Consider the following 48,457-nt stretch of genomic DNA (forward strand, 5'->3'; position numbering starts at 1 on the left):
GGGGCCTATCCGCAGGCGGAGGAGGAGTTCCGCACCGCCGTACGGCTCGATCCCGGGATGGCCGACGGCTGGCTGGGGCTGCACGCCCTGCGCGTCGACACCACCAACGCGCTGCTGCGGATGTACCGCGCCCGGGACCGCTTCGGGGAGCAGCGCTCGCGCCACCGCCGCACCCTCAACTCCTGGTACTGGCTGGGCTGGTGGGTCCAGCCGGTGCTGGAGAGCGAGCGGGATCTGCTGCTCGCCCACGCCTCCCACTGGCTCGACGGCCGGCACGTGCCCGAGCTGGACCGGGCGCTGGCCGCCCTGCCGCCCGTGGACACCGATCCCCAGGTGCGCTTTCTGCACGCCTGCCGCGCCTATCTGGTCAAGGACTGGGAGCAGCTCGTCCGGCACACCGAGCCGCTGGTCAACGATCCGCTGCTGGGCATCGAGGCCGGGCTCTTCGGCGGAATGGCCCGGGTGCGCCTGGAGATGTACGGACAGGCCGAGCCGCTGCTCTCGGCGGCGCTGATGCGCTGCCGCAGCGAGCAGCCCCAGCGCAAGGAGCTGCGCTACTGGCTGGCGCGGGCGCACGAGGGCACCGGCCGCAGCGCGGCGGCGCTGCCGCTGTACCGGGCGGTGCACCGGATCGACCCGGCGTTCATGGACACCTCCGCCCGGCTGACGGCGATCGCCGACTACGACGGCCTGGAGGGGTACGACAACACGACCGGGCTCGCGGTCTCGCTGGCCGGCTTCGGCCAGGAGCCCCTTCAGGAGCGCGGGGAGTCCACGGACGGTGAGGGCGGTGCGGCGGCGGACCAGCGGCCCGGCTCCGACCCGGGGACGCAACTGCCCGGCTCGGTGCCCTCCGTACCCCTGCCCGAGGTGATCCGGCGGCGGGCGCAGGACCCGGCCGACGCTCCCCCGGCCCTGGTCCCCTCGGGCCCCACCGATCCGGCGCTGCTCGCCGAGGCCCTGGCCGAGCTGGAGCGCATGGTGGGGCTCGATCCGGTGAAACGGCAGGTCAAGGCGCTCTCCGCACAGCTGGAGATGGCCAGGCTGCGCGCCGGTCAGGGGATGCCGGTGCAGCCGCCGAAGCGGCATTTCCTCTTCTCGGGCCCTCCGGGCACCGGGAAGACCACCGTCGCCCGGATTCTCGGCCGGGTCTTCTACGCGCTGGGGCTGCTCGGCGGCGACCATCTGGTGGAGGCGCAGCGCTCGGACATGGTGGGCGAGTTCCTCGGACAGACGGCGGTGAAGGCCAATGAGCTGATCGACTCCGCGCTCGGCGGGGTGCTCTTCGTCGACGAGGCGTACAGCCTGGCCAACTCCGGCTACTCCAAGGGCGACGCCTACGGCGACGAGGCCCTCCAGGTGCTGCTGAAGCGCGCCGAGGACAACCGGGACCATCTGGTGGTCATCCTGGCGGGCCACCCGGAGGGCATGGACCGGCTGCTCGCCGCCAACCCCGGGCTCGCCTCCCGCTTCACCACCCGGATCGACTTCCCCTCGTACCGCCCGCTGGAGCTGACCGCGATCGGCCAGGTGCTGGCCGCGGAGAACGGCGATGTGTGGGACGAGGAGGCCGTGGACGAGCTGCGCTCGGTCAGCGGCCATGTGGTGGACCAGAGCTGGATCGACGAACTCGGCAACGGGCGCTTTCTGCGGACGCTGTACGAGAAGAGCTGCGCCTACCGTGATCTGCGGCTGTCGGGCTATCCGGGCACACCCACCCGGGACGATCTCTCGACGCTGCGGCTGCCGGATCTGATGCAGGCGTACGGGGAGGTCCTGTCGGGCCGCGGTCCCCGTGGCCGCGGCCCTCAGGAGCCCTCGCCGGGGTGACACCGGACCGGGCGGGCGGCTCGGGCCGCCGCGGCCCGGCGAGGGCTCAGCTCACCAGGGCGATGTCCCCGGTGGTGCGGACCGGCGGCGGGGAGCCGGCGGCCGGGGCGGGCGGGGGTTCGCGGACCTCGCCGACCAGGGTCCGCAGCACATCCTCCAGGGCGACCAGACCGAGGATCTCCCCGGAGGCCCCGGCGACCTGTGCGAGATGGGCCGCCGCCCGGCGCATCACCGTGAGCGCGTCGTCCAGCGGCAGTTCCCGGCCGAGGGTCGCCATGGGCCGCCATATCCGCTGGGGCACGGCCCGCTCCGGCTCCTCCAGATCGAGGACGTCCTTGACGTGGAGGTAGCCCAGATACGGCCCGTCGCCCTCGCCCCGTACCGGAAAGCGGGAGTAGCCGGTGCGCACCGTCAGCTCCTCGATCTGGCGGGGGGTGACGGACGGGCCGACGGTCACCAGCGCGGAGCGGGCGATCAGCACCTCGGTCACCGGGCGGCTGCCGAGCTCCAGCGCGTCGGCCAGCCGCTCCTGCTCGGCCGGGTCCAGCAGCCCCGCCTGGCCGGAGTCCTCGACCAGCCGTCCGAGCTGGGCGCTGGTGAAGACCGCCGGCACCTCGTCCCGCGGCTCGACCCCGAAACCGCGCAGCACCGCACCGGCGCAGGCGCCCAGGCCCGCCGTCACCGGACGGCAGAGCCGGGCGAAGGCGACGAGGCCGGGGCTGAGCCAGAGCGCGGTCCGCTCGGGGGCGGCCATGGCGAGGTTCTTGGGCACCATCTCGCCGATGACGAGGTGGAGACAGACGACGGCCGCCAGGGCGATGGCGTACCCCAGCGGGTGCACCAGCCCCTCCGGCACCCGGGCGGCGTGGAAGAGCGGTTCGAGGAGCCGGGCGACGGTGGGCTCGGCGACCGCGCCCAGCGTCAGTGAGCAGACGGTGATGCCGAACTGGGCCGCCGCCATCATCCGCGGCAGATGCTCCAGTCCGTACAGCACCCGGCGGGCCCGGGCACAGCCGCCGGCGGCGAGGGGTTCGATCTGGCTGCGGCGCACCGAGACCAGGGCGAACTCGGCGCCGACGAAGAAGCCGTTGGCGAGCACCAGCACCACGGCGAGCAGCAGGGGGAGCAGACTCACCGGCCCGCCTCCGGACCGGGGCCGGCCTGCGGTGCGCCGGTGCGGACCAGGCGTACCCGCTCGGCGCGGTAGCGGTCGACCCGGCGCACCGACAGCCGCCAGCCGGGCAGTTCGGCCCGGTCGCCGGGGGCGGGGATGCGCCCCAGCAGATCGGCGACGAGACCGGCCACCGTCTCGTACGGTCCGTCGGGCACATCGAGACCTGTCCGGCGCAGATCGAGGACCCGGCAGCCGCCGTCGGCCTCCCAGGCGGGGCGGCCGTCCTCGGGTGCCACGGGGGTGATGCCGGGCCCGGCGCCCCGGGCCGTGTCGTGTTCGTCGCGGACCTCGCCGACGAGTTCCTCGACGATGTCCTCCAGGGTGACCACTCCGGCCGTACCGCCGTACTCGTCGACGACCACGGCGAGCGGCTGCTCACCCCGGAGCCGGTCCAGCAGCCGCTGTACGGGCAGGGTGCGGGGCACCAGCAGCGGTGGCGCGGCGACCGAGCCCACGGAGGTGCGTATCCGCCTCCCGGCGGGGACCGCGAGGGCCGCCTTGAGATGGACGGTGCCGATGATGTCGTCGATGCTCTCGCGGTAGACCGGGAAACGGGAGAGGCCCGTGGCGCGGGTGAGGTTGAGGACATCGGCGGCGGTGGCGTCGCTGTGCAGGGCGACCGTCTTCACCCGGGGGGTCATCACATGGTGGGCGGTGAGTCCGCCGAGGGCGAGCGTGCGGACGAAGAGATCCGCCGTGTCCTGCTCCAGCGCGCCCGCGCGGGCGGAGTGCCGGGCGAGTGAGACCAGTTCGCCGGGGGTACGGGCGGAGGCCAGCTCCTCGGCGGGCTCGACGCCGAGGAGGCGGACGACCCGGTTGGCGAGGGCGTTGAGCCGGGCGATGAGGGGGCGGAAGAGCGCGGAGAAGAGCAGCTGCGGCCCGGCGGTGAACCGGGCCACCTGGAGCGGCCGGGAGACCGCCCAGTTCTTCGGGACCAGTTCGCCGACGACCATCTGCACGGCGGAGGCGAGGAGTATCCCGATGACCACGGCGACCGAGGGGACGGCCGCCGCCGGCAGCCCGGTCGCGGCCAGCGGCCCGCCGAGCAGCCGGGCCAGCGCGGGCTGCGCCAGCATGCCGACGACGAGCGAGGTGAGGGTGATGCCGAGCTGGGTGCCGGAGAGCTGGAAGGACAGCTCCCGCAGCGCGGTGACGACCCGGCGGGCGCGGCGGTCGCCGTCGGCGGCGGCCCGTTCGGCGTCGGGCCGCTCCACGGTGACGAGGCCGAACTCGGCCGCCACGAAGAAGCCGTTGGCGAGGATCAGGAGGAAGGCCGCGGTGAGCAGCGACAGGGGGGCGATCATGCCGCCGCCTCCCGGGAGGGGGCGGCGCGGGTACTACCGGACGGTCCGTCCATTGCCGGAGAGGGTCACTCCTCGGATCGCTGGAGCCCCGTGACGGCCGCCGGCGGGCCCGCCGCGGAGGGCGCGGCCCGGCCGGCGCGGCGGACGGGACGGGGCGCGCTGGGCGCCGCCGTCACCAGAGTAGAGGCGCCTGCCCCCGCCGGGGCGGGCGAAGCGCCGGGCGGAGCGGCGGCTCAGCGGGGGACGGTGCCGTGGGACTCGGCGAGCGCGCGCAGGGCGCGGGCGTCGCTGATGGCTTGCTCCCGGGCGATTCCGGGCTGGATGCCGAGGACCGGCAGGCTGGTCCCGTCGCTCAGGTCGAGGAAGACCCAGGGATCACCCGGACGGAGGTTCACCTTGACGATCTCCGCCCACTCCAGGTGGCGTACGCGCGTGATGTTGACGACCGTCACACCGGTGGCGTCGGCGACCACCTTGGGCCTGCTGAGCAGGGCCAGCACACCGAGGAAGAGGAAGGCGGTGAAGACGAAGCTGATCCGCTCCCCCGGGTTGAGCCGCTCCAGGGTCAGCCCCACGAAGGCGATCACGGAGAACATCACCGTGCCGACGCTCAGCAGGACGACACGGGTGCGGGTGGGCCGGAAGGTGACCGGGAGCTGCTGCTCCGGGGCGGCGGCGGGGCTGGTCATGGTCTCGGTGGTTCCTCAGAGCCGGCAGGCGTGGATGGCGGTGGTGAGAATGGCCCGCGCGCCCAGCTCGTACAGATCGTCCATGATCCGCTGGGCTTCCTTGGCGGCGACCATGGAGCGGACGGCGACCCAGCCCTCGTGGTGCAGCGGGGAGATGGTCGGCGACTCCAGGCCGGGAGTGAGGGCGACGGCCTGCTCCAGGTGCTCCACCCGGCAGTCGTAGTCCATCATCACGTAGGAGCGGGCGACCAGGACGCCCTGGAGCCGGCGGAGGAACTGCTGCACCTTGGGCTCGGCGGGGTCGGCCGGGTCGGCTCCGGTGCGGCGGATGACCACGGCCTCGGAGGTCATGATCGGCTCGCCGATGACCTCCAGGCCCGCGTTGCGCAGCGAGGTCCCGGTCTCGACCACATCCGCGATGATCTGGGCGACGCCCAGCTCGATCGCGGTCTCCACGGCGCCGTCCAGGTGGACGACGGAGGCGTCGATGCCGTTGTCGGCGAGGTGCTTGGCGACGATGCCCTCGTAGGAGGTGGCGACGGTCATGCCGCCGAACTCCCCGACGCCGCCCGCGGTGCCGGGGCGGGTGGCGTAGCGGAAGGTGGAGCGGGCGAAGCCGAGCTGGAGGATCTCCTCGGCACCGGCGCCGGAGTCGAGGAGCAGATCGCGGCCGGTGATGCCGATGTCCAGCCGGCCGGAGCTGACGTAGATCGCGATGTCGCGGGGGCGCAGATAGAAGAACTCGACCTCGTTCACGGGGTCGACCAGGACGAGTTCCTTGGACTCCTTGCGCTGCTGGTAGCCGGCCTCATGGAGCATCGCCATCGCAGGTCCGGACAGTGAACCCTTGTTGGGGACGGCGATGCGCAGCATGAGGTCGGCTTCCTTGCGTCGTGGGTGTGCGGGGCGGGGCAGCGGGCGGTGGTGCTCAGAGGTGGGCGTAGACGTCGTCCAGGGAGATCCCGCGCGCGACCATCATCACCTGGACGTGGTAGAGCAGCTGGGAGATCTCCTCGGCGGCGGCTTCCTTGCCCTCGTACTCGGCGGCCATCCAGACTTCGGCGGCCTCCTCGACGACCTTCTTGCCGATCGCGTGGACGCCCTTGTCCACCAGCTCGGCGGTGCGGGAGGTGGCCGGGTCGCCGGTCTCCGCCTTGAGCTGGAGCTCGGCGAAGAGTTCTTCGAAGGTTTTGTTCGCCATGATGCTCTCAGGGTACGGGGTGCGGGGCTCCGCTCAGCGCCAGGGTTCACTGACCGAGCGGAGGGTGGCGGCGGTCGCGACGGCCGCGGTGACCGCTTCGTGGCCCTTGTCCTCGGTCGACCCCTCGATACCGGCACGGTCCAGTGCCTGCTCCTCGGTGTCGCAGGTCAGCACGCCGAACCCGATGGGGACACCGGTGTCGACGGAGACCTGGACAAGCCCCTGGGTGACGCCCTGGCACACGTACTCGAAGTGCGGGGTGCCGCCGCGGATGACCACGCCGAGGGCGACGATCGCGTCGTAGCCGCGCTCGGCGAGGACCTTGGCGACGACGGGCAGCTCGAAGCTGCCGGGGACCCGCAGCAGGGTGGGTTCGTCGATGCCCAGCTCGCGCAGGGCGCGCAGGGCGCCCTCGACCAGGCCGTCCATGATCTTTTCATGCCACTGGGCCGCGATGACGGCGACTCGGAGGTCGCCGCAGTTGCGTACGGACAGTTCGGGTGCGCCCTTGCCGCTCACACTTCTCCTCGGGGGATCTCTGTTGTCACTGGTTGGCGCAGGCGGACACGGCGGGGGTGTCCAGCCCGGGGAGCTGGTGGCCCATCCGGTCGCGCTTGGTGCGCAGATAGCGGAGGTTGTGCTCGCCCGCCTGGACGGGCATCTGCTCCCGGCCGTGGACGGTGAGGCCGTGGCCGACCAGCGCGGTGATCTTGTCGGGGTTGTTGGTCATCAGCCGCAGGCTCCGCACGCCGAGGTCGGCGAGGATCTGGGCGCCGGCCGCGTAGTCGCGGGAGTCGGCGGGGAGGCCGAGTTCGAGGTTGGCGTCGAGGGTGTCGCGGCCCCGCTCCTGGAGTTCGTACGCGCGCAGCTTGGGGAGCAGGCCGATGCCCCGGCCCTCGTGGCCGCGGAGATAGACGACGACACCGCGGCCGGCCCGGGTGATGTGCTCCATGGCGGCGTGCAGCTGGGGGCCGCAGTCGCAGCGCAGGGACTGGAAGACATCGCCGGTGAGGCACTCGGAGTGGATGCGGACGAGCAGGTCCTCGCCGTCGCCGACGGTTCCGTGGACGAGGGCGACGTGCTCGACGCCGTCGGCGGTGGAGCGGTAGCCGTAGGCGGTGAAGCGGCCGAAGGCGGTCGGCAGGTCGACGGCGGCCTCGCGGCGGACGGTGGGCACCGCCCGGGCGGGGCCTGCGGCGGTGGCGAGACGGTAGGCGACCAGGTCCTCGATGGAGATGATCGTCAGCCCGTGCTTGCGGGCGAAGGGGATCAGCTCGGGCAGCCGCAGCATCACCCCGTCCTCGCCGGCGATCTCGACGATCGCCCCGGCGGGGCGCAGACCCGCGAGCCGGGCCAGGTCGACCGCGGCCTCGGTGTGGCCATTGCGCTCCAGCACTCCGCCGGGCCGGGCGCGGAGCGGGAAGACATGGCCGGGGCGGACGAAGTCGGCGGGTCCGGCGGCCCCGTTCGCCAGCAGCCGCAGGGTGGCGGAGCGGTCGGAGGAGGAGATTCCGGTGGTGACTCCATGGACGGGGGCCGCGTCGACCGAGACGGTGAAGGCGGTCCGCATGGACTCGGTGTTCTCCGCCACCATCTGCGGCAGTTCCAGCCGGTCCAGTTCGCCGCTCTCCATGGGGGCGCAGATCAGGCCCCGGCACTCGCTCATCATGAAGGCGACGACCTCGGGCGTGGCCTTCTCGGCGGCGATGACGAGATCGCCCTCGTTCTCGCGGTCCTCGTCGTCCACGACCACCACGGGCCGGCCGGCGGCGATGTCCCGGATGGCCGCTTCCACGGGGTCGAGGGCGAGGGAGAGGGGCGGCTCGGCCGGGGCGGGAGGCGGCTCGGCCGGGGCGGGAGGCGGCTCGGCCGGGGTGCGGGACGGCGAGATCATGCCGGGACTCCTTTCAGAGCCGGGGTACGGGTCCGCAGCCACCAGTCGCGCAGGCCCCACAGGACGAGCGCGAAGTAGATGACATAGACCAGCCCGGAGAAGGCGAGGCCGCTGCTGAAGGCCAGGGGCACGCCGACGATGTCGACCAGCAGCCAGGCGAACCAGAATTCGACCAGGCCGCGGGCCTGGGCGACCATGGCGACCACGGTGCCGACGAAGATGTAGGCGTCGGCCCAGGGGCTCCAGGACAGCGACGGGTAGAGGGTGAAGAGGCCGCCGACCGCCAGGGTGCCGGCGATGGCGCCGCCGGCGAGCAGTCCGCGCTCCTTCCAGGTGGCGAAGCGGACGGCGATGGAGCCGTCCTGGGCGTGCTGCCGGCCCCGGGTCCACTGCCGCCAGCCCCAGACGGCGACCGCGATGACGATGAGCTGCTTGCCCACGCCTCCGCTGAGGTCGGCGGAGGCGTAGGCGGCGACCAGGACGACGCCGGAGAGGAGCTGGGCGGGCCAGGTCCAGATCGAGCGGCGCCAGCCGAGCGCGAGTGCGATCAGACCGATGGTGTTGCCGGTCATGTCGGACCATTTGATGTCCTGTCCGAAGGCCGTGAAGGCCACGGAGTTCAGGGTGGACAGGGCGCTCACAGCGCGGTCTCCCGGGATCGGTCCCCGAGCAGCGACTCGACGTACTTGGCGATGATGTCGACTTCGAGGTTGACGGGGTCGCCGCTCTGCTTGATGCCGAGGGTGGTCAGGGCGAGGGTGGCCGGGATGAGGCTGATGGTGAAGTGGTCGTCCGCGGCGTCGACGACGGTGAGGCTGACTCCGTCGACGGTGATGGAGCCCTTCTCCACCACATAGCGGGAGAGCCCGCCGGGGAGCGAGACCTTGACGGCCTCCCAGTTCTCGGAGGGGGTGCGCGCCAGGATAGTGCCGGTGCCGTCCACGTGCCCCTGGACGATATGGCCGCCGAGGCGCCCGCCGACGGGCGTGGGGCGTTCCAGATTGACCCGGGAGCCGGCGGTGAGGCCGCCGAGGCTGGAGCGGTTGAGGGTCTCGGCCATCACATCGGCGGTGAACTCCCCGCCGCCGGTCTCGACCACCGTGAGACAGACGCCGTTGACGGCGATGGAGTCACCGTGTCGCGCGCCCTCGGTGACCCTGGGGCCGCGCAGCCGGAAGCGGGAGGAGTCGCCGAGGTTCTCGACGGCGGTGACCTCACCCAGTTCTTCGACGATTCCGGTGAACACTCAGCTCTCCTTCGGGGTGGTGGCGGGCACGGCGGTGATCCGCAGATCGGGGCCGATGCGCAGGGTCTCGGTCGTCTGGAGCCGCAACGCCTCGCCGATGGCGGAGATTCCGGCGTCGGCGAGAGCGGCGGGTCCGGCGCCGAGGAGCACGGGGGCGATGTAGCCGACGACCTTGTCGACGGCGCCCGCCGCGACGAAGGCCCCGGCGAGGGTGGGGCCGCCTTCGAGGAGTACGGAGCGGATGCCCCGGCGGTGCAGCTCGTCGAGCAGGCCGTGGACGGCCAGGCCCCGGTCACCGGCCGGGAGCCGGGCGATGTCGACACCGGGGAGATGGCCGGTGTCGGCGCCCTCGCCCACGGCTATCAGGGTCGGGGCGGCGTCGTCGAGGACCCGGGCGGTGGCCCGGATCGTGGCGTGGGTGTCGAGAACGACCCGCAGGGGCTGGACGGCGCCCTCGACGCCCCGGACCGCGAGGTGCGGGTCGTCGGCGCGCAGGGTCCCGGAGCCGACCAGGACCGCGTCGGCCTCGGCGCGCAGCCGGTGGACATCGGCGCGGGCCTCGGCCGAGGTGATCCAGCGGCTGGAGCCGTCCCGGGCGGCGATCCGGCCGTCGAGACTGGCGGCGTACTTCCAGAGCACATGGGGACGGCGCAGCCGTACGGAGGTGAGCCAGGCGGCGTTGCCCGCTTCCGCCTCCTCGGCGAGCAGCCCGGACTCCACCCGGAGCCCGGCCGCGCGCAGGGTCGCCGCGCCGCCGGTGGCCTGGGGGTCGGGGTCGCCGACGGCGTAGACGACACGGCTGACGCCGGCGTCGATCAGCGCCTGGGCACAGGGGCCGGTGCGGCCGGTGTGGTTACAGGGTTCGAGGGTGACGTACGCGGTGCCGCCCCGGGCCCGTTCGCCGGCGGCGCGCAGGGCGTGGACCTCGGCGTGGGGTCCGCCCGCGCGCTGGTGGTAGCCGGTGCCGGCGGTCTCTCCGGAGGCGTCGGCGATGACGCATCCCACGACCGGGTTGGGGCGGGTGAAGCCGAGTCCGCGGGCCGCGAGCGCGATGGCGCGGCGCATGGCGGTGGTGTCGGCAGCGGTGGCCACCGGGTCCTCCTGCCTCGTCGGGCGCGGACTCCGGGGTCTGTCGATGACGACAGAGAGCGGGTCGCCCGGTACACGGCTGTGCCGGACCGCCGGACGCACCGATCGCCACACGGGCGATCAGCCGCCGTCTGCGGTCGGCATGCCGGAGATCGGCCGCCCGCCGCGCACTGCCTCCCATCCGGACTTTAACCGTCGGTCCAGGAATTTCACCTGGTCAACCGGCCGCTGGCTGCGGACGGGTCGCGGACTGTAACCGCCGGTTCGGAATTGCACCGACCCCGGAGTGCGCTGCTGCTGATACAGGGCCAGTGTGCCATGCGGGGCAAGGGCCCAGACAGACGGATCATGTGGACTGACTCACAGAAGGTCCGGAACCGGCCGGGCCGCTGGCTGGATTTTGATGTATTGACCGTTCTGGTCTAGTCCTTTTACGCTCTGCGGACCTCCGCACGCGCGCGGGGTGACGGACGCCCGGCGGCGGAGTCCCGGCCCTTGCCGCCGTCGGGCTTCCCTCCGCGCGGGCCGCCGCCCCGGCGCCGCGCGCCTTCCGCCCGGCCCGTTCGCACAGCTCGTTCGCACGGCCCGGGCGCGAGGGCCCGGGCGCTCACGCCCCCGGCGCGAAGAGTTCCTCCTGCGCCGTGTCGCGGGCCATGAGCAGCGCGCCCCGCAGGATCGCGGCGCCGCCCAGCTCCCCCGGCCGCACCCGCGTGGGCAGCGGGGTCAGCTCGGCGAGGGCGGACTCGACCCTGGAGGCCAGTTCGGCGCCGCCGGCCAGTCCCACCTCGCCGCCGAGGACCACACAGCCCGGGTCGAGGATCGCGGTGAGCGCCGCGGCGCCCAAGGAGAGCCGTGCGGCGAGGGCGTCCAGGAACTCCTCCGCGCCGGCCGCGACCGCCTCGGCCACGATCGCCGCCGCCGGGGGGCGGTGGGTCTCGGGGGGAACGGGGGGCTTGAGTCCGTACTCCTCCGCGAGGGCGCAGATCGCCCGCGAACCCGTCAGGGAGTGGAAGCCGCCGCCGCAGTCGGAGGCGGAGGGGAGCCCGCCCGTGCCCGGCACGGGGAGGAAGCCGATCTCGCCCGCGCCGCCCGACGCGCCCCTGCGCAGCCGGCCGTCGAGGAAGAGCGCGGCGCCGACACCGCCGCCGAGCCAGAGGAAGGCGAAGGTGTCGCGGTCGCGGGCGGCGCCCGTGCGCTGCTCGGCGACGGCGGCCAGGTTGGTCTCGTTCTCCAGGACGATCCGGGCGGACAGGCGCTCCTGGAGCGCGGCCACCAGGCTCCGGTGCCAGGCGGGCAGGCCCGTCGCGTCCCGGAGTTCGCCGGTGACCGGGTCGATCAGGCCCGGGACGCCGATGCCGACGCTGTGCAGCCGGGCCGCGCCCGCCTCGCGCACGGTCCGCTCCAGCAGGGAGGCGGTCAGCTCCACCGCGGGCTCGGGGTCGCTGTCCCGGGCGATGGGGAGGGCGGCCTCGGCGAGGGTGGCGCCGAGCAGATCGGCGACGACCAGGGAGACCCCCTCGGTCCGCACGTCGAGGGCCGCCAGATGGGCCCGGTCGGCGACGATCCCGTACACCCGGGCGTTGGGGCCGCGGCGGCGGGCACCCGCCTCCCCGACGACACGGATCAGCCCCGACTCCTGGAGCCGCTCCACCAGATCGGCGACAGTGGGCCGGGAGAGCCCGGTCAGGGTCTTCAGCTGTCCGGCCGTCAGCGGACCCTCGCGCTGGAGCAGTTCGAGCGCGGTCCGATCGTTGATGACCCGGGCGGTGCTCGGGGATGCGGGCATGCGGGAATCCTTTCAGATCGGGTCCCCGGCTGTAACCATTATCCATCAGGAAGGGTTCCTGATAGTTTACGGCCACCAAACGAGAGGGAGGGGCGCCGCCATGGCGTACGAGGCCGCCTACGGGCAGCAGCGATTGAACCAGGCCCGGTTCGCCGTGGCCACGGTCTTCTGTGTGCACGGCGCGGTGACCGGGAACTTCGCCACCCGGATTCCCTGGATTCAGGACCACGCCGGGGTCAGCGCGGGGCAGCTCGGGCTGGCGCTGGCCTTCCCCGCGATCGGGGCCTCGCTGTCGATGCCCCTCGCGGGAATGGTCAGCCACCGCTTCGGCGCGCGGAACGCCCTGAGGGGGCTGCTGGCGCTGTGGACCCTGGCGCTGGTGCTGCCGGCCCTCGCGCCCGATCTGCTCACCCTGTGTGCGGCGCTCTTCGTGTACGGGGCCACGGCCGGGGTCTCCGATGTCGCGATGAACGCGCTCGGGGTGGAGACGGAGAACCGCCTCGGGCGGTCGATCATGTCGAGCCTGCACGGGATGTGGAGCGTGGGCACGCTGATCGGCTCGGTCGGCGGGACGTTCGCGGCACAGCTGGACGTCGACGCCCGGGTGCACCACGCGCTGGCGGCGGGGGTGCTGACGGTGCTGGGGCTCCTGGCCTGCCGGCGCGTACTGGACCTGCGCAGCAGCCCGGACGAGGAGGCGCCGCCGAGGTTCGCGCTGCCGCCGAGGTCCGCTGTGGTGATCGGGGCGATCGGGTTCTGCGCGGTGTTCGCGGAGGGGGCGAGTCTGGACTGGTCGGCGGTGTATCTGCGGGACGAGCTGGGTACGTCGGCGGGGCTGGCGGCGGCGTCGACCACGGCGTTCGCGCTGACGATGGCGGTGGCGAGGCTGGTGGGGGACCGGGTGGTGGACCGGTTCGGCCCGGTGCGGACCGTCCGCTGGGGCGGGGTGCTCGCCACGGCGGGCGGGGTGATGGTGGTGCTGGCACCGCATCCGGCGTTGGCGCTGGCCGGGTTCGGGTTCATCGGGCTCGGGGTGGCGGTGGTGGTGCCGCTGGCGTTCGCGGCGGCGGCGCGGAGCGGGCCGAGGCCGGCGCAGGCGATCGCGGGGGTGGCGACGATCACGTACACCTCGGGGTTGATCGCGCCGAGCGCGATCGGGGCGGTGGCGGACGCGACGAGTCTGGTGGTGTCGTTCGGTCTGGTGACACTGCTCGCCTTCGGCCTGTTCCTCGCCGCGAACGTGCTCCGCGCGGCCCGCACGACCGCGCCGGCCGCGCCGGAGAAGACCCCTCTCGGGTAGCTCGGGGGGGCCGCGCCGGGGCCCCAGGGCCGAGGCTCCCGGGGCGGGGGGTCCGTCCTCAATCGCCGGACCGGCTGGAAACGCACGGGCCCGGGCACCCGGAGTGCGGCGTCCGTCCTCAAACGCCGGACCGGCTGGAAATACACGGGCCCGGGCACCCGGAGTGCGGCGTCCGTCCTCAAACGCCGGACCGGCTGGAAATACACGGGCCCGGGCACCCGGAGTGCGGCGTCCGCCCCCAAACCCCGGACCGGCTGGAAATACACGGGCCCGGGCACCCGGAGTGCGGCGTCCGCCCCCAAACCCCGGACCGGCTCGAAACACACGGGCCCGGGCCCCCGGAGTGCGGCGTCCGCCCCCAAACCCCGGACCGGCTGTTCACTCGGCCCCACCGACGGATACGGCACACCTCCCGGCCCCGCCTGCACATGAGGCCCGACACCCAGCCCCGCCCACGACCCGAGCAACCCCAGCCCCTCCGGCGATTGAGGAGCGGGGGCTCGGGGGCAGGCCCCCGACCAAGGCCCGCACCACGCGGGCTCCCTGCCGCACCGCGTCCGTCCCCGAACCCCGGACAGGCTGGAGCTGCCCGGCCCCTCGTCGAGTGCGGGCCCGAGAGCCCGGGGCCCGGGGCCCGAGAGCCCGGGGCCCAGGGCCCAGGGCCCGGGAGGTCAGCCGGCGATGGAGGAGAGTTGTTCCGCCGCCGGGCGGAGAAGCCAGAGGTCACCCGTGGGAGGCGGCTCCAGATGCGGCAGGGCCGCCCGGGCGCGGGCATCGCCCGCGTCCGCCGCCGCCCGGACCACATCCCCCGCCGCGTACCTGCGGAACTCCAGCTCCGGATGCCCCCACACCCCCTCCCCCGTCGCCGCCGGCAGCACATACCGCACCGCCCCGAACAGACTCTCCCCCTCCGCCCCCCGATACCCCCACAGATCAACCCCCACCCGCTCCCCGATCTCCGCCAGCCGCGCGAACGCCACCAGCGAGAAGACCGAGTAGTGCCAACTGCGCGTCCTGCTCAGCTCCAGCGGCTGCCTCCCGTCCGCCGCGATCTGCGGATCGATCCGCTTGGCCCCCGCCTCCCGGACGATCCGCCGCGCCAGCGCCCGCTCCCCGGTGGCCGCCGCGAGCGCCGCCACCTGCATGTCGTGGAAGGTGCCGTGGTTGTTCCCCGCCGCCGCCTCCTCCTTGCCGAACCCGCTGGTGAGCAGCCAGTCCAGGAAGGCCGTGTTCCAGGCCCGCATCCCCCTCCGGTCGGCGGCGCGCCAGCCGGGCGCCCCGGTGTCGAGGATCGCGAGGGTGTCCAGCACGCTGGTGTACATCTGCGAGAAGTCGATGATGCCGATCGCGCGGCCCTCGTGCCTGCACGGGATGAACTGCCCGTGGTTGAGGTGCGGGTTCATCCGGGTCGCCGGGGTGACGAACCAGGTGCGCAGGATCAGCGCCGCGTGCTCCGCGTACCGCCGCTCCCCGGTGTAGTACCAGGCGAGCCCGAGTGTCGTGGAGGCGCCGACCACCTTCCCGATGTCGGGCCGGTCGGTACCGGTGTCGACCTCGGGGTTGCGTTCGCCGTCGCGCTGGACATAGGGGCAGCCCCAGGGGTTCTCGGGGGTCCCCGGCCTGGTTGGCCACCAGTAGGGCGCCTGGCTGAGGTAGTCGTGCGGGTCGCCGCTCGGCGCGGGCCGGGGTTTGTCCACCACGGTCCAGGGCCCCTGGCCCAGCCAGCGGTCGGCCTGGGCGACCAGGTGCCGGGCCGCCGTGCGCAGGGCGGGGTCCCCCCGGTCGAGCCGTTTCTTCGCCCGGACCAGCCGGTCCCCGTCGATCACCACCGTCTGCGGCGCTCGCCCGGGGGACGACGCGGACGCGGACGGCAGCAGCGGACCCGCGCAGAGGGCGAGCGCGGTGAGCACAACTCCCCACCGCCGTAAGGCGCTTCCGACCATCGAACCCTCCTGTCAGAGATGTGAACGAGATTCATGTACCGGACCGTGCGAGCGTAGGCCCGCCGGTGGAGGGTGACAATCCCGCGCGCGCGATTCACGGATGGAACCCCTGGCCGAAACTCGCACTACCATTGCGCCGATCGTCGAACACCCCCGAAGGACCTAAGGAGCGGCCCGTGAACCTCGGCGTGCGCTGGACCCTGCACGGCGACGGACGGACACCCGCTCCGGGCGCCGTCGTACGCCCCGACGAGCGGCTCTCCTGGCCCAGGACCGCCGGCCTCGGCGCCCAGCACGTGGTCGCCATGTTCGGGGCGTCCTTCGTCGCCCCGGTCCTCATGGGCCTGGACCCCAACCTCGCGATCATGATGTCCGGCGTCGCGACCATGATCTTCCTGCTCGCCACCCGGGGCCGGGTCCCCAGCTATCTGGGCTGCTCGCTCTCCTTCGTCGGCGTCGCCGAGATCATCCGGGCGGGCGGCGGCACCAGCGCCACCGTCACCGGCGCGGTCTTCGTCGTCGGCGGCGCGCTCTTCCTCTCCGGTCTGGCCGTGCGGAAGTTCGGCGCGCGGATCATCCACGCCGCGATGCCGCCGGTCGTGACCGGTGCGGTGGTCATGCTCATCGGCTTCAACCTGGCGCCGGTCACCGCCGCCACCTACTGGCCGCAGGACCAGTGGACGGCCCTTCTGGTGATGCTCTTCACCGGTCTGGCCGTGGTCTGTCTGCGCGGCTTCTTCTCCCGGATCGCGATCTTCCTCGGGCTGATCTTCGGCTATGTGCTCTCCTGGGTCCTGGACCGGGTCTTCGGCAAGATCCACTCACCGGTCGGCGGCGGCGAGGCCACCGACCACTGGCGGCTGGACTTCTCCGCCGTCGGCAGGGCCGACTGGATCGGGCTCCCCTCCTTCCACGGCCCCAGCTTCGAGTGGTCGGCGATCCTGGTCGCGCTCCCCGTGGTCATCGCGCTGATCGCGGAGAACGCCGGTCATGTCAAGGCCGTCGGCGAGATGACCGGCGACCCGCTCGACGACAAGCTCGGCAGCGCCATCGCCGCCGACGGCGCCGCGTCGATGCTCTCCACGGCCGTGGGCGGCCCGCCGAACACCACGTACTCCGAGAACATCGGCGTCATGGCCGCCACCCGCGTCTACTCGACCGCCGCCTACTGGGCCGCCGCCTGTTTCGCCCTCCTCTTCGGGCTCTGCCCGAAGTTCGGCGCGGTCGTCGCCGCGATCCCCGGCGGGGTGCTCGGCGGCATCACCGTGATCCTGTACGGGATGATCGGGCTGCTGGGCGCCCAGATCTGGATCAACGCCAAGGTCGATCTGAGCAACCCGCTGAATCTGGTACCGGCCGCCGCGGGCATCATCATCGGGGTCGGCGGGGTCAGTCTGAAGATCACCGACGATTTCACCCTGGGCGGGATCGCGCTGGGCACGATCGTGGTCATCACCGGATACCACGTGCTGCGGGCCTTCGCCCCGGCCCATATGAAGGAGCAGAAGCCGCTCCTGGACGCCGGCACCTCCACGTACGACACGGAGAAGGACGGCGGCGACAGCAAGCCGTAGGAGCTGTCCCCCGTTGTGGGGAAGTCCCGGCCGCCCGGCCCCGGCCCGGCCCGGCGGCTGGGACGCTGCCGTCATGGTCCACACAGAGGGATGCGCGGCGGCCGGGGTGGCGGGGATCGCCGGGCGGATGCGGGAGCTGGACTCCCGCTGGCCCGCCCGGGACGGGGTCGCGGTCTTCAACCGGGTCTATCTCGCGGTGACCGAGGAGATCGGCCGCCGGATCGACGCGGGCGAGTTCCCCGACCCCCGGGCGGCGACGGTGCTGGACGTCCTCTTCGCGGGCCGGTATCTCGCCGCCGTCGCGGCGGTGGACACGGGCGCGCGGCCCCCCGCCTGCTGGCGCCCGCTGTTCCAGTACCGGCACCACCCCGGCATCCGCCCGTTCCAGTTCGCCCTCGCCGGTGTCAACGCCCACATCGGCCACGATCTGGCGCTCGCCGTCGTCGACTCCTGCCGGGCGCTGGAGTGCGCTCCGGCCGATCTGGAGGACGAGTTCGACCGGGTGGGCGACATCCTCGCGCTCCTGGAGGAGCGCGTCCGCGAGGAGCTGATGCCCGGCCCCGATCTGCTGGAGCTGGCCGATCCGCTCACCCATCTGGCGGGTGCCTGGAGCATGGACCGGGCCCGGGACGCCGCGTGGTCGGCGGCGCGGGTGCTCTGGCGGATCAGGGACCTCGCGCCGCTCGCCGACGAGTTCACCGAGCGGATGGACCTGGGGGTGGGGCTGGTGGGCCGCTGTCTGCTCACCCCCTGGTCCTGACGGCCGGTCTCAGTCCTCGGGAAGCTCCACCGGGGCGATCTCGTCGTAGAGATCGCCGGGACCCGGGTTGCCGGGGTCGGTCGAGCCGCCGAAGTGCGTCATCACGCCCCACACCGCGTTGAGCGCGGTCTGCACGGCGCCCTCCGCCCAGCCGGCCGTCCAGGAGATGTCGTCCCCGGCGAGGAAGATCCCCCGCTTGTCCTCGGGCAGCCGGTCCTGCATGAAGTGGGTGAACAGCCGCCGCTGGTAGCGGTAGTGGCCGGGCAGATTGGCCTTGAACGCGCCCATGAAGTAGGGCTCGTTCTCCCAGGAGACCGTCACCGGGTCGCCGATGATGTGCCGGCGGATGTCCACCTTGGGGTAGATCTCGCCGAGCGACTTCAGCATGACCTCCATCCGCTCGTGCGCCGACAGCGGCAGCCACTTGAGGCTGTCGTCGCACCAGGTGTAGGAGAGGCAGATGACGGCCGGCCGGCCGGGCCCGTTGTCCAGCAGATACGTACCCCGGGTCATCCGGTCGGTCAGGGTCATCGACATGGCGTCACGGCCGGTGGTCTCGTCCCTGTCCAGCCAGAAGGGGCGGTCCACCGGGACGAAGAGCTTGGAGGACTCCATGTAGTGGGTGCGCTCGATCGCCGTCCAGTGGTCGATCGGGAAGAGCGTGTCATCGCAGGCGATCTTGGAGAGCAGCATCCAGGACTGCGCGGTGAAGACGGCGGACCGGTAGGTGCGGATGGAGCCCGACGCGTCCGTGACGGTGATCCCGTTGCCGGCGGTGCGGTTCAGCCGGGTGACGGCGGGCCGGGGCCCGTCGCCGTGGAGCGAGGAGAGCGAGGTGCCCGGCGCCCAGTGGACGATCTTCGCGGGCTCGCGCTCCCAGAGCCGCAGCGGAAGCTGCTGGCTGCCCTCGACGATGCCCCGGTGGTGGTCGTCCGCCTCGGAGTACACCACCCGCAGGATCTCCAGGATCGAGTTCGGGAAGTCGGTGTCCCAGCCGCCGGTGCCGAAGCCGACCTGGCCGAAGATCTCCCGGTGGCGGAAGGAGGCGAAGGACTCGGAGTCGCAGAGGAACCCGTAGAAGGTCTGGTTGTCGAGCTTCTCGACCAGCCGCGCCCAGATCTCCCGGACGCGCGGTACGTCGCGCTCGCGCATGGCGCGGTTCATGTCCGAGAAGTCCGCGCCCTCCTCCAGACAGGCGTTCCAGGCGTCCATCACATCGCGGTAGACCTGGGGCAGATCGTCGATGGTCTCGGCGTAGTGCGTCTCGCCCTTGAGGTCGACCACGGTGGAGGGGGTGCCGGGGGCCAGCGGGTTCGGGAACGGGGTGGTCGTCAGCCCCACCAGGTCGATGTAGTGCTGGAGCGCGGTGGAGGACGGCGGGAAGCGCATCGCGCCCATCTCGGCGGTGAGCCCCGGGTCGCAGCCCTCGAAGCCGACCGTGCGCAGCCGGCCGCCGATCCGGTCCGCCTCGTACACGACCGGCTTGAGCCCCATCTTCATCAGCTCGTACGCGGTGATCAGCCCGGAGAGCCCGCCGCCGATCACCGCGACCTCGGTGCCGTGCTCGGTCGCGGGGATCTGCCCGAGCCCGGCCGGGTGGGCCAGATAGTCGTCGTACGCGTAGGGGAAGTCCGGCCCGAACATGGTGATCGGCGGCTGCGCGTCGGTGTGCTGGACGGCGGTGGGCACCGTGGACGTCATGGGGGCGGGCTCCTTGCGGGGGACTGCGGGGGACTGCTGGGAGGGCTGAGGGAGGGGAAGGGGATCAGGCTCGCGGGGCGTACAGATCCGGGCGGCGGTCGCGGAGATACGGATTGCTCTCGCGCGAGGCGGTGAGGAAGCCCGGGTCCACCTCGCCGAAGGCCAGCTCCTCGCCCCTCCCGGCGCGGGTCCTGGCCAGCCCGTCGGGGCCGGCCAGACAGCTCAGCCCGACGAACTCGAACTCGCCCTCGGGACCGGTCCGGTTGACGTACGCGATGTACATCTGGCTCTCGAAGGCGCGCACCGGGACCAGCGACTCGGCGACGAACTGGAAGGGGTGCATCTGCGCGGTGGGCACCAGCAGCAGATCGGTGCCCGCGAGGGCGTGCGCCCGGACGTTCTCCGGGAACTCCACGTCGTAGCAGATCAGCATCCCGACCCGGACACCGCCCAGCTCGGCCTGGACCACCGGCTGCTCGCCGGGGGTGAACCACTTCCGCTCGAAGCAGCCGAAGAGATGGGTCTTGCGGTAGTTCGCGAGCCGCTCGCCGGCGGGGCCGATGAGCTGTACGGAGTTGAAGACCCGCTCCCCCGCCCGCTCCGGGTAGCCGTAGGCGATGGCCAGGCCGTGACGGGCGGCGATCGCGGCGACGGCCCCGGCGGCGGGGCCGTCGGCGGCCTCGGCCAGCACCGGCACCTGGTCGCCGATCGCATAGCCGGTGAGCGCCATCTCGGGAGTGACCAGCAGCTTCGCGCCCCCGGCCGCGGCCCGGGCGGCGGCGTCGCCGAGCATCCGGAGATTCCCGTCGACCGAGCCCGGTCGGCCGGAGCTCTGGAGCAGGGCGGTGCGCAGCGGCGGCATGGCTGACCTCGGGAGGTGGGTGCGGGCACGGGATCGCGGCGCTGCCGGGGGCCGGTGCCCCGGGCAGCGAAAGACGTTCAAAACGGTACGGTCCGGGCCTGGGCGGCGACAAGACGCGACCGTTGCGCGCCGAGGGGCGATCCGTTGCGCGATCCGATGCCCGATCGGCGATTCATTGCGCGCCGGGGGGCGGGCCGCTCAGGCGGGCGATCCCGAGGAGTAGCGCCGCAGCAGCGGCGAGAGGACCAGCACCGATTTGGTGCGCTCCACGAACGGCTCCCCCGCGATCCGCTCCAGCACCCGTTCGAAGTGGCGCATGTCGGAGGCGAAGACCTGGACGATGGCGTCCGCCTCCCCGGTCACGGTGGAGGCGGACGCCACCTCCGGATAGCGCTCCAGACCGCGTTCGATGGCCTCGGGGGAGGTGTTGCTGCGGCAGTACAGCTCGATGAACCCCTCGGTCTCCCAGCCCAGCGCGGCCGGATCGACACGTACGGTGAAACCGGTGATGGCCCCCACGGCGCGCAGCCGGTCCACCCGCCGCTTCACGGCGGGGGCGGAGAGCCCCACCAGGGCGCCGATGTCGGCGAAGGAGCGGCGGGCGTCCTCCGCGAGGGCGTGGACGATGCGTTCGTCGAGGTCGTTGAGTCGCACTGCGGGTGGATCACTTCTCTGCCGGGACGGGTGGGAGGGCGGCGCGATGCCGTCACCGCAGTAGAACACGCCCGCGCGCGCGATCCGGAACAGCGGGGGCCGGTGCGCTCCCGCGCTCCGCTCCGGCCTCCGCCCGCGCGCCGCGCCCGCGTCCTTCCGCAGGGCTCGGACAGCGCTTCGTACGGAATGGTTCACCCCCCTCGTGCGGGTGACCGCTCCCCGGTCCCGGCCGCGCGGGTGGGACCACCAGGCATGCTGGAGGGCGGGGCGCGGGCCGTTCCTGACATTTCTCCGGTTCTGTCGAACGGCGCCGCGGCCCGTCGGCTTTTCCCTGCGCACCCTCCGGAGGCACCGGTGACCTGGCTCGATCCCAGTCCATTTCTGCGCGGGGTGGCCTGGCTTGAGGGGCAGCGCCCGGTGCGGGCGGACCCCGCCGACCGGGGCAGGCTGCCCCGGGACACCTGTGACCGGGCGGCGCTGCCGATCGGGGTGCGGCTGGAGTTCCTGGCCGAGGGCGCGCGGGCGGTCCAGATCCACTACCGTGCCTCGGCCGTCCCCGGCGCGCTCCCCGACTGCTTCGCCCTCTGGGTGCAGGACGGCCCGGTCTCGGAGACCTTCGCCGAGCCGACGGCGGAGGGCGTGGTCACCATCGAGCTGCCGCCCGCTCCTGGCCGGCGCTTCATCATCCATCCGCCGGAGTCGCGCGCGCCGCTCGTGCTGGGGCTGCGCGCCATCGGCGGCTCGCTCACACCCGCGCCGCGCCAGCCGCGCTGGCTGGTCCACGGGGACTCCATCACCGAGGGCTGGTGGTCCACCCGGCCCGCCCACTCCTGGCCAGCGACGGCGGGGCGGCTGCTCGGCCTGGACACGGTGAATCTGGGGTACGCGGGCACGGCCCACGGCGAACTGGCCACCGCCGAACAGCTCGCGGCCCTGCCGGCGGACGCGCTGACCCTGGCCTTCGGCACCAACTGCTGGTCGCAGGTGCCCTGTTCACCGCCGCTGCTGTACGAGACGGTGCGGGCGTTCCTCGCCGTGGTGCGGCAGGGGCACCCGGGCACCCCCCTGCTGGTGGTCTCCCCGGTGCTCCGCCCGGCGGCCGAGCACACCGCGAACCGGCTGGGGGCGACCCTGGCGCAGTTGCGCGAGGCGCTGGAGCAGGCCGTCACCGACCGGGCCGCCGGGGACGAGGCACTCGCGCTGCTGCCGGGGCGCGATGTGCTCGGCCCCGGGCAGCTCGCGGACGGTCTCCATCCGGACGACGAGGGTCATGCGGCGCTGGCCCACGCGGTGGCCGGGGCGCTGCGGCTCATTCGACCGCGAGCAGCCCCTCACGCAGCCGTGTCGTGATCCGGGTCAGCAGCCGGGAGACATGCATCTGCGAGACGCCCAGCTCCGCGCCGATCTCCGACTGGGTCAGCTCGTCGCCGAAGCGCATCCGCAGGATCTTGCGGTCCCGCTCGTCCAGCTCCTCGATCAGCGGCTTGAGCGCCTGGACGTTCTCGGCGATCTCCAGATCGGCGTCGGGGGCGCCGAGCCGGTCGGAGAGCGGGGAGGCCGTGTGGTCGGAGGAGTCCTCCATCGGCATGTCGATCGAGCCGGCGGTGTAGCCGTTGCTGGCGACGACGCCCTCGATGACCTCCTGCTCGTCGATCCCGAGGTGCTCGGCCAGCTCACGGGTGGTGGGTGAGCGGTCGAGCCGCTGGGAGAGGTCGTCGGTGGCCTTCGCGAGGTCGATCCGCAGCTCCTGGAGCCTGCGGGGCACATGGACCGCCCAGCTGGTGTCCCGGAAGAACCGCTTGATCTCGCCGACGATGTAGGGCACCGCGAAGGTGGCGAACTCGACCTCGCGGCTCAGCTCGAACCGGTCGATCGCCTTGATCAGGCCGATGGTGCCGACCTGGACGATGTCCTCCATCTGCTCGGCCCGGTTCCGGAACCGGCCGGCCGCGTACTTCACCAGCGCGAGGTTCAGCTCGATGAGCGTGTTCCGCACGTACTGGTGGTCGCGGGTCCCCTCCTCCAGCTCCGCCAGCCGGACGAAGAAGATCCTGGAGATCTCCCGCGCGTCCTTGGGAGCCACCGCCCCGGGGTCGGGCACGTCCGGAAGATGCAGCGCTTCGCCCGGGCCCCGTGTTCCCGGCTGTGTGAGTTCGGTCGCAACCTGGCTCGCCGTGGACACTTAGTCCTCCCCTGCTCCGTGGTCAGTGCAAAGCCGCGCCTACCCCGGGTCATTCCTTCCATGCCAAGAAAAACCATGGGATGGCAAAAAACTTCGGCCCGGCCCCCGAAACCTCCGGGGACCGGGCCTTTTGCCTCGTTTTCCGCGTGCGGAAGGTCAGTTCCAGCTGGCGTGCAGCGGCTGGCCCTCGGCGTATCCGGCGGCGCTCTGGACTCCGACGATGGCCCGCTCGGCGAACTCCTCCAGGGAGCCCGCGCCCGCGTAGGTGCAGGAGGAGCGGACGCCCGCGATGATGGAGTCGACCAGGTCCTCCACTCCGGGGCGGGTGGGGTCGAGGAACATCCGCGAGGTGGAGATGCCCTCCTCGAAGAGCGCCTTGCGGGCCCGGTCGTACGCCGATTCCTCGCTGGTGCGGTTGCGGACGGCGCGTGCGGACGCCATGCCGAAGGACTCCTTGTAGAGCCGTCCGTCGGCGGTCTGCTGAAGGTCGCCGGGCGACTCGTAGGTGCCGGCGAACCAGGAGCCGATCATGACATTGGAGGCTCCGGCGGCCAGCGCCATGGCGACATCCCGGGGGTGCCGGACGCCTCCGTCGGCCCAGACGTGCTTGCCGTACTTCTTCGCCTCGGCGGCGCACTCCAGAACGGCCGAGAACTGCGGCCGGCCGACACCGGTCATCATGCGGGTGGTGCACATGGCGCCGGGGCCCACACCGACCTTGATGATGTCGGCGCCCGCCTCGATCAGATCGCGCACTCCCTCGGCGGCGACGATGTTGCCCGCGACGATCGGGACCCGCGGGTCGAGCCCGCGGACCGCCTTGATCGCGGAGATCATCGACTCCTGGTGGCCGTGGGCGGTGTCCACCACGAGGGTGTCGACACCCGCCTCCAGGAGCTGCTTGGCCTTGCCCGCGACATCGCCGTTGATACCGACGGCGGCGGCGATGCGCAGCCGGCCCGAGGCGTCGACGGCGGGGGTGTAGAGGGTGGCGCGCAGGGCGCCCTTGCGGGTGAGGATGCCGACGAGCCGGCCGTCCCGGTCGACGGCGGGGGCGTACCGGCGGTTGGCGTTGTCGAGCCGGTGGAAGGCCTCGCGCGGGTCTATGTCCGCGTCCAGGATCAGCAGATCCCGGGACATGACCTCGGTCAGCTGGGTGAAGCGGTCCACTCCGGCGAGATCGGCGTCGGTGACGACCCCGACCGGCCGCTGATCGCCGTCGACGACCACACCGGCCTCGTGGGCCCGCTTGGGCAGCAGGGACAGCGCGTCGGCGACGGTCTGGTGCGGGGCGAGCACGATGGGGGTGTCGAGGACCAGATGGCGGCTCTTGACCCAGGAGACGACGTCGGCGACGACCTCGATCGGGATGTCCTGGGGGATGACGACGAGCCCGCCACGGCGGGCGAGGGTCTCGGCCATCCGGCGGCCCGCGATGGCGGTCATATTGGCGACGACCAGCGGAATGGTCGTACCGCTGCCGTCGGGGGAGGAGAGGTCGACGCCCTGCCGGGAACCCACGGCCGAGCGGCGCGGCACCATGAACACGTCGTCATACGTCAGGTCGTACGGCGGCTTCAGGTCATTGAGGAAACGCACGTGCAGAACATCCCAGTCGATCGGAGTTGGCCCCCGGGCAGATGAGCGGGGGAAAACGCACGTACTTCATTCTCCCATGAGGTGGGGCCCGGGTGCTGCGGGAGAAAGCTCCAGGCCGGGACGGCGCGGTCAAGCGATTCCTCCAAAGGGGCGCCGGGGGCACCCGGTGGGGCTCGCGCCCGGGTGCCCGCCCACCGCGGTCATCCCGGAGGGCCCGCGGCGCTGAGGACCGCGGGGTGGTCCAGATGGCGGGCGATCCGCACCAGGTGCTCCCGCTCCACCCTGGCGTCGTCGTCGGTCGCCAGCCGGCCGGGCCCGGCCCGGGGCCGGCGGAGCCGCTGGGTCTCCCCCGCCGCCGCCCGCCGCACGGCGACGAGCAGATCGGCGGCCTCCTGAGCGGCCCGGAGATCGGGGCCGGCGAGCAGGTGCCGGTCCGCCTGGCGGAGGACCGCCTCGGCGGGCGCGGGACAGCGATAGGGGTGCAGGGAGCGCTGGGCGTCGGTGATCTCGATGATGCGGCGGGTGAGCAGGAAACCGGTGCTGCCCAGGGCGAACCTGCCCAGGACCGGGTTGGCCGGGGCGAGCACGTGCCGGGGGTTGTGGTCGCGTACCACCGTCTCCCAGAGCGGGGCGAGCAGCCGGTAGTCCCGGCGGTCGGCCAGCCACTTGCCGATGACGGGGTAGAAGAACCCGATGACGATCAGCACCGCTCCGACGGCGGCGGCCATCGGGCCGACCACATCGCTGAGGACATCGATCCGGTACAGACCCGAGACGGGTCCCGCGATGGCGATGAGCTTGCAGATCCCGTAGCCGGCGCAGACGAGGGTGCCGGCCGCGACACAGCGCAGCCCCCGCCGCAGCCGGGTCTCACCGGGCCCGGTCCGGCGCAGATGGCGGCGGCAGACGGCGGCGATGTAGAGACAGGCGGCGAACCAGGCGGCCTGGTAGAAGAGGAGGAAGGCCAGCAGTGGCGCGTCTCCGGCCTGGTCGGTGTCGAAGGTGGTCGGGGACGATCCTTCGGCGGGACGGCCCACCAGGAAGACCGCGCCGAGCACGGTGGCCACGGTGCCGTAGACGGTGAGCCGGCGGCGGATTCTCCGTACGACGGCGGGGGCGGGCCGCTGGACTCCCGCGCCGCCGGTGCTCCCTCCACTCGCCGTCCTCCCGGCAGTGTCTCCGGATTGACCGGTATTGCCGGTGTCCTCGGTGGCCTTCCACATCAGCGCCATGGCCTGGGCGAGCCCGCCGTACACGATCACCGACACATAGACGCAGAGCACGGCGAGATTGGGGTGGCCGCTGCCCTCCCCCACCGCGCGGTAGACGGTCGGAGCGGCGAAGAGAAAGGCGGTCGCTCCCCAGAACAGGGCCGCGGTGGTGAGCAGCACCGGCGCCGGGGCGGCGAGCCGCAGCCGCAGCAGCCGGATCAGACACACGGAGTACGCGGCGAAGCTCACCGTCAGATACATGACGTCGTAGACGGCCTCAGACACCCGTGCCCCCGATCTCGAAGGAGGCCGTCAGGGCCGGGTTGGTCTGCCGGGAGAGATCGATGCACTGGAGCAGGACCGTGCCGATGATCTCCGCCTCCAGCTCCGCCCGCTCGTCGTAGGCGTCCCGGCCGAGCACCAGCCGTACGACATCGGGGCTCATGGTGCTGAAGAGGGCCCGGGACACCTCGTCGTCGACCGCGCCCTGGTCGGCGGGCTCGTGGCCCAGGTGCAGATGGATGAGTTCATGGCAGACGACCTGGTACTGGAGGAGCGGGCCGGCGTTGGCGTCGACATAGATGTAGTCGGCCTCATCGGACTGGGCGCAGTAGCCGGAGACCCTCAGCTCCAGCGGTTCGACGACGAGCCTGACCGGCCTCCCCCGCCGGGCGGCGACGGCGTCGATGACCTCCTGGAGCGAGGGGGCGTGCGGCAGATCGAGTTCCGTACGGATGCGCCGCGACCACCGCCATCGCATCCACCACAGCGACAGGGCGCCCAAGTCGTCACCTCCGGGATGTCCATCGGCACCGTACGCGCCGCGGGGAACGCGCCGGGAGGGCTCCGGCGGGGCGCCCCCGGAGCCGTCTCACCACGATGCCTCGTACCGGTCGACGAGCCGCCCGACCACATGGCGGACCCTCCGGTCGGCCATGGCCCGCAGCAGCCGCAGATTGGCCGTGGCCTGGACGACATAGGGATCGTCGTCCCCGAGGAGGAGAAAGTCCTTCGAGTGCCCGAAGCAGGAGGCGACGGCGCTGAGCGGGGCGGCGCTGAAGTAGCCGACGTCGACCTTGAAGTAGTCGGCGTACTTCTGGGCGAGCACGATCGAGGGATTGTTCCGGCCGGACCGGAGATTGCCGACGTGCTGCTTGTTGCTCTTCAGCGCCTCGGCGACCTCGGTCTGGGTGACCCTTTTGCCGGTGGCCGGGGAGAGCCGGGTGCGGAAGAGGCACTCCAGGCGCTGGGCGAAGAGCTGATCGCGCTGCTTCTCGCCGATCTGCGGATCGACCTCCTCCGGAGGCAGGGTGGCGGTGCGCAGACCGTCGACATAGCAGGGGTCGACGCCCGCGCGGTCCGCGACTTCCGTACTGCTCCAGGGGCGTTGCAGAGCCGCGGGCTGAACCACTTCGAAGAGGAGGTTCAGCCGGGCCGCCACCCGCTCGGGCAGTTCCACCGCGCCGGACTGGTCCGTCATGCGCTGGGGCCTCCCGGATAGCGCGTCCACAGGGGACCTGACGGCAGAAATTATGTGCGGGCCGCACCGGACGGTCAAGGCGAGCCGGCCTGCCGGGGGCCGGGGGCCGGGCTCGTCCGGGACAGGGTCGAATACCGGCCCCGGAGGCCCGTATGGCATGGCACGGATACGCAAGTTCCTGCTGTGACAGCTCGCGAGGGGCCGTCGACGCCGTAGGGTAAAGAATTGTTGACCGGAGCCCGGGGAGACCGTCGGACCCCGGTCACCGTGCGGCCGTCCGGCACACGCCGCGAGGTCGAGTACCCAGCGCGCGGGAGGACAGGGAGCCTCCCGGATCACCAGCGTCATGCCTGCGCACGAATGGTTCTCTGCGTTTCGAGGTCACAGATATGAATGTCAACAGAGCAGCCGTCCTCGGTTCGGCTCCCGAGGCCCGTCACATCTCGAACGAGTTCCGCACGGCGGGCGTTCCCGCCGCGAGCTGGATTCTCCCCGGCGGCTGCGGTGGCCGCGAGGCCGCCCGGTTCGCCGAGGTGATCGCCGCTCAGGGCGAGTGGGCCGACCGGCTCGCGCACACCGAGATCACCGTCACCGCGTTCCACGACTCCCGCATCCTGGGGCAGGCCGTCGTCCCGCATGTGCTGCCCCATCTGCCCATCGGATCGGTCTGGCTCCAGTTGGGGCGGACCGCCGAGGAGGAGACGGCGGGCCTGGCCCGGGCGGCGGCCGACCACGAGATCAGCTTCCTCGCCCCCGGCCGCACGGGCGGCTCGTTCCGCCGCGCGGCCCTCCGCGACTGCCTGCTCGCGCTGACGGGGTTCGGGGCGCAGCTCACCCGGCTGCCCCGGCTGTCGGGCACGCCCCGGGCGCTGGCGCCGTGAGCGCGGCGGGAAGGGCGCGCCGCACGGGCTCCTCCTGGGACCCCGGCTGCACGGAGCCGCACACCGTCCGCCACTGATCCGGCGCCGTCCGCGGGGCCGGGACGACGCCCGGCCCTCCCTCTCCCGCCGGTCGCGCCGCGCGCCGGTCAGTCGTCGGGGTCCGCCCGCTCCAGCGCGGGCCTCGGCCCGGCGGGGACCGACAGCAGATGGTCGGCCGCCGCCGTGTCCGTCACCAGGCTGGTGACCAGACCGGACCGGAGCACGGCCGCGATCGCCTCCGCCTTGCGCTGTCCGCCGGCGATGGCGACGACCTCGGGGATACGGCGCAGGCGGTCGGCCTCCACGGTGATGCAGCGCTCCCCCAGATCACGGCCGACCCGGCGGCCGTCGCGGTCGAAGAGGTGCGCGGACATCTCGGCGGCGACACCGTACGAGGCGTACCGCGCGCGCTCCTCGTCGCTGAGCATGTCGTGGACCGTCGAGATCCCCGGCTCCCAGGAGCCGATGGAGACCGCGGCGACGGTGACCTTGTCGAAGTAGTCGAAGGCGCGGGCGATACCGGTCTGGCTGCGCAGCGCGGCGGCGGTCGCCGCGTCGGGCAGCAGCATCGGCGCGTAGATGGGGTGGGCGTCACCGCCGGAGACCTGGGCCGCGCGTCTGACGGCCTCCACCGATCCGCGCTCGGCGGTCCCCGCGTCGTACACGCCCGTGAGCTGGACGACCGTGCACGGGGGCAGCCGGTCGAGCGCGGCGGCCATGTGAATGGTGGACCGGCCCCAGGCCAGCCCCAGCACCGCGCCCTCGTCGACCAGCTCACCGAGCAGATCGGCGGCCACCTCGCCCAGGTTCTCCGGGTCGGGCGACTCCTCGGCCTCCGCCGGGGACTCCACCACCACGGCGTGCCGCAGCCCGAAGTGGGCCCGCAGCGCGTCGGAGCGCTCGGCGTCCAGTTCGGCGGGGACGCGGATCTCGATCCGTACGAGATCACGCTCCAGCGCCGTCTCCAGGACCCGCGCGACCTTGAAGCGGCTGACGCCGAACTCCTCCGCGATCTGGATCTTGGATTTGCCCTCTAGATAGAAGCGGCGGGCCATGGCCGCCGCCTGCACCAGCTCCGCGGGTCCCATCCGCGCAGCTGACCGGCCCGTCGACACCGCGATCTCCTCACTGCTGTTCACACTCCGGACCCGTAATCCTGTCAGATCCGATGGATGTTGATCAGCCCTGATGGGCCGAGTTCCGTTGCTTGTGGCCGCTTGTCGCCAAGAGGCCCGTGCGTGCGGTGGCCGACCGTGTGCCCGCGCGGCCTCCCGGTGATCTCCGCGACCGGCCCGCCGGCCGCTCCCGGGCGCGCCGGGTCAGTGGCCGCACGCCCAGCCGGCCGTGGCGATGGCGCCCTGGGCGCGGGCGCGCAGCGAGCGGACCGCCTCGGCGGGATCGCTCGCCCCGTACACGGCCGAACCGGCGACGAACACATCCGCGCCGGCCTCGGCGCAGCGTTCGATGGTGGTCTCCGAGACCCCGCCGTCCACCTGGAGCCACAGCTCAAGGCCGTGCTTGGAGATCAGCTCACGGGTGCGGCGGATCTTCGGGAGCATGATGTCGAGAAAGGCCTGACCGCCGAAGCCGGGCTCCACGGTCATGATCAGCAGCATGTCCAGCTCGGGGAGCAGGTCCTCGTAGGGCTCGATCGGCGTGGCCGGCTTGAGGGCCATCGAGGCACGGGCGCCCTTGGCCCGGATCTCCCGCGCGAGCCGCACAGGGGCGGCCGCCGCCTCCACGTGGAAGGTGACGGAACCGGCCCCCGCCTCGACGTACCGGGGTGCCCAGCGATCGGGGTCGTCGATCATCAGATGGCAGTCCAGCGGGGTGTCCGCCGCCCGGCTGAGGGATTCCACGACCGGCACGCCCAGCGTCAGATTGGGCACGAAGTGGTTGTCCATCACATCGACATGGAGCCAGTCGGCACCCTCGACGGCCTTCGCCTCTTCCGCGAGGCGGGAGAAGTCTGCGGAGAGAATGCTGGGGTTGATCTGTACGGCCATGGGGCAAGCCTGCCATGCTCCGGGCCGGTTCCCCGCCCCGGCCGGTGAACCGGTACAGACCAATTCACATACGGAAGCGGTACGACTCCCACCAAAACCCTTATTTCGGGTGGCGGGGTTCGGTGGTTCGGGTGGTTTCGGTGCTTTCCGTGGTTCCAGTGGTTCCGATGCTGTCCGTGGTTCCGGTGGTTCCGGTGGTTCGGCCGGGGTCCTGGGGCGAGCGGGGGTTCCTGAGCGGGGCCCGCGGTTGAGCGGGGGTTCCTGAGCGGGGGTTCCGCGCCCGGCCCTCGCGGTTCGGCGAGGGCCGGGCGGTTCGGCCGTTCAGCGGGGCCCGCCGTTCAGCCGGTGCGCCTGAGCAGGGCCAGATACATGGCGTCCGTCCCGTGCAGATGCGGCCAGAGCTGGATGTCCGGGCCGTCGCCGAGGGCGGGCACACCGGGCAGCAGCGGCCGGGCGTCCACCCACTCCGCCTCGACCGGGGTGTTGCCGCCGCGCCCGCGCAGGACGTCGTCCACCACGACCCGGGTCTCGGCGAGATGCGGCGAGCAGGTCGCGTACCCCACCACGCCCCCGATCCGCACCGCCGACAGCGCCTCCCGCAACAGGGAGCGCTGGAGCGGCGCGAACCCCTCCAGGTCCTCGGGACGGCGGCGCCAGCGCGCCTCCGGGCGGCGGCGCAGGGCGCCGAGCCCCGAGCAGGGGACGTCCACCAGGACCCGGTCGAAGACGCCCGGCAGCCACGGCGGGCGGGTGCCGTCGGCGGCGATCACCTGGTAGGGGCCGGGGTTGCCGGTCAGCGCCCGCTCGACCAGCCTGGCCCGGTGCGGCTGCTTCTCGGAGGCCAGCAGCGCGGCTCCGCGCCGCGCGGCGAGCGCCCCCAGCAGGGCGGCCTTGCCGCCGGGACCGGCGCAGCCGTCGAGCCAGCGGGTGTCCGGGCCCTCGAGCGGGGCGTTGGCCAGGGCGATGGCGACCAGCTGGCTGCCCTCGTCCTGGACCCCGGCGCGGCCCTCGCGGACCGCCTCCACGGCACCCGGCTCGCCGCCCTCGGTGAGCCGCACCGCGTAGGGCGACCAGCGGCCCGGCAGTCCGGACGCGTCGTCGAGCGAGCCGAGCAGCTCATCGGCGGTGGAGCGGCCGGGGCGGGCGACCAGGGTCACCTCGGGGCGCTCGTTGTCGGCGGCCAGCAGCTCCTCGATGCCCGCACGGCCGCCGCCCAGCGCGTCCCACAGCGCGGAGACCACCCAGCGGGGGTGCGAGTGCACCACCGCGAGATGGTCCTCGGCGTCCTCGTCGTAGGGGGGCGCGACCCGCGCCACCCAGGTGTCGAGATCGTCGCGGGCGATCTTGCGCAGTACGGCGTTGACGAACTTGGCGCGCCCGTCGCCGAGGACCACGCGGGCCAGCTCCACACTGGCCGACACGGCGGCGTGGCTGGGGATACGGGTGCCGAGCAGCTGGTGCGCGCCCAGCGAGAGCACATCGAGCACCGGCGGGTCGACCTCGCGCAGCGGCCGGTCGATGCAGGTGGCGACGATCGCGTCATAGGTGCCCTGGCGGCGCAGGGTGCCGTACACCAGCTCCGTGGCGAGCGCCGCGTCCCGTGCGTCGAAGTCGTCCTGCTCGCGTGCCTTCCGCAGCAACGGGGGCAGGACGAGGTTCGCGTACGCGTCCCGCTCGTCGACCGCCCGGAGCGCCTCGAAGGCGAGAATCCGCACGGGGTCCTTCTTCGGGCGCCGGTAGGGCTTGCCGGGGCGGTGGGTGCTGTTGGCGCGTGCCTGGTCGTTCAAAGGTGCTCCGCGGTGAAAGGGTCCGAACCCTGCAAGGGTAGTCCCCCTCCCGGGGAGCGGCCCTGGGGAGTTTCTTTCGGATCGGGCCGGACCGGTGAGCGGGGTCCGGTGCCGTGGATCGCGAGGCGGAGGAGGGAGCCCACGCGGAGCGCCGGCGACCGGCGACAACGCGGCGGGGCGCGGTGCCGGGGCTCGCGAGCCCGGCACGATCCGGAAGAGACGGCCTAGGACCCGGTGGTGCCGAGGCGCTCGCCCGGGGCGATGCGGACGCCGCGCGCCCAGTCGGCGGCGCGCATCGGCTTCTTCCCCTGGGGCTGGACCCAGAGCAGCTCCACGGCGTGGGACCCGGTCCCCGCGTGGACGTCGTTCTTGCCCGCCGCCAGTTCCCCGGGGGCGAGGCCGGTGCGGTCGGTCACCAGCCGCACGGAGACCAGCTTCAGCCGCTCGCCCCGGAACTCCGTCCACGCCCCGGGGGCGGGGGTGCAGCCGCGGACCACCCGGTCGACCCGGAGCGCGGGGGCGCCCCAGTCGACCCGGGCGTCCTCGACGGTGAGCTTCGGCGCGAGCGAGACACCGTCGGCGGGCTGGGGCACCGCCTCGAGGGTTCCGTCCTCGATGCCGTCCATGGTGGCCGCGAGCAGTCCGGAGCCGGCGAAGGCGAGCCGGGTGAGCAGATCGCCGCTGGTGTCGTCGGGGCGGACCCGCTCGGTGATCACCCCGTACACCGGGCCGGAGTCGAGGCCCTCCTCGATCTGGAAGGTCGCGGCCCCCGTCATCTCGTCCCCGGCGAGCACGGCGTGCTGCACGGGGGCGGCGCCGCGCCAGGCGGGCAGCAGCGAGAAGTGGAGATTCACCCAGCCGTGCGCGGGCACATCGAGCGCGACCCTGGGCAGGAGCGCGCCGTAGGCGACGACCGGGCAGCAGTCCGGGGCGATCTCGCGCAGCCGGGCGAGGAAATCCTCGTCCCTGGGCCGGGTCGGCTTGAGCACCTCGATGCCGGCTTCCTCGGCGCGCTGGGCGACCGGGCTGGCGACCAGCCGCCGGCCGCGCCCGGCGGGGGCGTCGGGGCGGGTGACGACCGCGGCGACCTGGTGCCGGTCGGAGGCGATCAGGGCGTCCAGGGCGGGGACGGCGACCTCGGGGGTGCCTGCGAAGACGAGCTTCATCGGTGCTGACTGCCTCTCAGGCTGATGTGTTCCGGGGAGCCGGGGACGGGAGCGCACCAGTCTATGGGGGATCACCGCAGGGGGCGTACGGAAGCCCGCGCGCCCTGTTCGTACGCGCTGACGCCCCCGGCACCGTGACCACATCGGCCGCTGGCGCGTTGGTCAAGTGAGATTGACCGAAGCGGGCCGCCCGGACGAGCGGCCCGACCCCCTTTCAACGCCGGTTCGAGAGGCTTCCCAATGGCCGACCACGCAACCCACGACGCCCAAGCCCGGGCAAGTCTGCACTTGTTGGTGAGGGACATCGAGCGGGTCCGCCGGCAGGTGGACGCACTGCGCACGCTCACCGCCCAGCTGGGCAATGTCTACCGCCCGCGCCGCTCCGGTCCCTCGACCGGCTTCGTCGTCTACGGCAGGGCACCCGCTCCGACGGTGCGTCTCGCGCAGGAGTTGCGGGACAGCGTCGAGACGCTGGTGACGGCGGCGGTGGACTTCGACCGCTCACTGGGGTTCTCGTGGGACGCGGTGGGGTCGGCGCTCGGGGTCACCAAGCAGGCGGTGCACCGGCGGTACGGGGCGCGGCGGGCGGCCCAGCAGGGGGTGCCGCCGGAGGACCGGGTCCCGGAGCCCGCGGTCACCCGGACGCTGCCCGTCCCCGGGCTTCCGGCGTCGGTGCCGGCCGCGCGGGCCATGCCCCCGCAGCCCCTCCGCGACGACTCCCGCCCGGGAGCCTTCCCGGGCCCCCGCAACGGCTGACCCACCCCGCCGGGCCGGGTGCGCCCAGAGGAGCCGGACCGGCTCCGGGCGCACCACCCCCGCGGAACACGGCCCCGCGCCCCGGGGTCCGTCCTGGAACTCCCCCAGAGCTGCCGCTGGGAGGTGCCCCCGGACGGGCTGGGACAGGCCAGGCCCGGGCCGGGCCGGACTGCTCAGCCGATGTCCGAGGGGTCGATCCTGATCCGGACCTGCTCCCCCCCGCCCTTCGCCAACCTCCCCGCCTGCGCCGACTTCAGCGCCCCGGCCAGCGCCGCCCCACTCCCCGGAGGCACCCGCAGCAGCAGGCGCTCCCAGACCTCCCCCACCGGCGGGTCCCCCGGCCTGCGCGGGCGGCCCGGGGGTGGCTGCGGCAGCGGGACCGGGCCCAGGACCTCCGCGTCGGCCGGCAGCTCCACCGCCGCCATGAACGCGCCGATCACCTCGGCCCGCCCGGTCACCGCCGCCATCCGCGACACGGGCGGGAACCCCAGCTCGGCCCGGTCCGCCAGCTCGCGCCGGGCATGCCCCGCCGGGTCCCAGCGGACCAGTGCCTGCACGGGCCGCAGCGTGGGCTCGGCGACCACGACCACCGTGCCGCCGTCCTCCTGCCCCCGCACCAGCGCCGCCGCGTCGATCCAGCGCCTCAGCGCGTCCTCCCCGGCACGGAGATCGGGCCGGGTGAGCATCGCCCAGCCGTCCAGGAGCAGCGCCGCCGCGTACCCGCCCTCGGCGACGGGTTCCGCGCCGGGGGTGCTCACCACCAGCGCGGGGCGGTCCGGGACCGCGTCCAGCACATGGTCCCGGCCGGAGGTGCGCACGGGGACGGCGGGGAACGCCCGCCCCAGCTCCTCCGCCGTGCGCCGCGCCCCCACGACCCGGGCCCTCAGTCTCGTACCGCCGCATGCGGCACAGTGCCAGTCCAGCGCGCCCTGACCGCACCACCGGCAGGTGAGGTCGCGCTCGTCGGGCGCCTCCAGCGGGCCCGAGCAGTGCCGGCAGCGGGCCGGGGCGCGGCAGCGCTCGCAGGAGAGGCGGGGGACATAGCCGCGCCGGGGCACCTGGACCAGGACGGGCCCGCTCCTGAGGCCGTCCCGGACGACCTGCCAGGCGATGCTGGGGAGCCGTGCGGCACGGGCCGCCTCGTCGCGGGCGAGGTCGCCGTCGCCGACGGTGCGCACCAGGGGGGCAGCGCGGCGCACCTGCTCGCGGTCGGCGGCCAGGGGCAGCGCCCAGCCGCTCTCGACGAGCTGGGCCGCCTCCACGGTGCAGCTGGTGCTGCCGAGCAGAAAGGCGCACTGCTCGTGGGCGGCACGGAGTTCGAGAACCTCACGGACATGAGGAAATGGCGCGTTCTCATCGCTGTGGCTGGAGTCGCCGTCGTCCCAGACGGCGACGAGCCCGAGATCCCGTACGGGAGCGAACATCGCCGAGCGGGTCCCGATGACGGCCCGCACGGAGCCCCTGCTCACAGCGAGCCACTGCCGGTAGCGCTTCTCGGGCCCGGACTCGGCGGTGAGCAGGGCGTGGTGCCCGGCGCCGAGGAGCGCGGTGAGCGCGGCGTCGACCCGGGAGGCCCGGCGGCCGTCGGGCACCACCACGAGCGCTCCCCGCCCGGAGGCGAGGGTGGCGGCGACCGCGCGGGCCAGTTCGTCGGGCCACTCGGGTCCGGGGAGCGCGGTCCACACGGCCCTGGGTGCCCCCCCGCCCGCCAGCGCCGACACCAAAGCGGGGCCCCTGCCGTACCGCGCCCAGCCGCCGGGCTCGGGCACGGCCGGCGGCGGGAGCGGCTCGGGCGAGGGCTTGGACTCGGCCCGGCCGTTCCGCGGCGGGATGGCGAGCTGGAGCACATCGGCGAGCGATCCGGCGTACCGGTCGGCGACGGCGCGGGCGAGCGCCAGCATCCGGGGGCCGAGGACCGGCTCGGGCGAGACGACATAGGCGAGGGCGGCGAGGGCTCCGCCGTAGTCCGAGTCGGCGCGCCGCTCGACGAGGAACCCGTCGATCAGGCCGCCCCCTTCCCGGCGCCCCTCCCGCACCCGGTGCCCCCCGGCCCCGAACCGCACCCGCACCCGCACCCCGGGCTGCGCGTCGGCGTCGAGCTCCTCGGGCACGGCGTAGTCGAAGTACTGGTCGAGGTGGAGCACCCCTTTGTTGACCACCACCCGCGCCACCGGCAGCTCCTTGGCCAGCGCGGCCCCCCGCCAGGTCCGCGGCTTGGCCTTGGGCACCTTGGCCCGGCGCACGCTCTCCCGGATGAGCGCAAGCTGCTCGGGCCCACCGGCGGCGGGCTCATCGGGCTGCTGATTGTCGCTGCTCACAGCCAAATTCCTACCAGACCCCACTGACAAGCCGCCGAGGCCGGCTCGACCACTCGTTCTCCCACGTTACCGGCCCGCCCGGCGGTGCCTCCTTCACGAAGCAGGCGCCCGGAATCCGTCGGCCTCCGAACCGGAAACAGGAAACGCACGGACCGCCTTGCCCCCGCTGTCCGACCGCGCCCAATCTGGCTCGGGGCGCCGAACGGCCACAGAGCCGGGGCGCGACACTCATCACGGGAGTTCATGTGCTGGAACAGCCGTCCGCATTCGGGAGTGAACTGCGCCGGGCCCGGTTGGCCGCGGGTCTGTCCCTGACTCAGCTGGCCTCGCTCGTCCACTACAGCAAGGCACAACTCAGCAAGGTGGAGACGGGCCGCAAACGCCCCACCGAGGAGCTGGCCCGCCTGTGTGACGCACGACTGCGGACCGGCGGCAGACTCCTGGAGTTCCTGCCCGACCGCGCCGCGGGCTCCGTGGAGCCGCCGAGGCGCCGGAGCCTGGTGACCGCGGGCGCCGCCACCGTGCTGGCGATGGCGCCACTGGCCGGTCGCGACCATCCGCCCGGCGCCGAGGACGGCACTCTGCTGGAGGTGTCCCGTGCCCTGTTCGATCAATTCAGGCGGCTGGGCCAGACCGCACCGCCGGCCGCGGTGCTGCCCGCTCTGGCGGAACAGACCCGTGCGCTGCGCACCCTGTCCGCCCGGAGCGGACCTCGCACGGGAAAGGGCCTGCTCGCTCTCTCCGCGCACTACGCGGAGTTCGCCGGCTGGATGGCGCAGGAGGCCGGTGCCGAGGAGACGGCCCTGAGCTGGACCGACCAGGCCGTGGAGCTGGCAGCCGCCTGTGGGGACTCACAGCTGGCGTCCTACTCGCTCGTACGCCGTGGACTCATGGCCTACTACGCCGGGGACGGGGCCGAGACGATCGCCCTCGCCCGGGCGGCCCAGTCGGGCAGGGCGTCGGCACGCGTCCGCGGCCTCGCCGCGCAGCGCGAAGCCCAGGGCCATGCGCTCCTGGGCCACTACAGCGCTTGCATGCACAACCTTGACCGCGCCCGGGAGTTCCTGGACCGCGATGCCCGTGAGTCCGATGGTCCGACGCTGGGTACGACCAACCTCATCGACCCGGTGTCGATGACCACCGGCTGGTCCCTGCTCGACCTCGGCCGACCCCGCGAGGCAGCACAGGCGCTGGGGCGGGAACTCTCCCGTGTCGCGGAGGCAGCCCTTCGCACCCGGGCCAGGTACGGGACCCGACAGGCTCTCGCCCACGCTCTCGCCGGTGAGATCGATCAGGCATGCGCGCTGATCACCGATTTGCTCGGGACGGCGTACACCGTGAGTTCCGCGACTATCGCCCTCGATCTTCGGCGCCTTGCCCGCGCACTGGCACGCCATCGCACCCATCCAGCCGTCCGCGAACTGTCCCCGCTGCTCGCTTTCGCACTCGCCCCCGCCACACCGTCGCAGTAGTCCGGGAGAGGACAGTCATGGCCGAGATCTTCATCAATTACCGAACCGGCGACGGAGAGGACTCCGCCGTCGCCATCGAGGGTTACCTGAGCGAGCGCTTCGGAACGCAGCGTGTCTTTCGCGCTTCCAAGTCGATTCAGCTGGGTGATCTCTTCGACGAAGAACTGCTCAAGGGGGTTCGGCGCAGCTCCGTACTGCTGGCGGTGATCGGCGGCAAGTGGACCGGTTTTCCCCAGTTGCAGAGGGCCGACGATTGGGTGCGCAGGGAAATCCAGGAGGCTTTCCGCTGCTCCATCCCCGTCGTACCGGTCCTGGTGGGGCGCACAACCAGGCGGCTGAGCCCCGATGACCTCCCCCGTGGGCTGGGACGGCTGGCGCGCTGCCAGTCGATCAGGTTCGACACGCAGAACACCCAGTACGGCCTGCTGGCGCTCGGGGACAGACTCGCCCTGATGACCCCGGAACTGGCTGAGGCGGAGAAGGCGGGAGCCGTCTCGCTTCCCGCCGCGTCCGAATCCGTGCGGAACTCCGTCTCCGGGGATGCCCACGACGGGGTCATCCAGGCGGGAAACGTCTCGGGGGACTTGGGAGGCACCGTCATCAAGAACGCTCACGGTCCGCTGCACACAGGGAGTGGTGCTCAGCATCTGCCCCACTTCACCGGTGACGGGGCCCAGTACATCGCCGGTGATCACCACGGCAGGCAGAAGTTCGTCCGGGAGCGCCGACGCGAAGACGGCGCTCAATGACCGCCCAGGCACGGACGCTCATCGACTCCCTGGGCGGTTTCACCCATACCGGTACGGGCCCGCAGATCATCCTGGGCGGGCTGGCGGCGGACTCCCGGGGCCGGCCGCCGCGAGCCGTCGCGGAGGACGAGATCCACTGGCTCCAAAGGCACTTCGTCCAGCCCGACGGTTTCGCCGAAGCGCTGCTCACACTGGAGCGACGCCGAACGGTACTGATCAATGGGAGCCCGGGAGACGGACGGATCTCGGCCGCGCGCGTGCTGCTGGTCCAGTTGCGCAATGGGGGCAGCGGGCTTCAGGAGGTCTTCCTCGACAGGGAGGAGGATTCCGATCTTCTGCTGAACCCGGGAACGGTCCCGGACAACGGGCGACTACTGCTCGATCTCTCCCTCGCGGACGACGCCACATGGGAGAACGTGCTGACAGAGCTCTCCTCCTTCCGTCATGCGGTCAACGACCGGAACGCGGGACTGGTGGTGGTCCTGCCGCGGAGGAAGGACAGAAGCCTGCCACCTGCTCTCCTCGATCTGCACCACGCCATCTCCCGTCCTGGGGGCATGGAGCTCGACATCGTCAAGCGCCACCTCAGGATCGCCGGTCTGGACCCTCTCGCGGCTGAGGACTCTCCCGCCGAAGTGACGGACTTCCTCTTGAGCACACCACCGCTCACCCAGGTCGCCGCCTTCGCGCAGTATCTGTGCCTGGCAGCGGAACGGGGCGGTTCGTTTCAGGATTGGTGCTCGCGTGCGCTCGATGGTGTGGTGCGGCAGCGTCGGGAACCGGGCGTCCAACTCCACACGGTCCGCAGAAGCACCCCCCGCGCCCTGCTGGTGGCCACCGCCATGCTGCACGAGGCCAGGTCCGACACAGTCCATCGCGCGGCGGTGCTGCTGCTCGACAAGAAGGGCTCGTCCCAGGAGGCGCGAGAGCTTCTGGAGCACCGCCCGCTCTCCGATCGGTTGAACCGGATCGCAGCCGAGATCGACGACAACAACCGCGTGCGGTTCAAGTCCCTTGGTGCCGATGACGCCGTACGTCTGCACATCTGGCGAGATCTGCCGGATCTCCACGGCCATCTGCGGTCCTGGGTGGGAGAGACCGTGTACCGGCTCGACCTGACCCAGTCCGAGCAGGACGATCTCATCCGCCGGTTCGCCGAGCAGTCTCTGAGGGTCCGCAGACCGCATGATCTGCTCGGACTCGCGGAGATTTGGTCCCGACGGCCGTCCGCGGGGGATGCCGTGCTGCGGGCATCGGCCCATGCGCTCAAGCACGGACTGAACAGCAGAGAATTCGGCTGGGTGTTCCGGCGCCGCATCTATGAGTGGTCGAAGACCTCGCTGTCGGCGCGACAGCGCCGGGTTCTGGTGGATGTCTGTGTCGCCGACCTCGCCTTCCGCCATCCCGACTCGGCGATGGTACGTCTGCACCATCTGGCCCGGAGAGAGGAGGCGTCCAGCCTGGCCCGCGATGCCCTGACGAGACTGGTCGGCGGTGACCGGAGACTGCTGCGGCGCATGCTGGACCGGCTGGCGGGCGCGAACCACTGGTCCGCGGACCGGGACATCTTCCTCGCCCTGTCCGCGCCCGGCCCGCTGACCGCGCCGGGAGACCGCCGCGGCCCCTTGATCGGCGACCGAACGGTGAGTGGCCGGCTGGTGCTGTGCTGGACCGCTGTGTTCAGCGAGCGCCCGGCAGCGGTGTGGGCCACCGCGGTGCGGGAGTGGCTGCGTATGGCGTGTGTCCGACCGCAGGCGTCAGATCCGCTGCTGAACACTCTGGTGGAGGCCTGTGAAGGCAGAGGCGACCGGCTGGGGCGCCTCTACGGTCTCGCCCGGGAATGGGCGAGCGCCCGGCCGCTGCCCGACGGTGCCGCCGACGCCCTTCCCGCGCTGCTCTTCGAGAAGATCCGTAACTCCCAGCGCACCCGCTTCGGCTCCCTCCGGGAGGAAACAGCGCCATGAGCTCGGGACAGAAGACCATGCTGGTGTTTCTCACCCTGATCGGAGGCTTGCTGCTCACCATTCTCGGCCTCCACTGGCACTGGCCGTTCTGGGCCTGGTCCGTCGCCGGAATTCTCCTGGTGACGGCTCCTGTCGCCGCGGTGTCCTTGGCCGAGCGGAACAGGGACCCCTTTCCCGTGGCCCTGTTGCGGGAGCCCGATCTGCCGGTACCTCCGGTTGAACGCCGTGAACTGCGGATTACCGAGGTGGCCCTGCCCAGCAGTGCGGAGGACTACGACTTTCTCTTCTCGGCCACCGTCCGCTGGTGCCCCGTGCCGGCACCGGGCGGGGCCCCGCCGATCCATGCCTGCGGGCTGGCCGTCGATTCCATCCTGGAACGGGCACGAGCCATCACCTCCACACGCGAGCCCGGCCGGGCCTCGCTGGTCCAGCACGAGCTGGACGGTGAGCTGGCCACCATGTGCGCGGATTCGACCAGTCGTGTCCAGGCAATGGCGCTGGATGTCGCACTCACCCTCGCGGACGAGGACAGGGAGAGGCTCGCCAAGCTGGCAGCCGTCCGTAAGGACGAAGCCGTCTGGGAACACGAACGGAAGTACGAGCAGAGCAGACGGGCGTATCTGGGTGAGGATGTGCTGAAGGACACGAGCAGTGCGGTCGTGTGGTGGCTCCACCGCAATGACGACCGCATCGACAGGACGGTGAAGGATCTCGGTCTGCTGGCGCAGCTCACCTCCGTCGCCAATGACGAGGACGTCATGGACCGGCTACAGCACCTGGTGGCGCCGGAGAGGAACGACGACCCGCCTGCGGGGGCTCCTGCCGACCCCGCGGACGCCGACTCTCCCCTCGATCCCTCGGCTCGTCGCGACGAGCCTCCGCCGGCGAACGACCTCGCCTTCGCCTTCTCCCGCTTCCTGCGGGACACAGGGCTCTCCCCGGAGTCCCCCGAGACCATCCTCCTCGCCGAGTACGTGGCCCAGACCATGAACCATCACGACGAGGACCAGGCAGCGGGACTCAAGGAGCGCTTCGGGTCGCCACGCCCGCAGGCTTCTCCACCAGAGCAGGAGACGGACGCACCAGCACCCCCGGAATCGCCCCTCCCGCCCTTCTGACCCGCCCGGGGCAAAAGCTTCGGCACCCCGGACAGGGGTGCCGAAGCCCGCTTCGTGTGGTCGAGCCGGGGGCTACTGGCCGACAGCCGCGCGGAGGGCGTCGACGCGGTCGGTGCGCTCCCAGGTGAAGTCGGGCAGCTCGCGGCCGAAGTGACCGTAGGCGGCGGTCTGGGCGTAAATGGGACGGAGCAGGTCGAGGTCGCGGATGATGGCCGCGGGGCGGAGGTCGAAGACCTCGGCGATGGCCTGCTCGATGCGCTCGGTGTCGACGGTCGCGGTGCCGAAGGTCTCGACGAAGAGGCCGACGGGCTCGGCCTTGCCGATGGCGTAGGCGACCTGGACCTCGCAGCGGGCGGCGAGGCCGGCGGCGACGACGTTCTTGGCGACCCAGCGCATGGCGTAGGCGGCGGAGCGGTCGACCTTGGAGGGGTCCTTGCCGGAGAAGGCGCCGCCGCCGTGGCGGGCCATGCCGCCGTAGGTGTCGATGATGATCTTGCGGCCGGTGAGGCCGGCGTCACCCATGGGGCCGCCGATCTCGAAGCGCCCGGTCGGGTTCACCAGGAGGCGGTAGCCCTCGGTGTCGAGCTTGATGCCGTCCTCGATGAGCTGGGTCAGGACGTGTTCCACGACGAACTCGCGGATGTCGGGTGCGAGCAGGGAGTCCAGGTCGATGTCCGAGGCGTGCTGCGAGGAGACGACCACGGTGTCCAGGCGGACGGCCTTGTCCCCGTCGTACTCGATGGTGACCTGGGTCTTGCCGTCGGGACGGAGGTAGGGGATGGTGCCGTTCTTGCGGACCTCGGAGAGCCGGCGGGAGAGCCGGTGCGCGAGGTGGATCGGCAGCGGCATCAGCTCGGGGGTCTCGTCGCAGGCGTAGCCGAACATCAGGCCCTGGTCGCCGGCGCCCTGCTTGTCCAGCTCGTCGCCCTCGTCCCTCTGGGAGGCACCCTCGACGCGCTTCTCGTACGCCGTGTCCACACCCTGGGCGATGTCGGGGGACTGAGCGCCGATGGAGACCGAGACGCCGCAGGACGCGCCGTCGAATCCCTTCTTCGACGAGTCGTAGCCGATGTCCAGGATCTTGTTGCGTACGAGCGTGGGAATGTCGGCGTAGGCCTTGGTGGTCACCTCGCCGGCCACATGGACCAGGCCGGTGGTGATCAGGGTCTCCACGGCGACGCGGGAGGTGGGGTCCTCCCGCAGGAGTGCGTCGAGAATGGTGTCGCTGATCTGGTCGGCGATCTTGTCGGGGTGACCCTCGGTCACGGACTCCGAAGTGAAGAGACGGCGGGACACATCGCTCCCTGGGGTTGCAGCGGCTGCTGGCTGATCATTGGCGGACCGGCAGGGGGCTGCGCCCCGCGACGTTCCATGGCCAGTTTATCCGCCGCCCCCCGGCTGCGAACCACCCGTCTCGCCAGGTGGCGGCGAATGGCCGTCGAGCGACGGTTGTAGCGAGAATCGGCCAATCACCCTTCCGGCGGGCCATGGAGGGCGCCGAACAGGGCGACAGGCCGAAAACTCGTGGTTGCGGTGGCGCCCCGGGACTGATGTGTCACGTGGTGTGCGACACACGGAATTCATGGGAGCCGGGGCAGCACCAGGTCCCACACGGTGTCCGCGAGAGCTTCCTTGGGGCCGTACGGCACCGGGGTCTCCCCGCCGTCCGCCGCGAGCACCACGGCCTCGTTCTCCTCGGAGCCGAAGGTCCTGCGCTCCCCCACCTCATTGACGACCAGCAGATCACAGCCCTTGCGGCGGAGTTTCTCGCGGCCATTGGCCAGGACGTTCTCGGTCTCGGCGGCGAAGCCCACAATCACCTGACCGGCCCGGGGCCGTTCGGCGGACACCTCGGCGAGGATGTCGGGGTTGCGGACCAGGGCGATCGGCGCGGGCTCCTGGCCGTCCTTCTTCTTGATCTTGCCCGTGGCGTATTCGGCGGGGCGGAAATCGGCCACGGCGGCGGCCATCACCACCACATCGGCCTCCCCCGCCGCCTTGAGCACGGCTTCCCGCAACTGGACCGCCGTACCGACATGAATCACATCGATCCCGGCGGGGTCCGGCAGCTGGGTGTTGGCCTCGATCAGAGTGACCCGGGCGCCCCGGGCCGCCGCCGTCCGGGCGAGGGCGTACCCCTGTTTGCCGGAGGAACGGTTGCCCAGGTAGCGGACCGGGTCCAGCGGCTCACGGGTGCCGCCCGCGCTGATGAGGACATGGCGGCCGGCCAGATCGGGGGCGACGGGCCCCCGGGCCAGCACCCCGCGGCAGAGCTCGAAGATCTCCCCGGGGTCCGGGAGCCGCCCCTTGCCGGTGTCCACGCCCGTGAGCCGGCCGACGGCGGGCTCGATCACCACGGCGCCGCGCCGGCGCAGGGTCGCGACATTCTCCTGGGTGGCGGGGTGCTCCCACATCTCGGTGTGCATCGCGGGCGCGAAGACCACGGGGCAGCGGGCGGTGAGGAGGGTGTTGGTCAGCAGGTCGTCCGCGAGGCCGTGGGCGGCCTTGGCGAGCAGATCCGCGGTGGCGGGGGCCACGACCACCAGATCCGCGCCCTGCCCGATGCGCACATGCGGAACCTCATGGACGTCGGACCAGACCTCGGTGGAGACAGGATGGCCGGAAAGCGCCGACCAGGTCGCCGCCCCGACGAAGTTCAGGGCCGAATCGGTCGGCACGACCCGTACATCATGGCCGGATTCCGTCAGCCGTCGGAGCAGTTCGCACGCCTTGTAGGCGGCGATACCCCCGCTGACCCCCAGAACGATCTTCGGCTTGTCCACTGTGTCTCCCCGCACTCGGCCGGCTCTGTCCCCGGAACAACCATCAGACACCACAGGCCCGGCGGACATCCCGCCGGGCCTGTGGTCATTCGAGCTGATACCGCGTGCTTACTGGGCCGGGCCCTCGATGGCCTCGGAGGTCAGCAGACCCGCGTTGATCTCACGCAGGGCGATCGACAGCGGCTTCTCGTGGACGTGGGTGTCAACGAGCGGACCGACGTACTCAAGCAGGCCCTCACCGAGCTGCGAGTAGTACGCGTTGATCTGACGCGCGCGCTTCGCCGCGTAGATCACGAGGCTGTACTTGGAGTCCGTGGCCTCAAGCAGCTCGTCGATCGGCGGGTTGATGATGCCCTCGGGCGCGGTAATGGAAGAGGACACGCTCTACCTTCCGAAGAATGGGAAAAGACCGAACGGTGTGAAGATCCTCCTGGAGTCAGCCCCCAGAAGATCCCGGGAGGTCACTCCCCGGAAGACACCATCATCAAGGCTAGCAGCTCGCGCGACACGTCCTCGACGGAGGTGTTGACCAGCGTCGTGTCGAATTCCGACTCCGAGGCCAGCTCCACCTTGGCGACGGTCAGCCGGCGCTCGATGACCTCGGCCGATTCGGTGCCCCGCCCGGTGAGCCGGCGGACCAGCTCGTCCCAGCTCGGCGGGGCGAGAAAGACCAGCCGGGACTCCGGCATGGCTTCCTTGACCTGCCGGGCGCCCTGAAGATCGATCTCCAGGAGCACGGGCTCCCCCGCCTCCAGGCGGTCCAGGACCGCCCGCCGAGGGGTGCCATAGCGGTTGCCCGCGAATTCGGCCCACTCCAGGAGCTCGCCGTTGGCGATCAGCTTGTCGAATTCATCGTCCGAGACGAAGAAATACTGAACACCGTCACGCTCGCCGGGGCGCGGCCTTCTGGTGGTTGCCGACACCGAGAGCCAGACCTCTGGGTGGACCTTGCGCATATGCGCGACGACCGTGCTCTTGCCGACCCCGGAGGGGCCGGAGAGCACGGTCAGCCGCGGACGTACCTCTGCTGCCATGCAGCGATTATCCAGGTTCCCGAGGGTGCCCGGGAACGTCAGGCGGGGCCACCGCCGAACTCGCGCTCCAAAGACGCGATCTGATTGGAGCCGAGACCGCGCACTCGGCGGCTCTCGGAAATGCCGAGCCGCTCCATGATCTGCTTGGCGCGGACCTTGCCCACGCCGGGCAGGGACTCAAGGAGGGCGGAGACCTTCATCTTGCCGATGACGTCGTTCTCCTGACCCTGCTTGATGACCTCATGGAGCGAGGCGCCGGAGTGCTTGAGTCGATTTTTGACCTCGGCCCGCTCCCGGCGAGCCGCGGCGGCCTTTTCGAGCGCGGCTGCGCGCTGTTCAGGGGTAAGGGGCGGAAGAGCCACGCCTACGTCACCTCGGATGTCGAACTGTCGGATACGGACCGGTGAGGAACCTAGTCGCCCCACACCAGGCGAGCAACGAGCAACGCAGTGCACGTTCGCTCTTCGACGGAGACTAGCGGCCATCACCGCTCCAGTCAGCGAGAACAAGCGAAAAGTCCTGGTCAGCATCGACCGACCAGGACTTTTCCGACATTAGGGCTGTGATTTAGGCCAAGATTCTGTCAAGAGGGCTGGTACACGTGTTTTACCGGTGGTCGCTGCGCGGTTCCACCAGGGAGGCGGCCTGCCCTCTTACGCCCCTGTCGCTCCCGATACCGCCGCTCTGACCTCGTCCGCGAACCGTTCGGCCGACGCCCTCAGCGCCGCCGTGTCCGGCCCGTGGCGCAGCACGCCCCGGCTGACACTCGGCACCACATGGCCGACCGCCGCGCCGAAGACGCCCGGCAGATCGGCGGGCGTCGCGCCCTGGGCCCCGATGCCCGGGGCGAGCAGCGGACCGTTGATGTCCAGATCCACCCCGGCGTCGCCGAGGGTGGCGCCGACCACCGCGCCCACGGAGCCCAGCGGCCGGGCGTCCGCGTTCTCGGCCGCCATGTGGTCGAGCATCACCTGTGCCAGCGAGCGCCCGTCGGCCGCGGTGGCGCGCTGGACCTCGGCGCCCTCCGGGTTGGAGGTCAGCGCCAGCACGAAGACGCCGGCACCGGCCGCCGAGGCCGCGTCGAGCGCCGGGCGCAGGGAGCCGAAGCCGAGGTACGGCGAGACGGTCACCGCGTCCGAGAAGAGAGGGGACGCCGGGTCCAGATAGGTCGCGGCGTAGGCGGCCATCGTGGAGCCGATGTCACCGCGCTTGGCGTCCATCAGGACCAGCGCGCCCGCCGCCCTGGCCTCCGCCACGGCCTTCTCCAGCACGGCGACGCCGCGCGAGCCGAACCGTTCGAAGAACGCCGACTGCGGCTTGAGGACGGCGACCCGGTCCGCCAGCGCCTCCACGGTCGTACGGGTGAACCGTTCCAGGCCCGCGACATCGTCGTCGAGGCCCCAGGCGGCCAGCAGGGAGGCGTGCGGGTCGATGCCGACGCAGAGCGGACCCCGGGTGTCCATGGCCGTCCGCAGACGGGTTCCGAAGGGAATCACGCGGCGGACTCCTTGCCGGCGGGGTCGGTCGTCGAGGAGTCGGGCGCGGAGGGGGCGGCCTGCGCGGGACGCGCCGGGCCGGTCTGCGCGGGCGTGCCCGGGCGGACGGCGGCGCCGACGGCCTCGGCGAGAGTGGCGTACTGACTGGCGGCGAGACGGGCGGCGAGACCCCGGTGGATCGCGCGGCTCCAGAACGGGCCCTCGTAAATGAAGGCGCTGTACCCCTGGATCAGGGTCGCCCCCGCGAGAATCCGCTGCCAGGCGTCCTCGGCGTTCTCGATGCCACCGACCCCGACGAGGGTGATCCGGTCGCCCACACGGGCGTACAGCCGCCGCAGAACGGCGAGGGAGCGCTCCTTGAGGGGCGCGCCGGAGAGCCCGCCCGTCTCCGCCGTCAGCGACGGCGGCGATTCCAGCCCCTCGCGGCCGATGGTGGTGTTGGTGGCGATGATGCCGTCCAGCCCCAGTTCCACGGCCAGGTCGGCGACCGCGTCGATGTCCTCGTCGGCGAGGTCCGGCGCGATCTTGACCAGCAGGGGGACGCGCCGGGTGGTCACGGTGCGGTCGGCGGCCTCGCGCACGGCGGTCAGCAGCGGGCGCAGGGACTCCGTCGCCTGGAGATTGCGCAGCCCGGGCGTGTTCGGCGAGGAGACATTCACCACAAGGTAGTCGGCGTGTCGGGCCAGCCGCTCGGTGGAGGTGACGTAGTCGGCGACGGCCTCCGCCTCCGGTACGACCTTGGTCTTGCCGATGTTGACGCCGACGACGCTCCGGAACACCGGGCGGCGCCCGGCGAGCCGCTGGGCGACCGCCGACGATCCCTCGTTGTTGAAGCCCATGCGGTTGATCAGCGCCCGGTCGGGAAGCAGCCGGAAGAGGCGCTTCCTGGGGTTGCCGGGCTGGGCGAGGGCGGTGACCGTGCCGATCTCGACGTGGTCGAAGCCGAGCATGGCCATGCCGTCGATCGCCACGGCGTTCTTGTCGAAGCCGGCCGCGAGTCCGAAGGGGCCGTGCATCCGCAGCCCGAGCGCCTCGGTCCGCAGCTCCTTGTGCCGGGGCGCGAGCACGGCGGCGGCGAAGGTGCGCAGTACGGGGACGCGCGCGGCGAGACGAATCCAGCGGACCGCCAGGTGGTGGGCCCGCTCGGGGTCCATCCACCGGAAGACGAGGTTGAAGAACAGCTTGTACATGAGTGGTGTCCTCATCAGGAGGGGGACACCGTTTCCGGTGTCCCCCTTCATGATCGCTAGTCGCGGGCCGCGGTGAGGTGCTGTGCGTGTTCCTGGAGGGAACGGACACCGACATCGCCCCGGTTGAGTGCGTCGATGCCTTGGACGGCGGCGGCGAGGGCTTGGACGGTGGTGAGGCAGGGGACGGAGCGGGCGACGGCGGCGGTGCGGATGTCGTAG

At 72.2% G+C, this 48,457-nt stretch carries 43 protein-coding genes and 1 riboswitch (1 of these 44 only partly in view); of the genes, 11 read left to right on the plus strand and 32 right to left on the minus strand.

Going from position 1 to position 48,457, the window contains the following annotated elements:
- Positions 1-1,830, plus strand: the 3' portion of a protein-coding gene (locus ACWCRA_RS30325) for an AAA family ATPase (protein WP_351556191.1). It extends 75 nt beyond the left edge of the window; only the last 1,830 of its 1,905 coding nucleotides appear in the window; its start codon lies off the left edge, out of view; it ends in the stop codon at positions 1,828-1,830.
- A gap of 46 nt (positions 1,831-1,876) precedes the next feature.
- Here the strand turns inward: ACWCRA_RS30325 and ACWCRA_RS30330 are convergent, their stop codons facing one another.
- The 11 genes from ACWCRA_RS30330 to ACWCRA_RS30380 form a co-directional block, all read right to left on the minus strand.
- Positions 1,877-2,965, minus strand: a complete 1,089-nt coding sequence (locus ACWCRA_RS30330) for a hemolysin family protein (RefSeq protein ID WP_351556174.1) — start codon at positions 2,963-2,965, stop codon at positions 1,877-1,879.
- Entirely contained in the window at positions 2,962-4,308 is a 1,347-nt protein-coding gene (locus ACWCRA_RS30335; RefSeq protein ID WP_451069106.1) for a hemolysin family protein, read from the minus strand. The genes ACWCRA_RS30330 and ACWCRA_RS30335 overlap by 4 nt, the downstream gene beginning before the upstream one ends.
- Before the next feature lie 233 nt (positions 4,309-4,541).
- Positions 4,542-4,997 carry a PH domain-containing protein gene (locus ACWCRA_RS30340; protein ID WP_351556169.1) on the minus strand — a complete coding sequence of 152 codons (456 nt, stop codon included), beginning with the start codon at positions 4,995-4,997 and terminating at the stop codon, positions 4,542-4,544.
- 15 nt (positions 4,998-5,012) lie between these two features.
- Positions 5,013-5,870 carry an ATP phosphoribosyltransferase gene (hisG, locus tag ACWCRA_RS30345; protein ID WP_351556166.1) on the minus strand — a complete coding sequence of 286 codons (858 nt, stop codon included), beginning with the start codon at positions 5,868-5,870 and terminating at the stop codon, positions 5,013-5,015.
- Positions 5,871-5,925: 55 nt separating this feature from the next.
- Complete coding sequence (locus ACWCRA_RS30350; protein ID WP_351556163.1) at positions 5,926-6,198, minus strand: phosphoribosyl-ATP diphosphatase; 273 nt, start codon at positions 6,196-6,198, stop codon at positions 5,926-5,928.
- 33 nt (positions 6,199-6,231) lie between these two features.
- Positions 6,232-6,717 (minus strand): 6,7-dimethyl-8-ribityllumazine synthase, encoded by a 486-nt coding sequence (gene ribH, locus ACWCRA_RS30355; protein ID WP_351556160.1) that lies wholly within the window; start codon positions 6,715-6,717, stop codon positions 6,232-6,234.
- Between the two features lie 25 nt (positions 6,718-6,742).
- Positions 6,743-8,092: a bifunctional 3,4-dihydroxy-2-butanone-4-phosphate synthase/GTP cyclohydrolase II gene (locus ACWCRA_RS30360; protein WP_451069107.1), complete on the minus strand. Its 1,350-nt coding sequence runs from the start codon at positions 8,090-8,092 to the stop codon at positions 6,743-6,745.
- Positions 8,089-8,733, minus strand: a complete 645-nt coding sequence (locus ACWCRA_RS30365) for a nicotinamide mononucleotide transporter family protein (RefSeq protein ID WP_351556154.1) — start codon at positions 8,731-8,733, stop codon at positions 8,089-8,091. The genes ACWCRA_RS30360 and ACWCRA_RS30365 overlap by 4 nt, the downstream gene beginning before the upstream one ends.
- Positions 8,730-9,338, minus strand: a complete 609-nt coding sequence (locus ACWCRA_RS30370) for a riboflavin synthase (RefSeq protein WP_351556152.1) — start codon at positions 9,336-9,338, stop codon at positions 8,730-8,732. Before ACWCRA_RS30370 ends, ACWCRA_RS30365 begins: the two co-directional genes overlap by 4 nt.
- The gene (gene ribD, locus ACWCRA_RS30375) at positions 9,339-10,430 is read right to left on the minus strand and encodes a bifunctional diaminohydroxyphosphoribosylaminopyrimidine deaminase/5-amino-6-(5-phosphoribosylamino)uracil reductase RibD (protein WP_451069108.1); all 1,092 of its coding nucleotides are present in this window, start codon (positions 10,428-10,430) and stop codon (positions 9,339-9,341) included.
- 160 nt (positions 10,431-10,590) lie between these two features.
- A riboswitch (FMN riboswitch) is annotated at positions 10,591-10,721 on the minus strand.
- 313 nt (positions 10,722-11,034) lie between these two features.
- Positions 11,035-12,213 (minus strand): ROK family transcriptional regulator, encoded by a 1,179-nt coding sequence (locus ACWCRA_RS30380; protein ID WP_451069109.1) that lies wholly within the window; start codon positions 12,211-12,213, stop codon positions 11,035-11,037.
- Positions 12,214-12,313: 100 nt separating this feature from the next.
- On the opposite strand from ACWCRA_RS30380, the gene ACWCRA_RS30385 reads away from it, so the two are divergent.
- The gene (locus tag ACWCRA_RS30385) at positions 12,314-13,513 is read left to right on the plus strand and encodes an MFS transporter (protein WP_451069110.1); all 1,200 of its coding nucleotides are present in this window, start codon (positions 12,314-12,316) and stop codon (positions 13,511-13,513) included.
- A gap of 671 nt (positions 13,514-14,184) precedes the next feature.
- On the opposite strand, the gene ACWCRA_RS30390 is transcribed toward ACWCRA_RS30385, so the two are convergent.
- Entirely contained in the window at positions 14,185-15,456 is a 1,272-nt protein-coding gene (locus ACWCRA_RS30390; protein WP_451069111.1) for an alginate lyase family protein, read from the minus strand.
- 176 nt (positions 15,457-15,632) lie between these two features.
- On the opposite strand from ACWCRA_RS30390, the gene ACWCRA_RS30395 reads away from it, so the two are divergent.
- Positions 15,633-17,030 carry a uracil-xanthine permease family protein gene (locus ACWCRA_RS30395; RefSeq protein ID WP_351556139.1) on the plus strand — a complete coding sequence of 466 codons (1,398 nt, stop codon included), beginning with the start codon at positions 15,633-15,635 and terminating at the stop codon, positions 17,028-17,030.
- A 73-nt stretch (positions 17,031-17,103) separates the two neighbouring features.
- On the plus strand, positions 17,104-17,790 hold the full coding sequence (locus ACWCRA_RS30400) for a DUF5995 family protein (RefSeq protein ID WP_451069112.1): 687 nt from the start codon (positions 17,104-17,106) through the stop codon (positions 17,788-17,790).
- 9 nt (positions 17,791-17,799) lie between these two features.
- On the opposite strand, the gene ACWCRA_RS30405 is transcribed toward ACWCRA_RS30400, so the two are convergent.
- From ACWCRA_RS30405 to ACWCRA_RS30415, 3 genes are all read right to left on the minus strand, one after another.
- The gene (locus tag ACWCRA_RS30405) at positions 17,800-19,491 is read right to left on the minus strand and encodes a flavin monoamine oxidase family protein (RefSeq protein ID WP_351556133.1); all 1,692 of its coding nucleotides are present in this window, start codon (positions 19,489-19,491) and stop codon (positions 17,800-17,802) included.
- A 64-nt stretch (positions 19,492-19,555) separates the two neighbouring features.
- A complete protein-coding gene (locus ACWCRA_RS30410) occupies positions 19,556-20,353 on the minus strand; it encodes a carbon-nitrogen hydrolase family protein (RefSeq protein ID WP_351556130.1) in 798 nt (265 codons plus the stop codon).
- Between the two features lie 198 nt (positions 20,354-20,551).
- Entirely contained in the window at positions 20,552-21,007 is a 456-nt protein-coding gene (locus ACWCRA_RS30415; RefSeq protein ID WP_351556127.1) for an Lrp/AsnC family transcriptional regulator, read from the minus strand.
- 354 nt (positions 21,008-21,361) lie between these two features.
- On the opposite strand from ACWCRA_RS30415, the gene ACWCRA_RS30420 reads away from it, so the two are divergent.
- On the plus strand, positions 21,362-22,357 hold the full coding sequence (locus tag ACWCRA_RS30420) for a GDSL-type esterase/lipase family protein (RefSeq protein ID WP_451069113.1): 996 nt from the start codon (positions 21,362-21,364) through the stop codon (positions 22,355-22,357).
- Here ACWCRA_RS30420 and ACWCRA_RS30425 read toward each other — a convergent pair.
- The 5 genes from ACWCRA_RS30425 to ACWCRA_RS30445 all read right to left on the minus strand — a co-directional run bounded on the left by ACWCRA_RS30425 (position 22,317) and on the right by ACWCRA_RS30445 (position 27,479).
- On the minus strand, positions 22,317-23,189 hold the full coding sequence (locus ACWCRA_RS30425; RefSeq protein WP_351556121.1) for an RNA polymerase sigma factor SigF: 873 nt from the start codon (positions 23,187-23,189) through the stop codon (positions 22,317-22,319). The genes ACWCRA_RS30420 and ACWCRA_RS30425 overlap by 41 nt on opposite strands.
- A gap of 156 nt (positions 23,190-23,345) precedes the next feature.
- Positions 23,346-24,788, minus strand: coding sequence for a GuaB1 family IMP dehydrogenase-related protein (locus ACWCRA_RS30430; RefSeq protein WP_351556118.1), 1,443 nt, complete (start codon positions 24,786-24,788; stop codon positions 23,346-23,348).
- Positions 24,789-24,988: 200 nt separating this feature from the next.
- A complete protein-coding gene (locus ACWCRA_RS30435; protein ID WP_351556115.1) occupies positions 24,989-26,284 on the minus strand; it encodes an MAB_1171c family putative transporter in 1,296 nt (431 codons plus the stop codon).
- Positions 26,277-26,783 (minus strand): hypothetical protein, encoded by a 507-nt coding sequence (locus ACWCRA_RS30440; RefSeq protein WP_351556112.1) that lies wholly within the window; start codon positions 26,781-26,783, stop codon positions 26,277-26,279. The genes ACWCRA_RS30435 and ACWCRA_RS30440 overlap by 8 nt, the downstream gene beginning before the upstream one ends.
- An 87-nt stretch (positions 26,784-26,870) precedes the next feature.
- A complete protein-coding gene (locus ACWCRA_RS30445; RefSeq protein ID WP_351556109.1) occupies positions 26,871-27,479 on the minus strand; it encodes a helix-turn-helix domain-containing protein in 609 nt (202 codons plus the stop codon).
- Positions 27,480-27,868: 389 nt separating this feature from the next.
- Here ACWCRA_RS30445 and ACWCRA_RS30450 point away from each other — a divergent pair, with 389 nt between their 5' ends.
- Positions 27,869-28,360: a hypothetical protein gene (locus tag ACWCRA_RS30450; RefSeq protein WP_351556106.1), complete on the plus strand. Its 492-nt coding sequence runs from the start codon at positions 27,869-27,871 to the stop codon at positions 28,358-28,360.
- Positions 28,361-28,506: 146 nt separating this feature from the next.
- Here ACWCRA_RS30450 and ACWCRA_RS30455 read toward each other — a convergent pair whose 3' ends face one another.
- The 4 genes from ACWCRA_RS30455 to fmt all read right to left on the minus strand — a co-directional run bounded on the left by ACWCRA_RS30455 (position 28,507) and on the right by fmt (position 33,358).
- Positions 28,507-29,538 (minus strand): sugar-binding transcriptional regulator, encoded by a 1,032-nt coding sequence (locus ACWCRA_RS30455; RefSeq protein ID WP_351556103.1) that lies wholly within the window; start codon positions 29,536-29,538, stop codon positions 28,507-28,509.
- A 180-nt stretch (positions 29,539-29,718) separates the two neighbouring features.
- Complete coding sequence (gene rpe, locus ACWCRA_RS30460) at positions 29,719-30,405, minus strand: ribulose-phosphate 3-epimerase (RefSeq protein ID WP_351556100.1); 687 nt, start codon at positions 30,403-30,405, stop codon at positions 29,719-29,721.
- 338 nt (positions 30,406-30,743) lie between these two features.
- Complete coding sequence (locus ACWCRA_RS30465; protein ID WP_451069114.1) at positions 30,744-32,192, minus strand: RsmB/NOP family class I SAM-dependent RNA methyltransferase; 1,449 nt, start codon at positions 32,190-32,192, stop codon at positions 30,744-30,746.
- 224 nt (positions 32,193-32,416) lie between these two features.
- Positions 32,417-33,358, minus strand: coding sequence for a methionyl-tRNA formyltransferase (fmt, locus tag ACWCRA_RS30470; protein ID WP_351556094.1), 942 nt, complete (start codon positions 33,356-33,358; stop codon positions 32,417-32,419).
- 240 nt (positions 33,359-33,598) lie between these two features.
- Here fmt and ACWCRA_RS30475 point away from each other — a divergent pair, with 240 nt between their 5' ends.
- The gene (locus ACWCRA_RS30475) at positions 33,599-34,114 is read left to right on the plus strand and encodes a hypothetical protein (protein ID WP_351556091.1); all 516 of its coding nucleotides are present in this window, start codon (positions 33,599-33,601) and stop codon (positions 34,112-34,114) included.
- Positions 34,115-34,287: 173 nt separating this feature from the next.
- Here the strand turns inward: ACWCRA_RS30475 and ACWCRA_RS30480 are convergent, their stop codons facing one another.
- On the minus strand, positions 34,288-36,432 hold the full coding sequence (locus ACWCRA_RS30480; protein WP_351556088.1) for a primosomal protein N': 2,145 nt from the start codon (positions 36,430-36,432) through the stop codon (positions 34,288-34,290).
- 245 nt (positions 36,433-36,677) lie between these two features.
- Here ACWCRA_RS30480 and ACWCRA_RS30485 point away from each other — a divergent pair, with 245 nt between their 5' ends.
- The 4 genes from ACWCRA_RS30485 to ACWCRA_RS30500 are packed head-to-tail and all read left to right on the plus strand — an operon-like array spanning position 36,678 to position 41,735.
- The gene (locus tag ACWCRA_RS30485) at positions 36,678-37,904 is read left to right on the plus strand and encodes a helix-turn-helix transcriptional regulator (RefSeq protein ID WP_351556086.1); all 1,227 of its coding nucleotides are present in this window, start codon (positions 36,678-36,680) and stop codon (positions 37,902-37,904) included.
- A 17-nt stretch (positions 37,905-37,921) separates the two neighbouring features.
- The gene (locus tag ACWCRA_RS30490) at positions 37,922-38,653 is read left to right on the plus strand and encodes a toll/interleukin-1 receptor domain-containing protein (RefSeq protein WP_351556083.1); all 732 of its coding nucleotides are present in this window, start codon (positions 37,922-37,924) and stop codon (positions 38,651-38,653) included.
- Positions 38,650-40,617 (plus strand): hypothetical protein, encoded by a 1,968-nt coding sequence (locus ACWCRA_RS30495; RefSeq protein WP_451069115.1) that lies wholly within the window; start codon positions 38,650-38,652, stop codon positions 40,615-40,617. Before ACWCRA_RS30490 ends, ACWCRA_RS30495 begins: the two co-directional genes overlap by 4 nt.
- On the plus strand, positions 40,614-41,735 hold the full coding sequence (locus ACWCRA_RS30500; protein ID WP_351556077.1) for a hypothetical protein: 1,122 nt from the start codon (positions 40,614-40,616) through the stop codon (positions 41,733-41,735). Before ACWCRA_RS30495 ends, ACWCRA_RS30500 begins: the two co-directional genes overlap by 4 nt.
- A gap of 72 nt (positions 41,736-41,807) precedes the next feature.
- Here the strand turns inward: ACWCRA_RS30500 and metK are convergent, their stop codons facing one another.
- The 7 genes from metK to ACWCRA_RS30535 all read right to left on the minus strand — a co-directional run bounded on the left by metK (position 41,808) and on the right by ACWCRA_RS30535 (position 48,238).
- Positions 41,808-43,031, minus strand: a complete 1,224-nt coding sequence (metK, locus tag ACWCRA_RS30505; RefSeq protein WP_351556074.1) for a methionine adenosyltransferase — start codon at positions 43,029-43,031, stop codon at positions 41,808-41,810.
- Positions 43,032-43,315: 284 nt separating this feature from the next.
- Positions 43,316-44,518, minus strand: a complete 1,203-nt coding sequence (coaBC, locus tag ACWCRA_RS30510) for a bifunctional phosphopantothenoylcysteine decarboxylase/phosphopantothenate--cysteine ligase CoaBC (RefSeq protein WP_451069116.1) — start codon at positions 44,516-44,518, stop codon at positions 43,316-43,318.
- A 108-nt stretch (positions 44,519-44,626) separates the two neighbouring features.
- Positions 44,627-44,899: a DNA-directed RNA polymerase subunit omega gene (rpoZ, locus tag ACWCRA_RS30515; protein WP_005319902.1), complete on the minus strand. Its 273-nt coding sequence runs from the start codon at positions 44,897-44,899 to the stop codon at positions 44,627-44,629.
- Between the two features lie 80 nt (positions 44,900-44,979).
- Complete coding sequence (gmk, locus tag ACWCRA_RS30520; protein WP_351556068.1) at positions 44,980-45,552, minus strand: guanylate kinase; 573 nt, start codon at positions 45,550-45,552, stop codon at positions 44,980-44,982.
- A 38-nt stretch (positions 45,553-45,590) separates the two neighbouring features.
- Positions 45,591-45,914, minus strand: a complete 324-nt coding sequence (locus tag ACWCRA_RS30525; protein WP_003956414.1) for an integration host factor — start codon at positions 45,912-45,914, stop codon at positions 45,591-45,593.
- 291 nt (positions 45,915-46,205) lie between these two features.
- Positions 46,206-47,048: an orotidine-5'-phosphate decarboxylase gene (gene pyrF, locus ACWCRA_RS30530; RefSeq protein ID WP_351556065.1), complete on the minus strand. Its 843-nt coding sequence runs from the start codon at positions 47,046-47,048 to the stop codon at positions 46,206-46,208.
- Complete coding sequence (locus tag ACWCRA_RS30535) at positions 47,045-48,238, minus strand: quinone-dependent dihydroorotate dehydrogenase (RefSeq protein ID WP_451069117.1); 1,194 nt, start codon at positions 48,236-48,238, stop codon at positions 47,045-47,047. The genes pyrF and ACWCRA_RS30535 overlap by 4 nt, the downstream gene beginning before the upstream one ends.
- Positions 48,239-48,457: the final 219 nt, after the last annotated feature.

This window comes from Streptomyces sp. NPDC001889 (assembly GCF_053594535.1).

Coding starts and splice junctions, on each gene's coding strand:
- ACWCRA_RS30445 (WP_351556109.1), bottom strand. CDS start 27,479: ATGACGGACCAGTCCGGCGCGGTGGAACTGCCCGAGCGGGTGGCGGCC.
- ACWCRA_RS30385 (WP_451069110.1), top strand. CDS start 12,314: ATGGCGTACGAGGCCGCCTACGGGCAGCAGCGATTGAACCAGGCCCGG.
- ACWCRA_RS30405 (WP_351556133.1), bottom strand. CDS start 19,491: ATGACGTCCACGGTGCCCACCGCCGTCCAGCACACCGACGCGCAGCCG.
- ACWCRA_RS30390 (WP_451069111.1), bottom strand. CDS start 15,456: ATGGTCGGAAGCGCCTTACGGCGGTGGGGAGTTGTGCTCACCGCGCTC.
- ACWCRA_RS30380 (WP_451069109.1), bottom strand. CDS start 12,213: ATGCCCGCATCCCCGAGCACCGCCCGGGTCATCAACGATCGGACCGCG.
- ACWCRA_RS30360 (WP_451069107.1), bottom strand. CDS start 8,092: ATGATCTCGCCGTCCCGCACCCCGGCCGAGCCGCCTCCCGCCCCGGCC.
- ACWCRA_RS30495 (WP_451069115.1), top strand. CDS start 38,650: ATGACCGCCCAGGCACGGACGCTCATCGACTCCCTGGGCGGTTTCACC.
- ACWCRA_RS30450 (WP_351556106.1), top strand. CDS start 27,869: ATGAATGTCAACAGAGCAGCCGTCCTCGGTTCGGCTCCCGAGGCCCGT.
- ACWCRA_RS30410 (WP_351556130.1), bottom strand. CDS start 20,353: ATGCCGCCGCTGCGCACCGCCCTGCTCCAGAGCTCCGGCCGACCGGGC.
- ACWCRA_RS30475 (WP_351556091.1), top strand. CDS start 33,599: ATGGCCGACCACGCAACCCACGACGCCCAAGCCCGGGCAAGTCTGCAC.
- ACWCRA_RS30335 (WP_451069106.1), bottom strand. CDS start 4,308: ATGATCGCCCCCCTGTCGCTGCTCACCGCGGCCTTCCTCCTGATCCTC.
- ACWCRA_RS30535 (WP_451069117.1), bottom strand. CDS start 48,238: ATGTACAAGCTGTTCTTCAACCTCGTCTTCCGGTGGATGGACCCCGAG.
- ACWCRA_RS30490 (WP_351556083.1), top strand. CDS start 37,922: ATGGCCGAGATCTTCATCAATTACCGAACCGGCGACGGAGAGGACTCC.
- hisG (WP_351556166.1), bottom strand. CDS start 5,870: ATGCTGCGCATCGCCGTCCCCAACAAGGGTTCACTGTCCGGACCTGCG.
- rpe (WP_351556100.1), bottom strand. CDS start 30,405: ATGGCCGTACAGATCAACCCCAGCATTCTCTCCGCAGACTTCTCCCGC.
- gmk (WP_351556068.1), bottom strand. CDS start 45,552: ATGGCAGCAGAGGTACGTCCGCGGCTGACCGTGCTCTCCGGCCCCTCC.
- ACWCRA_RS30350 (WP_351556163.1), bottom strand. CDS start 6,198: ATGGCGAACAAAACCTTCGAAGAACTCTTCGCCGAGCTCCAGCTCAAG.
- ACWCRA_RS30340 (WP_351556169.1), bottom strand. CDS start 4,997: ATGACCAGCCCCGCCGCCGCCCCGGAGCAGCAGCTCCCGGTCACCTTC.
- ACWCRA_RS30500 (WP_351556077.1), top strand. CDS start 40,614: ATGAGCTCGGGACAGAAGACCATGCTGGTGTTTCTCACCCTGATCGGA.
- ACWCRA_RS30400 (WP_451069112.1), top strand. CDS start 17,104: ATGGTCCACACAGAGGGATGCGCGGCGGCCGGGGTGGCGGGGATCGCC.
- fmt (WP_351556094.1), bottom strand. CDS start 33,358: ATGAAGCTCGTCTTCGCAGGCACCCCCGAGGTCGCCGTCCCCGCCCTG.